Genomic DNA, 55635 nt, shown 5'->3' with positions numbered 1-55635 from the left:
CCGCGCGACGCCCGGCGGCGTGCAGGGCCCGGACCCGCAGCGCGTGCAGCCGCTCCCGCAGGGGATGGCGACCGGCCAGCTCCCCGAGCTCCCCGGCCAGCTCGCCCACGACGTCGGCTTCGGGGACCGGCCGACCGACCGTGCGGGCGTGCAGCGCCAAGCGCGCCTCCGCGCGGTCCTCGACGGCCGCCAGCCGCGCCTCCTCCAGACGTACGGCGTGGCCGGTCGCGAACGGCAGCGCGGCCAGCTCGCCCAGAGCCGGCCCCCGCCACAGCGCCAGCGCCTCGGTCAGCAGCCGCTCCCGTAAGGCCGGGTCCGGCTGGCGGCGGGCCTCGGCGGCGAGCCGGTCGAACGCCTCCGCGTCCGTGCCGGCGTCCAGCCGGTAGCCGCCCGGCACCGACACCAGCGCCCCGGTCTCGGGCAGCGCCCGCCGCAGGCGGGAGACCAGCGACTGCAGCGCGTTGCCCGGGTCGGCGGGCGGGTCGTCCGGCCACAGGCACCCGGCCAGCTCCTCCGCCGTGACGGCCCGCCCGGCCGCCACCGCCAGCCGGGCGACCAGCAGGCGCAGCCGGGCGCCCCCGACGGCGGCCGACTCGACCTCGATCGGCCCCAGAATCCCCACGCGCACACGACCATGCTGCCACCGCGGCCGAGCGGGAACGCCGTGGGAACGGTCAGGCGTGCCAGTCGGCGACGCCGCCCGGGACCGGCGCGGCCGGGTCGTACGGCTCCCGCGTGAAGATGAACGTGTTGAGGTCGAGGTGGTCCGGGGAGACGCGCAACGTCTCGCCCGCGTAGTAGCCGTCGAGTCCCAGCCACGTCCCGTCGTCCTGCGGCACGAACCGCGACGCGCGCCCGCCCCCGTTCAGCGGCTCCAGCGCGAGGCCGCGCTCGGGCAGCAGCCGCAGCGCGTACGGCTTCGGCCCCCAGTGCCACAGCCCCGTCAGGGCCAGCAGGCCGGGGTCGGCCGCGACCGGACGCCACTCGTCGGGCAGGCGCGGCTCGTGCTCGTCGAGGATGTCGAGCAGGTCCGTGAGCAGCCGCCCGCTGAGCCCGGAGGTGGTGTTGGCCATGAACAGCACCCCCACGCCCTCGGCCGGGTCGGCCCACACGGTGGCGAGGAAGCCCGGCATCGAGCCGGAGTGGCCGGACAGGCGCCGCCCGCCGGAACGGGCGAGCTGCAGGCCGAGCCCGAACCCGGCGGTCCAGGAGTCGCCGTCGTCCACGCCGATGGGCTCGCGCATCTCGGCCAGCGTGCCGGGGCACAGCACCCCGCCCGTGTCGCCGCACAGGAACGCCGCCCACCGCGCCAGGTCGTGCGGTGTGGACCAGAGCTGCCCCGCCGGGCCCATGGCGTCGGCGTCGTGCTCGGGCTCGGGCAGCACGACGTCCGCCCAGGGGTGCACGGCGTAGCCGGTCGCGTGCGGGGCCCGGGGGCGCGGCGTGGTGCCGTCCATGCCGAGCGGCGTCAGCACCTCCTCGCGTACCGCGTCCCACCAGGTGCCGCCGCGCAGCCGCGCCACCAGCTCGCCGAGCAGCGCGAACCCGACGTTCGAGTAGTGGAAGCGGCGGCCGGGCCGGTGCTTGGCCTCGTCCGGGCCCAGACGCTTGAACAGGTCGCCGACAGGGACGCCAGGGGTGCGCTCCCACCAGGCGGTGGGCGGCTCGGCGGTCAGCCCGGAGGTGTGCGAGAGCAACTGGGCGATGGTGAAATGGCCGTGCGGCGCGTCCGGCAGGTGGGCGTCAAGCCGGTCGTTGAGCGCGAGCGCGCCCTCGTCGCGCAGCCGCATCACCACCACCGCCACCATCGACTTGGTGATCGAGCCGAGCCGGTACTGCGTGGCGGCCGTGGGCGGCCCGTCGCCCACCCGGCCGCGCCCGCCGAACCACGCCGTCCGCCCGTCGCGGACGATCGCCGCCGTCAACGAGGGAACCTTGCATTCGGCCTGCTCGACGGCGAGCCGGCGCAGCAGGGCGCGGGCCGCCGCCTGTCCAACCTGAGTCATGAGCGACAAGAGTAGTCGCTGGAGCGGCGGCTCCGCCGGGTAGCCGATCAGCGGGCCGGGGCCCGGTCGAAGGCGTCGAGCATGAGCGCCGTGGCGTCGAGGCGGGGCGACCTGATGGAGCCCGGCCAGGTGTGCCCGCCGCCGTCGAGGGTGTAGAGGCGTACGGTGGCGCCCGCGGGGCACGACGTCCAGGTCCGCAGCCGTACGCCGGTGGCGGGGCGGGAGGTGGCGCGGCCGGAGCAGCCGAGCGCCCGCGCCCAGTCGTCCGCGGCCCGCTCCACCGGCGGCAGGACCACCAGGTCGGCGAGGGCGCGCAGGGCGCCCGTGGCGTCGGGGAACGGATGCCCGCCCCGGTACGGGACCGCGCGGTCGGCGGTGCCGTGGAAGGCGAGCAGCGTCGTGGGGAGGGGCCGGTCGCACGGCCGGGCGACGCTGAGCCCGCCCACCGCCCCGACACCGGCCAGGCGGCCGTCCAGGGCGCAGATCAGGGCGGCGGACATGGCGGCGCCGTACGACAAGCCGGCAGCGAACGCCCGCCGCCGGTCCACGCACAGGCCGCTCTCCAGCCGGTCGAGCAGGGCGGCGAGGAACGCGGCGTCGTCCGGGCCGGAGGTGCCGGGCAGCGTCCAGCCCATGCGGCCGTCGGCGGCCTGCGGGGTGGCCACGACGTAACCGCGGCGCGGGCCCTCCACGGCCAGGCGGCTGTAGAAGCTCTCCTGGGCGGCGTCGGAGCCGAGCCCGTGCAGGTCCAGCAGGACGGGGTGCGGGCCTTTTCCCTTGGGGACGGCCAGCAGGAAGGTCCTGCGCAGGCCGTCGTGCGTCATCGTGTGGCGGCCCGCCTTGAGCGGCGTCGCGGCCGAGCACCCGCTCGCCCGCCCCCGGGCCTGCGGGGGCTGAGCGGAAGGAGACTGCCCAGCCTGCGGGCTCTGCTCCGACTGCGGGCTCGCCGGGCTCCGGTGGGCCTGCGGCCCGGCGGCTGGCTGGGGCGCGGCGGTGCAGCCGGCGACGGGCAGCACGGCCAGCAGCGTCGCCAGCGTCCACGCGATCGCGCCTCTGCCCATCCCGTCCCTCCCCGTCCGGGTCCAGCCCCGTTCGTCCCCTTTCAGCCCTCACTCACCCACTTCGCAGGGCCGGACCAAGTCTCGTTGATCGGGCCGGGCCACGCCAGCGGGCGTCGTCAGTCCGGGGCCTTGACGGTAGCGATGCCGAGCGTGCTGGTCATCGGCAGCAGGCCCGCCTCGAAGATCGGGCCCAGCAGCGGCCCGCCGAGCCGGGCGAGCCGCTCGGTGCGCTCCTGCCCGAGCAGCCGCCACGGCCCGGCGGCCAGCTCGTCGGTCATCCGCTCGACCTGGTCGCGCAGCGCGCGCCCGCGTTCGGTGGCCTGGCCGCCGGCGTCCACCAGGCCGCGGGAGGCCAGCCGCTCGCGGGCCGCGTCCCACTCCGCGGCGCTCCAGCCGCGCCCGGCGAACGACTCCACCGGCGCGGCCCCGATCGCCGCGAACGACACCAGCGCCTCGCACCCGTCCAGCTCCGCCGCCAGCAACGCCGCCAGGTGGCCGTCGCCGCGGTGCTCGCGCAGCACGGTCGCCGCCTGCCACAGCACCAGGTGCGGCTCGTCGGCCCACGGCAGGTCCAGGTTCGCGGCGGTGAGCGCCCGGCCTTCCACGCCCACGCCCTCGGCCGCCCGCCGGGCCAGCTCGGCGGCCTCCCGCAGCTCCGGCCCGGCGATGAGGTCGCCGAGCAGGCCGCGGTACGTACGGTCGACCGCCGTCAGCCGCGCTTCCAGCACGCGCTCCGGCGCGGCGACCGTCCACACGGCGGGCACGTGCGCGGCCACCGTCGCCGGGCTGAAGCTGTAGCAGGCCGCCGTGGCCAGCCGCGTACCGGCGCGCCCGAGCGGGGCGGTGCGGTAGGCGAAGTAGCTCGGCCAGCGCGACTCGACGTCGTAGCCGAGGGCGGCGGCCTCCTGGAGCGCCTCGGGGGAGAAGTACAGCACGGCGTGCAGGGGTTCGAGCTGGTGCCACATGCGGCGGGCCAGACGGGACATCTCATCCATGCCAAATCCTCACTGTCTAGGTAAGCTACGCCAGTGACGATAGACGCATGGCGCATCACTGGTCAATCCCAAATAGACAGTTATGTCGGTCGATGGGCGGAGCTGGCCGTCCTGCTGGTGAACGAGCTGGCCGTGACCCGCGTACGCGGGCGCGACACCGAGCCCCCGCCCGATCCCCGAGTGGCACTGGAGGCGGCGCTCGCCCACGCGGGCTGGAGCCCGTCGCCCGGCGCGGCCGAGCCGGTACGCCTCGGCGACGAGGACGCCGCCCGCCTGGCCGAGGTCGCCGCCGAGCTGCGCCCGATCCTCGGCGGCGACCCGGACGCCGTGACCGCGCTCAACCGCGTGCTGATCCGCCACCGCGCGGTCCCCAGCCTGTACGGCGACCCGCCGGTCCTGGCCTTCCACGCCCCGGACGCCACCCTCGCCGACGCCTGGGCCGCCAACGCCGCCACCGCCCTCGCCATGGTCATCGGCGTCGGCCAGGGCGTCCGGCTGCGGAGCTGCGAGGCGGACGGCTGCGAGCTGGTCTTCTTCGACGTCACCAGGAACGCCTCGCGCCGCTTCTGCGGCCTGTCCTGCCAGAACCGCGCCAAGGCCACCGCCTACCGCGCCCGCCGACGCGGCATCTAGCGCCGGTTTTGGGGTGATTTGTCCGCTCTTTGCCCCTGTCCTGCCACCGTGAAGTATGGCCGCATCGGGTGAGGACAGGTGGCTGAGCGCGCTGCGCGATCATGCCGCCAGACTCGCGTTCCCGGACTGGACCCCGCAGCCGGGGGACTGGGCGCACCTCTACACCGGCTTCGACGACGACGGCGTCCCCTACACCGAGGTGGCCGTCTACCGCTGCGACCCGGACGGCGGCCATGAACGCATCCGCCACACCCGCTACAGAAGCGGCGCGCTGACGGCTTTCTGGGCAAGGCTCGTCAACGAGATCACCGAGTAGACCGGAGACGAAGGGCGCGTCCTGTTACAGGTGGGTTCTGGGGGTTTTGATGGGTCCTTTGAGTTTGGAGGGATAAAAGAGAACATCCGCATGGGTACGTCTGCTTTCGTCTGAGCGCACGCCGAAGTGCGAGTGCCGGATTTTCGGTAGACATCACCATGAACGGAAACGAGAGCACGTGAAAATGAAGACTCGGCAATCGCGGGCGCCGCGCCGTGGGCGCTTCGCCGCGCTGGCTCTGACCGGCGCGGCCGCCAGCATCATGATCATTCCTGGGGGCCTCGGGGTCGCCTGCGCCAGCGTCATGGTTCCCACCGTCGAGGCCGGGGGCGCCCCGCCGAAGCCGGTGAAGCACGTCACGCAGACGCACTACGTGACCAGGGAGAAGCCGATCCTGCGCGGCCCGCGCTGGCAGCGTCCGCCGCGGGTCGACGTCATCGTCGACAACTTCAACGACAACTTCAACCGCCGCCACAACCGCCTGCACCGGCGTGACTTCTTCAGGAACGACTTCAAGCACGAGGACATCAAGAAGGAACACCCCGTCAAGTCGGTCGAAGAAGTTACGCCGAGCTACGACGAGTACGACGAGAGCGACGCCAACCGGTACGGCGGCAACCAGTACGACGCCAACCGGCCCAGCAGCACCCAGGCCAACAGCGCCCAGAGCACCGCCAACGACAAGTGGTGGTGGCCCGGCAGCAAGGACTGGAAGAACTGGAACTGATCGCCACCGGACGTGGTCCGGCCGCCGGGACGTGAGGACTCACTCCGGGCGGCCGGACCACGACGGCTGCGCGGTCATCGCCGTTCAGCGCACGTAGATGTTCGGGCGGGGCGGCGTGGCCATGCGGTCGCCGAGGAAGAAGCTCGTGTGCGGCGGCTGGTTGTAGGCGGTGTTCTGCCAGGCGACCGAGACCCGGTAGAGGGGGTCGTGCATGAGCGTGTGGAGGCGGCGGTCGGTCGGGATCGTGGTGGAGTAGATCCGCAGGGCCCGGTTGTCGGAGGTGGGCCAGACGACCTCCTCACGCCAGTCGCCGAACAGGTCGGCCGACAGCGACGGCGTGGCCTTGGTGCCGTTGTTGGAGTGGACGCCGGAGGCGGTCAGGAGGCGGGTGTCGCCGTCCGTCCCGTACTTGTCGATGCGCGTCTGGTCGAGCAGCTCGCGCACCGGGTCGCCGTCCCACCAGACGAGGAAGTTGATCGAGGACGGCTTGCGGCCGGCGGTGTTGCCGGTGACGCTGCGCAGGTTCCCGTCCGCGGCGGACCAGAACTCCGAGGCGACCCGGACGGTCGAGATGTCCCCGGCCACGCCGCGCCCGTTGTCGGAGCCGGACGCCGTCTGCCAGAGGATCTGGCCGTTGCGCGGGTCGATGTAGAGCGAGCCGGGCTGGCTGGTGCCCTCGCTGACCTTGAAGTACTCCAGGCCGGCGCGGGCCGGGTCGAAGTCGCCGAGGTGCTGGGCGTCGCCGTGGCCGGTGCGGGTGGACCACATGCCGCTGCCGTTGTCGTCGACGGCCATGGCGCCGTAGACGATCTCGTCGCGGCCGTCGCCGTCCACGTCGCCGACGGACAGGCTGTGGCTGCCCTGGCCGGCGTACTGCGAGCCGGCCGAGTTGCTGTCGAACGTCCACCGCTTGGTGAGCGTGCCGTTGCGGAAGTCCCAGGCGGCGATGACGCTGCGGGTGTAGTAGCCGCGGGCCATGATCAGGCTCGGCCGCTCGCCGTCCAGGTACGCCGTCCCGGCCAGGAACCGGTCCACCCGGTTGCCGTAGCTGTCGCCCCAGGAGGAGACGGTGCCGCGCGGCGGGTCGTAGTTCACCGTGGACATGGCGGCGCCGGTCAGGCCGTTGAACATGGTCAGGAACTCGGGGCCGGACAGCACGTAGCCGCTGGAGTTGCGGTAGTCGGCGCCGGAGTTGCCGATGACGGTTCCGGCGCCGTCCCTGGTGCCGTCGGCGGTCTTCATGGCGACCTCGGCCCGGCCGTCGCCGTCGTAGTCGTAGACCTGGAACTGCGTGTAGTGCGCGCCGGCGCGGATGTTGCGGCCGAGGTCGATCCGCCACAGGCGGGTGCCGTTGAGGCGGTAGGCGTCCACGAAGACGTTGCCGGTGTAGCCGGACTGGGAGTTGTCCTTGGCGTTGGAGGGGTCCCACTTCAGGATGATCTCGTACTGGCCGTCGCCGTCCACGTCGCCCACGCTCGCGTCGTTGGCGCTGTAGGTGTAGGCGACGCCGTCGGGGGAGGTGCCGCCGGACGGGGGTTGGATCGGCACGTCGAGGTACGCGCCGCCGGTGAATCGCAGCGAGGCGGGGGAGGCGGCCTGCTCGGCCCCGCCGACCACGGCCCGGACGGTGTAGGAGGCGTCGGCGGCGGCGCCGTTGTCGAGGAAGTTGGTGGAGGCGTTCAGGCCGGAGGCGATCCTGGTGGAGCCGCGGTAGAGGTTGAAGGAGACGCCGTCGGGGTCGGTGCCGAGCAGCCGCCAGGAGACGAGGTTGCCGGAGCCGGAGCGCACGCTGATCAGCCCGCGGTCCAGGTCCTCCATCTGCTTGGTCGGCGGGGCGGCCTGGGCGGGGCCGCCGGTCGTCACGACGGCGCCGGCCGCCGCCGTCGCCAGTGCCGTCGCCAAGGCGAGGGCGGTCTTTCGTAACCGCATCACGGGGTCCTCTCGTCGGGTAAGCGCTTTCCCAGTGAAAAGAAAGTTTCACGGGGACGCGGGGCGGGATCTCGGCGTATTAAAACCGCCGCCCGGCCGGGCGGCAAGCGAACGTGAAACTTTCCGGCTTGCCATGACGCCGGTGTCAAGGTTCTAGCCTGCGACGGTGAAATTCGGAATCAGCTACAACACCGCCCATTTCGGCACCGACCCGGAGCACCTCGTGGCGTTCGCCCGGCACGCCGAGGAATGCGGGTTCGAGTCCCTGTACGTGCCGGAGCACCTGGTCCTGTACCCGGGCGCGCGGGTCGGGCCCTTCGAGCTGCCGCCGGCGCTGCCGTACCTGGATCCGCTCGACTGCCTGGCCTTCGTCGCCGGGGCGACCCGGCGCATCCTGCTCGGCACCGCCGTGCTGCTGATCCCGTACCACCACCCGGTGCCGCTCGCAAAGCGGCTGGCCACCGTGGACGTGCTGTCCGGCGGGCGGATGCGGCTGCTCACCATCGGGGTCGGCGCGCTGCCCGGTGAGGCGCGGGCGGTCGGGGTGGACTTCGCCACCCGGGGCCGGCGCGCCGACGAGGCCATCGACGTGCTGCGGCTGCTGTGGGCGGGCGACGAGAAGGGCGTCGGTCACCAGGGGGAGTTCTACACCTTCGACGACCTGTGCAGCTTCCCCCATCCGCTGGGCGGGGCGGGCCTGCCGGTGCACGTCGGCGGGTCCAGCCGGGCCGCCGCGCGCCGGGCCGGGCTGCGGGGTGACGGCTACTTCCCCGGCGGGCGGCTCGACGCGCGGGAGCGGGCCGAGCAGTGGGACCTGGTGAGGGCCACGGCCGCCGGGGCGGGACGGGACCCCGGCGCCCTGGAGTACACCCGCTGGGGAGCGCTCGACATGACGGAGGACGACGTCGAGACGCTGGCCGCGCAGGGGGTGACGCGGATCGTGGTCAGCCCGGCCTCGGCCGGTCCCGAGGAGCGGCGGGAGGAGCTGGCGGCGTTCGCCGGGCGGTTCGGCCTGACTTCCTGATCTACATTGTAAAGGCCACACTCTGGTTTTCGTACCTCGTCGTTGTGACCTTGAGCACTGTTCGGAACGACGGAAGTCGCCGACAGTGAGGACATGGGCCTGCTGAAGGTGGACTTCGACGAGAGCTGCCTGGTACGCACCCGCCACGCGGTCCTCGCCTGCGCCCGCGCCCAAGGGGTGACCGGCGAGCGGCTGGGGGACTTCCTGTCGGCGGTCAACGAATGCCTGGTCAACGCGGTCGAGCACGGCGGCGGGCGGGGCCGGCTGCGCCTGTGGCGCGAGGACGGCCCGGAGGGCGGCAGGCTGGTCTGCGAGATCGCCGACGACGGGGACGGCATCCCGGTCGAGGTGCTGAAACGCGAGTCGCTGCCGGCCGCGTCCGCGCCGGGCGGGCGCGGCATCTGGCTGATGCGCCGCCTGTCCGACGAGGTCGTCTTCCTCACCGGGCCCGCGGGCACCACCGTACGCATCGCGCTGAAGCTGCCCGCGCAGGCCGGGGCGGCCCGCACCCGGTGACGGGTTCCTGAGGGACGTGCCGGGGTACACGTACGATCTCCGTCGATCCCCGTTCGAGCGAAAGGCGGCGGTGCGCGGATGTTCGCAAGGCTGGTCGAGCTGGGCGGTTTCGGGGTGGAGGCGGCGCTCACGCTGACCCGCAACGGGCTGCTGGGGCCGGTGCCGCCCGCCGCGCTGGCCCGTGTGGTGGAGGCGTACCGGCACTTCCACGTCACCCCGGCGGCCGGGGTGGCGATCGCGGCGGCCCGCTGGCCGGACCGCACCGCGGTGGTGGACGAGGCGGGCTCGCTGACGTTCGCCGAGCTGGACGCGCGGGCCGCCGGGCTCGCCGCCGAGCTGCGGCGGCGGCACGCGGTGGGGCCGGGGCGCACGGTCGCCGTCATGTGGCCCAACGACCGGGGCTTCCCGCTGGCGATCGCGGCGGTGTCGCGGCTGGGCGCGGATCTGCTGCTGCTCAACACCGGGCTCGCCGGGCCGCGGCTGCGCGAGCTGCTGACGCGGGAGGGCGTGGACGTGCTGATCGCCGCGCCGGACCTGCCGCCGGTGGAGTTCGACGGGCCGCGCGTGGGCGACCTCGACCTGCTCGCCGCCGCCGGCCTGGCCACCGGCTCCGCCGTCGAGCCGCCGCGCCGGCCGGGGCGGCTGGTGCTGCTGACATCGGGCACGACCGGCACGCCCAAAGGCGCTCCGCGCCGGCTGTCGCTGGCCGAGCTGGCCGAGCCGTTCGTGTCGATGCTGGCCACGGTGCCGCTGCGCGGCGGCGAGCCGATGCTCATCGCGCCGCCGCTGTTCCACGGCCTGGGCCTGCTCTGGTACGGCGCCGCTCTGGTGCTCGGCTGCCCGGTCGTGCTGCTGCGCGGCGGGTTCGACGCCCGCGCCGTGCTGGACGCGCTGGCCGTCGAGCGGGCCGCGGCGCTGGTCGCCGTGCCGGTCATGCTGCGGCGGCTGCTGGCCCGCCCGCCGCGCCGCCTGCCGGACCTGCGGGTGGTGGTCTCCGGCGGTTCGGCGCTCCCTCCCGGCCTGGCCGCCGCGTTCATGGACGCCTACGGCGAGGTCCTCTACAACCTGTACGGCTCCACGGAGGCCGGCTGGGCGGCGCTGGCCACGCCGGCCGAGCTGCGCGCCGCGCCCGGCACCGTGGGCCGCCCGCCGCGCGGCGCGACCGTCCGCGTGGCGGGCCCGGACGGCGCGGAGCAGCCGCCCGGCGAGGTGGGCCGGGTGCTGGTGTCCGGCGGGCTGACCTTCACCGGCGCGGCCGACGGCCTGCTGCCCACCGGCGACCTCGGCCACCGGGGCCCGGACGGGCTGCTGTTCATCGACGGCCGCGACGACGACATGATCGTCTCCGGGGGCGAGAACGTGTTCCCGCAGGAGGTCGAGGACCTGCTGGCCGGGTGGCCGGGCGTGGCCGACGTGGCGGTGCTGGGCGTGCCGGACGAGGAGTTCGGGCAGCGGCTGGCCGCGTACGTGGTGCCCGACCAGGACGCGCCGCCCTCGGCCGACGACCTGCGCAAGGCGGTCAAGGCCGAGCTGGCCGCGTACAAGGTGCCGCGCGAGGTGGTGTTCGTCGAGTCGCTGCCGCGCAACCAGACGGGCAAGATCGACCGGTTGAGCCTCCTGGATCAGCTCGCGGGCTGAGCGGGCCCGGGCTCGCGCAGGTGCTCGACGATCAGGCGGGCGACCGCCGTCATGCCGGCCAGGGTCGGATGGTACGGCACCGCCGCGCCGCGCCGCAGCAGTGAGCCCTCGTACCCGGTGACCCAGGGGTCGGGGGACAGCGGCCCGTGGTCGAGCCCGGCCGCCGAGGCGCGTACGAGCTCGGACCCGCTGCGCTCGGCCGCCGTGGCGAAGGCGCGGGACAGCAGCTCGGCCGTACGGGTGACCTGGCCCAGCTCGCCGGGCGTGAGCGGCAGCCGGGGCGCGGGGACGCCGGCCCGCTCGTGGCTGCCGGCGACGGGCAGGTAGTCGACGAACAGCACCCGCGCGGCCGGGGCCCGCCGCCGGACGGCCTGTCCGACCGCCGTCATGGCCCGCTCGGCCGCCTCCACGCTCTGCCCGTCCACCTCCAGCGACACCCGGCCGCGCACCCACCGGGCGGCCCGCCGGGAGATCCGGCCGAGACGCCGGGCGGTGGCGTCGGCGGCCCCGGCGGCGATCAGGCCGCCGATGTAGCCGAGGTCGTTGCCGCCCACAGTGATCGTGACGAGCGCGGTGCCGCTCGTCACGGCCTCGATCTGGGCGGGCGTCCCGCGCCGCCCTTCCAGGACGTCGACCGTGGTCGCGCCCGAGAAGCTGACGTCGGTCAGGCGGAGGGAGAGCGCGCCGGCCACCTGATGGGCGTAGTTGCGTCCGGAGCGGCCTGCCCGCCGCTCGACGATCGGCGCGATCCCGGGGCCCGCGGCGAAGGAGCTGCCGAGCGCGACGTAGCGCGCGCCGGCCGTGATGGGCCGGGTGGCGTTCGCCTCGTCCGCCTGCGTCATACGCTCCCCTTCACCGTTCTGCCCGCTGTTGTCACCCTGCCCCAGAAGGTCGTCGGACGGCAAGATCACCGGCAGCCGGGAACTGTCGGAGACTCCCGCTAACGTCCCCGCTCATGATCAGCCGTCACGGATCGGAGGTTCCCGCATGAGCACCTGGGACGACCTGCTCAAGCTCGTACAGGTCGGCGACGTGGACGGCACGATGCGCCGCGTCGGCGAGCTGACCCCGGCCGAACGCCGTTCGGTGGCCGCGGAGCCGGCCAGGCACCTCGCCCGCCGGCGCGCCGCCGGGATCTCCTCGTGGGACCGGCGTCAGGAGCTGTCGCCGCTGCTGCTGACGGGCGCCGGCGTCGTCGGCGGGGCGTCGGCGGTGGCGTCGTGGCTGCTACGGCGCGACTTCCGCGACCTCAACGAGCGGAGATGCGTTCCGCGCGTGCTGGAGGTGCTGCGCGCCCGGCCCGACGACTGGCGTGCCGACCTGGCCGTGCGCCTGGCCCGGCGGTTGCGGCTCGCGGACGGCTGGACGTGGCGGTTGGCGGCCGAGCTCGTCCGCGAGACGGGCGTCGAGCCGCCGCAGGACGCCGACGTCTTCAAGACCGGCTGGTTGCGCACGCTGGAGCCGGACCGGGCGGCGGGCGATCCGCTGCTGGCCGCGTACGGGTCGACGCTGTTCGAGATCGACGGGCTCGCCACGCTGCCGCCGTGGGACGTCAACGACAACGTCGTCCGCCTGGTCGAGGCCGGGCTGCTGGAGCGGACGGCCGTGCTCGACGGGCTGGTCAGGAGGCTGCTGCGCGACGGCCCGGCCGCGCTGCCGGCGCCGGCGGGCCTGCACGACCGGCTCGGCCCCGATCTCGACGAGATCGCCCGGCACGCCGAGGACTACGTGGCGCTGCTGCCCGCCGGGCCGGTCGCGGTGGCCGATCTGGCGCTGGCGCAGCTCCGGCGGCTGGAGGAGGCCGGGCGGCTGAGCGAGGAGTCGTTCACCGAGGCGCTGGAGGCGCTGGTGTTCCGGCCGGAGAAGAAGCTGCTGCGGGGCATGGTCGCGTGGGCGGGCGACGCGGTGCGGCGCGACGGTGGCCGGACGGGGGCGGTGCTGCGGGCGATGACGGTGCTGTTCGCCCAGAACTCCCTGGCGCTGCAGGAGCGGGCCGTGCGGCTCGCGGTGCGGCTGGCGCCGCACGCGGACCCCGGGGCACGCGCGGAGGTCCGCGCCGCCGCGGGCTTGCCCGCCGACCTGCGGGAGAAGATCGCCGCCGGGTACGGAGGCGCCATCGACGCCGACGAGCCGGAGGTGGTGCCGCTGGCGGCGGCGGTGGACGGGCGGCGGCTGCCGGCGCCGTACGGGTCGGCGGAGGAGCTGGCGCGCGGCCTTGACGTCTTTCTCTCCGACGAGGACCCGCACACGTTCGAGGCGCTGCTGGCGGGGCTCGCGACCTGGTCCGAACGCGATCCGGAGGGGCTGCGCGCGGCGCTGCGCCCCTGGACCGAGCCGCTCGACGCGAGCTTCTTCGGTCACTGGGAGTACGGGTTCGGCGGGCACGCCGGCTACGCGCTGCGGCGGGCGTTCCTGGCCTTCGCCGCGCCGGCGGCCAGCAGGTCGCTGACCTCGCGGCGCAGCCAGTGGCCGAGCTCCCGGGCCGTGCTCGACGAGCCGCCGGTGCGCCGGTGCGTGGAGCTGGCCGGCCGCTACACGGACGGCGGTCGTTACCCGGTCGTCCTGGCGACCCCGACGGCGGTCACCGGCCATGTGGCGCCCGGCGTGCTGCTGGACCGGCTGGAGCGCCTGGAGGCCGATGGGGTGGAGGCGCTGCCCGCCGACCTGACCCAGGCCCTGCTCCGCCTGCCCCGTGAGGTCGCCGCCGCCGACGTCGCCCGCGCGGGGCGGCTCGTGTCGGAGGCGGGCCGGGCGTGCGCCGCCTGGATGCGGGGGGACCACCTCGGCGATCCCGAGGTGACGGTCGGCCGGGGTCGCGGGTCCTGGCTGATGGCCACCATCGGCGCTGGCGGCACGCCGGGGCGCGTCCGGGAGTTGCTGGAGACAGGGGCGGCCCACTCGCGGTCGACGGACTGGTGGCCGCTGGTCATGCCCTCGCACCGCGACGTGGTGGCCGCCCACCTGGTGACCCCGCTCTGGCACGGCACCGAGGGCACGGACAGCGACGCGCGCGTGCTGGTGGATCTCGTCCACGGCGAGGGGCCGCTCGGCACGGGCCTGGCGTACGCGTTGGCCTGCGGCATGGGGCAGGCCCAGGCGGCCGGGCGGGCGGCGGCGGCCGACGCGCTGCTCACGCTGGCCGCGCGCGGCGAGGTCCCGGCCGCCGAGCTGGCCAAGGTGGTCACGAAGCTGGTCAAGGGCGACTACGTCAAGCTGAACCGGGTGGTCGCGGTGCTCGACGACGCGACGCAGGCGGGCGCGCACGAGGCCGTGTGGGAGGTGGTGGTGCGGCTGCTTCCCGGGCTGCTGCCAGGAGAGGGCGAACGGCCGCGTGCCGGGCTGGCGGACCTGCTCGCGGCGGGTGCGCGGGCGGCGAGGATCGGGCGGGTGCGCGCGGACCTGCCGGAGGTGGCGGCGATCGCGGCCCGCAAGGGCTCGTCGCGCCTGGTCCAGGAGGCGAGGCGGCTCCAGAGGCTGGTCCAGGAATCTACAATGTAAAGGCGCTGGGCCGCTGGCGACGAATCAGCCCAGGGCAGCCTTGGCATAGCGGCGAGCAAGACGCTCGAAGGCGTCCCTGAGCTCCGGCGGGCCGACGACCTCGATGTCGGCGTCGAACCTGCCGAGCCCGGCGGCCAGGCCGTGCCACGACCAGGAGCCGAGGACCAGCCGGCAGCGGCCGGGCCCGAGTTCCTCGACGATGCCGTCACGGAGATAGGGGGCCACGTCGGCGGCGGGCAGGTGGAGGATGACCTCGCCCTGGCAGGGCCAGTCGGCGGTGCCGGCGTCGGGGTCGGAGCCGCGGAAGCGGGCGGCGATGAAGGTGGCCACGTCGCCCATGGGCGGTTCGCGTGGGGTGAAACGGGGGCCGGTCGGGATCTTCGGGGTGATCCGGTCGGCGCGGAAGGTGCGCCAGTCGTGGCGGTCGAGGTCCCAGGCGAGGAGATACCAGCGCCCGCGCCAGGTGAGGAGGTGGTGGGGCTCGACCCGGCGCGGCGGGGCGTCGTCCTCGGTGCCGGGGCCGTAGTCGAAGCGGAGGATCTCGCGGGCGTGGACGGCCGCGCTGATGGTCATGAGGAGGGCGCTGCCCGCTCGCGCGGGTGGCCGGGTGGTGGGGGGTTCGACGGTGGTGACGTGGAGGGCGTCGATGCGGTGGCGCAGGCGGGCGGGCATGACCTGCCGGACGGTGGTGAGGGCGCGGGCGGCGCCTTCGGCGATGTCGGCGCCGGTGGCGGTGGCGTGGTGGAGGGCGATGGCGAGGGCCACGGCCTGGTCGTCGTCGAAGAGGAGCGGGGGCAGGTCGGTGCCGGGGGTGAGGCGGTAGCCGCCGTCGGGTCCTTTGGCGGCGGTGATGGGGTAGCCGAGTTCGCGCAGGCGGTCGACGTCGCGGCGGACGGTGCGAGGGCTGACGTCGAGGCGTTCGGCGAGCAGCGCTCCCGGCCAGTCGCGGCGGGTCTGGAGCAGGGTGAGGAGGGAGAGCAGGCGCGCGGACGTCTTCGGCATGGGTTCATTGTGCCGGGAGTGGAGGCCACGTCCTGTCCGCTTCAGCGATGGTTATTTTACTAGTGAAACATCCGCTAAACTTATGGGATGCGTTCTCCTGCCTTCGCCGTCCGTCTGCCGGTCCTGTCCGCGTTGCGGCTGGCGCCGCTCGGCGACGTCTGGCACAAGCCCGCGTTCAGCTCGGTCGTCGCGCTGCTCGTGGTGCTGGGGCCGCTGGTGGCGGCGGGGCGGCTGGACCTGGTCCTGTACGGCGCCGCCGGCGCCATGTGCGCCCTCTACGGTCACGGCCTGCCCTACCGGGCGCGGGCCGGGGCGCTGGCGTGGGTCGTGGCCGGGATGCTGGCCGGCGTGGGGATCGCGCTGGTGACCGCCGCGCTCACCGACGCCGTGGCCGTACGGGTGGCGGTGGCGGCGGTGCTCGCGGGGCTGCACAAGGCGGTGTGCGACGCCACGCGCATCGGCCCGCCGGGCAACGTGGTGCTCACCTTCCTGGCGGCGAGCGCGGCGTTCGTACCGCAGCGACTCGCCGACGTGCCGCTGCACGTGGGGGTGGGAGTGCTGGGTGGGGTCGTGGCCTGGGCGGTGGGGATGGCGCCGTGGCTGGTCCGGCGGGACGGGCCGGAGCGGGTGGCGGTGGCCCGCGCCCTGGAGGCGACCGCGCGCCTGCTCCGCGCCCGGCAGGACGGGACGGACGGCGTTCGTGAGGCGCGGCACGCGGCCGCGGCGGCGGTGAACGCCGCCTGGCAGACGCTGCTGCGCGCGGGCGCGGGCCGTGAGGAGCTGCGCGGCCTGCTGGTACGGGCGGAGTCGGGCGTGAGCGGCGGCGCCGGGCCCGAGGCGCTGCGCGGCTGGGCGCGCGAGCTGCGAGAGGGGCGGCCGGTGCCCGTGCCGCCGGCCGGTGACCGGAGCACCGCGGCGGCCGAGCGGGCGGAGCTGGCCGGGATCGCCGCCGAGGAGAGCGCCGGGCGTGGGCTGCGGGGGCTGGCGCGGGACGTCGCGGGCCGGTGGCGGGTCGTGGTGATGGTGTTCGCCGGCTCGGCGGCGGCCGGGTGGGGGTCGATGGCGTTCGGGGTCGGGCGGCCGTACTGGGCGGTGGTGACGGCGGCGTCGGTGTTCGCGGCCAGCACGGCCATGTCGTGGAGCCGGGCGGTGCAGCGGGTGGTGGGCAACCTGCTCGGGGTGGCGCTGTTCACGGTGCTGGCGCCGGTGACGCGGCTGGGTGCGGTGGCGCTGCTGGTGACGGTGCTGGCGCTGCAGTTCGTGACGGAGCGGGCGATGACGCGGAACTACTGGCTGGGGAGCGTGTTCGTGACGCCGACGGCGATCCTGATGACGCAGTTCGCGGGGACGCAGCCGGTGCCGGTGCTGGTGGCCGATCGGTGGCTGGACACGTGCCTGGGCGCGATGGCCGGGTTGGTGGCGTGCGTGGTGCTGCGCGATCGGCGGGCCGCCGGGCGCGTCCACGACGGGCTGGAACGGCTGGAGCGGCTGGTGGCCGAGCCTCGTCCGGCGGCCGACCGGCTGCGCGCGGCGTTGGTGGGGTTGCGTGAGGCGGCCGACCTGGCGGCGGGGGAGTGGCGCGGGGCGGCGCTGCCGGAGGAGCGGATCGTGGCGGCCGAGCGGGCGGGTCACCGTCGTCTGGCCGAGCTGACCGCCGGTCCCGACGGGAGGCGGTGACGGTGACGCGGGGCGCGTACGATCAGTCCGTCGGCGGGGTCGAGCCGGCGGGGATCGACAGGAAGGGCGGGCAGGTGGAGGACGCCGTGGCGGTCGCGCTGCGCCAGTGGCGGCAGGTCCTTCCCGACGCCGACCTCGACGCGATCGCCGTCATCGGCCGGCTCAACCGGTGCGCGGCGCTGCTGCAGCAGGCGACGGACGCGCCGCTGGGCCGGGCGGGGGTCAACCGGGCCGAGTACGACCTGCTGTGCGCGCTGCTGCGGGTCGGCGGCGAGCTGACGCCGGGGCGGCTGGCGCGGGAGACGTTCGCGTCGGGGGCGGCGGTGACCAAGCGGGTGCGGCGGCTGGAGCAGCTGGGGCTGGTGTCGCGGCGGGTGGACGAGCGGGATCGCCGGGTGGCGCATCTGTCGCTCACCGAGCGCGGGCGGGAGTTCGTCCTGGAGCTGGTGCCGGAGCAGCTGGCGTACGAGAACGCGTTGCTGGCGGGGCTGGCCCCGGGGCGGGAGCGTGAGCTGGCCGGGCTGCTGGGGGAGTTGCTGCTCATGTTGGAGGGGCGGCTCGGCGGCCTGATCGGCTGACGGGCCGCGCCGGCCGGGTCCCGGACGCGGGGCCGGTGGCCCGCGCGTCCGGGTGGTGGGTTCAGTCGGCGCCCGTCATGGCGGCGTGCAGCCGCAGGTACGGCGCCGCCTCCTGCGGGCGGCTGCGGCGCTCGAGCGTCCGGCCGAGCAGCAGGTACGCGTACGCCTCGGCCGGGTCGCGCTCGATGACCTGCCGCAGCTCGGCCTCGGCCCGCCCGAGCTGGGCGGAGTGGTAGTAGGCGCGGGCCAGCAGCAGCCGGGCGCCCACGTCGTCCGGCGCTTCGGCGACGACGCCGGCGAGCTGGCGGGCGGCCTCGATGTAGTCCTTGAGCTGGAAGAACATGCGCCCGCGCGCGTAGGTCTCGGCGAGCATGGTCACTCCTTTCCCTGGCTGGTGTGGGGGAGGCGGGCGGCGGGGACGACGCCGAGGCGGCCGGCCTGGTAGTCCTCCATGGCCTGGACGATCTCGGCGCGGGTGTTCATGACGAACGGCCCGTAGTGGACGACGGGTTCGCGGATGGGCTGCCCGCCGAGCAGCAGCACCTCCAGGTTGGGCTCGGCCTGCGGCTGGGTGGGGTCGGCGGCGAGGGTGAGCGAGTCGCCCGCGCCGAAGACGGTCAGTTGTCCCTTCGTGATCGGGCGTCGCTCGGCGCCGGCGGTGCCGTGGCCGGCGAGCACGTACGCCAGGGCGTTGAAGCCGGGGTTCCACGGCAGGTCCAGCCGCGCGCCGGGGCTGAGGGTGGCGTGCACCATCGTGATCGGGGTGAAGGTGACGCCGGGGCCGGGGTGGCCGTCCAGCTCTCCGGCGATGACGCGCAGCAGCGTGCCACCGTCGGCGGAGGCCAGCAGCGCCGACTGCCGGCCGCGGATGTCCTGGTAGCGGGGGAGGTGGAACTTGTGGGCGCGGGGCAGGTTGACCCACAGCTGGACGCCGTGGAACAGCCCGCCGGAGACGACCAGGTGCTCGGGCGGCTTCTCGATGTGGAGCAGGCCGCTGCCGGCGGTCATCCACTGGGTGTCGCCGTCGGTGATCGTGCCGCCGCCGCCGGCGGAGTCCTGGTGCTCGAAGATGCCGTCGATGATGTAGGTGACGGTCTCGAAGCCGCGGTGCGGGTGCCAGGGTGTGCCCTTCGGCTCGCCGGGGGCGTACTCGACCTCGCCCATCTGGTCCATGTGGATGAAGGGGTCGAGCAGCGACTGGGGCACGCCGGCGAAGGCGCGCCTGACGGGGAAGCCCTCGCCCTCGTAGCCGGTGGGCGCGGTCGTCACCGAGCGCACGGGGCGCGGCCTGGCGGCGGCCGGGTCGGGGGTGGCGACGCGTGGGAGCGTCAGGGTGTCTGCGGTGACGGCGGGCATGACACACCTCTCAGGTTGAAATTTCAACTTCTTGCGCCGTGTAACCCACGCGGGGCCGCCGGCATTCCCGACGGGGGAGGACGTCGGATCTCGCTGTCCGCGGGACCGTCAAAGTCGGATGTCGGCGGCACGGGAGGAGTCGGCTGGCGGCGGGCGCGGTGACCGGGGCAAGGTGACGGAGCCGGGCGCCGGGTTCGGCACGCCCGCGTACCGCCGCGATCGCGCTGGCCTGCGCGGGGGTCTTCGCCGCCTACCTGCCGGTGACCACCGTCGCGGTGAGCCTGCCGGCGATCCAGCGGGCGCTGGACGCCACCACCCCCGAGCTGTCGTGGGTCCAGAACGCCTTCGTCCCCGCGAGCCGCTCGGCCAGGGCGTCGAGGCGATGTGCTGGCTGACCTGCGCCCCGTACGCGCTCGCCGAGGCCGGGCAGGCGGTGGCGGGGCACGGTGAGGTGCGGTTCGCCGCCGCCGTCACGGGCCGGGGCCAACCTCGCGGTGCTGGTGCTCTGCCGCTTCACCGGCGACCTGTACTCCTAGCTCAGCGAGCGGCTCGGTGGGCTGACCGGCGTGCAGAGCGCGGAGACGACCCTCGCACTGGGCCGCGTTACCTACGCCCCTTGAGCGGGGTCGGCGGCGAGCATCGCCTCGCTGCGCTCCCACAGCAGCCGCGCCGCCTCCGGGTCGCCGGCCAGGCGGTGGGTGGGCGCGGGCCGGCGTTTCGCGTAGTGGCCGCCGGGCTCCCAGCCTTCGCCCGGGGGTGTGGTGGCCAGCCAGACGAGGGTGTCGGCGCCCTGCTCGGGCGTGAGCATCAGCCGCTTGAGCGGCGAACGGTAGGTCAGCCGGGCCACGCTGTCGGTGCCGTCGGCGAAGTTCGTGGCGACCACTCCGGGATGGAAGGAGGCCGCGCTGATCCCGGCGGCCCCGTGGCGGCGTTGCAGCTCACGGGTGAACAGGATGTTGGCCAGCTTGGAGCCGGAGTAGGCGCGGGTGCCGGAGTAGCGGCGTTCGGCGTCGAGGTCGTCGAGGTCGAGGCGGGCGCTCAGGTTGAGCGCGCTGGAGGTGTTGATCACCGTGGCGCCGCTGTCCGCCAGGCGCGGCAGGAGCAGCGTGGTGAGCAGGAACGGCGCCAGATGGTTGACCTGGAAGGTGCTCTCGTGGCCGTCGGCCGTCACGCGGCGCGAGCCCATGATGCCGCCGGCGTTGTTGGCCAGCACGTCGATGACCGGGTGGCGTTCCAGCAGCGTCTCCGCCAGCGCCCGCACCTCGGCCAGCCGGGCGAAGTCGGCGACGTGGAAGTCGGCGCCGAGTTCTCCGGCCAGCGCCTCGGTCTTGCCCGGTGAACGCCCGACGAGCACGACCCGCGCGCCGCGCTCGTGCAGGATGCGGGCGGCGGCGCGGCCGATGCCGTCGCTGGCCCCGGTGACGATCACGGTCCTGGCCGCCATCGCAGCGTCCCTTCGCCGGAGATCTTCCACCCTAACCGGCCCGCCCCTGCCTGGATACGCGCGTGAGCGCGGCCAGGTGATCGGAGACCGGCCCCAAGGTGAGCAGGCCGCTGCCCGCGCCCGCCAGCTCGCCGGCCGCCGGGGCCAGGGCGTCGTGGGCCCGCCGCGCCGCCTCCCGGTGGCCGGTGCCGACCGCCGCCCGCGCCACCAGGCACCACATGGCTTCCAGCAGCAGGTCGCGCGGCGGGTCCGGCACCTCCTCCAGCGCCGCCGCGGCCGGGCCCGCGCGTCCCGCGGCGGCCAGGATCAGGGGACGGACCCAGGGCTCGTACGGGCCGTAATCGGCGTCCCCGGCCGGGGGCGGCAGGCCGCGCCGCACCCGCGCGCAGAGCAGCGCCAACGCCGCGAGCCCTCGCTCCAGACCCGGCATCCCGGCCCCCACCAGCAGCCCGGCCGCCTCCCGATAGGCCACTTCCACCTCGTCCGCAGCCGCCTGCCCCCCTGCGCCGGGTGGGCGGTGAGGTGTGGAGCCGGGGCCGGGCGGCGCGCCCGTCACGTCCAGGCGCAGCGCCCGGTACCAGCCGGTGAACACGCCCACCAGCGGCCGTTCGTGCCGCTCGGCCAGCCGCCCGGCCGCGGCGGCGTGCTCGTCGGCCGCCAGGAAGTCGCCCAGGGCGCAGCGGGCCTGCAGCCGGACGAGATGGCCGAGCACCTCGAAGGTGTCCAGCCCGTGCCGTCCCGACAAGGCGACCAGCTCCGCGCCGATCGCGTCCCGCCGCCCGGCCAGGCCCGCCCGTTCGAAGCTCTGCATGAAGACGGCGTTGAGCGCGAAGGCCAGCAGCGCGGGATCGTCCAGGTCGCGGGCCAGCCGCTCGGCCTGCCGCGCCGCCTCAGGGCCGCGCGGCCCGTGCCCGCCCCGCGACTCCAGCCCGACGGTGGCCAGCAGCCGCGCCCGCGTCGCCTGCCGCGCCCTGGTGCCGTCCGGGGGCAGCGCGGCGAGGGTGCGTTCGGCCGCCGCCACCACCCGCGCCGCACGCGCGGGGTCGTCGGACCGGGTCCAGATCGCCGGTACGTCGAACGCCCCGATCACCCGCGCGGTCAGCTCGGCGTCGCCCAGCTCCTCGGCCGCCGCGACGGCCGCCGCCCGGTGCCGGCCGGCCGCCTCCAGCCCCGCGCCGCCGGTGACGGCCAGGTCGCGCATGAGGTTCACGGTCGACTCCAGCCGCGCCCGCGCTCCCGGCGGTGCGCTGCGGTCGTAGGCGGCGGCCGCCTGGGCCCACACCGCGTCGGCCGTACCGGAAGCGGCGGGGTCGAGATGCGGGGCCTGACGCAGGATGTCGGACTCCAGCCTGCGCAGCGCCGGGCCCGGGTCCACGCCCAGCTCCTCGACCAGCAGTGCCCGCGCCCGCCGCAGCACCGCCAGCGCGTCCCCCTGCCGCCCCGCCCGGTACAGCGCCAGCGCCAGCAGCCGCCAGCCGTCCTCCCGCCAGGGGTGCTCGGCCACGTGCGCGTCCAGGTCGGGCACCGCCTCGGCGGCCGGGCGCACGGCCAGGCGCGCCTCGGCCCGCCGTTCGACGGCGTGCAGCCGCAGCTCCGTCAGCCGTGAACGTTCGGCCCGCGCCCACTCCTGCCCGGCGAACTCGGCGTACGCCGGTCCTCGCCACCAGCCCAGCGCCTCCTCCAGCCGCTCCAGCGCCTCCCGTGGCGGCAGCGTGCCGGAGTCCGTCACCGCCTGCTCGAACCGCCAGGCGTCCACGGCGCCTGCCGCGGCGCGCAGCGCGTACCCGGGGCCCTCGGTGACCAGCAGCCGGGGCGCGGCGCGGGGCGGCCGGTCCGGCTCCAGGGCGCGGCGCAGCGCCGCCACGAACGTCCGCACCGCGCTCACCGCGCCCCGCGGCGGGTCGCCGTCCTCCCACAGGTCGGCCACCAGCAGGTCCACGGGTACGACGCGGCGGCGGGCGACGATCAGCCGGGCCAGCACCGCCCGGTGCCGTGGCCCCTTGACGTCGATCGTGTTCCCGGCGTCGTCCCAGGCCGTCACCGGCCCCAGCACCCCGAACCGCACCCCCACCTCTCCGACCGTAGCGTGCTCATCGGATGCTCATCGCCGCCCGGCAGGCTGGGAGCCGACCCCGAAGGAAAGGAAACCTCATGCGGATCCCAGGCTTCGACTACCGCCGCGTCCCGGTGACCGGCGACGTGGCGCTGAACGTGGCCGTCGCCGGCTCCGGCAGCCCCGTCGTGCTGCTGCACGGCTTCCCGCAGACCCACCTCATGTGGCGGCACGTGGCGGCCGACCTCGCCACCGCCCACACGGTGATCTGCCCCGATCTGCGCGGCTACGGCGCCAGCGACAAACCCGCCGAGACCGGGCCGGACACCTACAGCAAGCGCACCATGGCCGCCGACGTCGTCGCGCTGGCCCGCGCGCTCGGGCACGAGCGCTTCGCGCTGGCCGGTCACGATCGCGGCGCCCTGGTCGCCTTCCGCGCCGGGCTCGACCACCCGGCCGCGGTCACCCACCTGGCCTGCCTCGACGTCCTGCCCACGCTCGACATGTGGGAGGTGATGCGTGGCGCGGACGCGGCCGTCGGCTTCCACCTGTACCTGATGGCGCAGCCGCCCGGCCTCCCCGAGACGATGATCGCGGCGAGCGCGGACGCCTTCTTCGGCCACTTCCTCGATCTGTGGACCGGCGACGCGGAGGCGATCCCGCCCGGCGTCCGGGCCGCCTACCTGGACGCCTGCCGTGCCGCCGTGCCCTCGATCGTGGCCGACTACCGCGCCTCGGCCGGCGTGGACGCCGAGCACGACCGGGCCGACCGGGCGGCGGGCAGGCGACTGACCATGCCGGTCACCGTGCTGCAGCAGGACTGGGGCGCCGCGCTCGGCTACGACGCGGCGGCCCTGTGGCGGGCCTGGGCAGGCGATCTGGACCACCGGACCGTCACCTGCGGCCACTTCATGGCCGAGGAGTCCCCTGCCGAGGTCGCCAAGGCCCTGCGCGACCTGCTCACCCGCTGAGCCTTACCGTCCGGCCGATTCCGTGAGGATCCGCACCAGGTCGTCGGGGGCGTCGCGCATCAGGTTGTGGCCGCCGTCCACGGCGAACACCCGCCAGGCGGGGTCCTCGCGCAGCCGTTCGTACGTGGTGGTGAAGGGGGACGGGCCGTCCCAGCCGGTCGCGTACGCGTACGTCCGCCGCCGCACCCGCTCCAGCCCGCCGGTCAGGCGCAGCGGCTGGAGCACCGAGGCCAGCGGGTGCGGCGTGGCGCGCGGGTCGAAGAACGGCAGGGGGCGGGTGGCGCAGCCGTCGCCGGTGACGTCCAGGTACCAGCGTCGCTCGTTCTCCGAGGCCAGGTCCCAGCAGGAGTCGCCGTCGCCGGGGACCATCGCGTCCAGGTAGACCAGCGCGGACACCCGCTCCGGCATCCGGTCGGCGGCGCCGGTGATGACCATGCCGCCGTAGCTGTGCCCGGCCAGCACCGCGTCGCGTACGTCCTCGGCGGCCAGCAGGGCGGTCAGGTCCTCGATGTGGGTGTCCAGGTTGACGGTGCCGCTGAGCAGGTGGGCCCGCTCGGCGACGCCGGTGAGGGTGATCGGCAGGACCCGGTGGCCCCGCCGGCGCAGCTCCGCGCCGAGGTCGGCGTAGCACCAGCCGCCGTGGCACATGCCGGGGACGAGGACGATGTCGGTCACGGTCGCTCCTGGAATAGATCGAACTGATCGGTACGATCCGGCGATCGTAGCAGTCATCGCACCGAACGGTACGATCCAAGTCATGCCGGTCCCCAAGGGCTCGACCATCGACCCCGCGCGCACCCGCGCCGCCATCCTCCAGGCGGCCACCGCCCTGCTGTACGAACGCGGCCTCGACGGCATCGGCGTCGCCGAGCTGTGCACCCGCCTCGGCGTGTCCAAGGAGACCCTCTACCGCCACTTCGGCACCAAGGACGGCCTGGTGGAGGCGGTGCTGGAGGCGCGCAGCGACCGGGTGATCGCCTGGGTGGAGGCGGCCGTCGCGGCGGCGGGCGACGAACCGGCCGCCCAGCTCGCCGCCGTGTTCGATGCCTTGCAGCACTGGTACGAGGAGCCCGCCTTCCGCGGCTGCGCCCTGGTCAACGCCGCCGCCCAGCACCACGTCCCGCAGGTACGCGCCATCACCGCCCGCCACCTGGGCCGCCACCTCACCCTGCTGACCGGCATCGCGGAGCGCGCCGGAGCCGCCGAACCCGGCCTGCTGGGCCGTCAGCTCCTCATGCTGGTCGAAGGCGCCACCGTCGTCGCCGCCCACCGCGACACACGCGGCCCCGGCGCCGAGGCACGCGCCGCCGCCCTCACCCTCCTCGCCGCCGCCCGCGAACGGCCGGGACCGGACACCTGAACCCGAGGACTTCCCGAGCATCGGCCCCCAGATCACGCCGCTGTCCTCGAACAGGTCAGGCGGCCACGACACCGAACCACCTCCCGTCCGGCCCCACCCGCATCCAGAAAAGCGCCCTCCGCGCCGGGCGGGCCTCCTCATCACGCGCCCGGCAGCCGGGCCCCATGACCAGCCTTCCCTGAGACGCGCGACGCGATGAGCCCCGGTCCTGTCGGAGGCTTCGGGCATGATGGCGGGCATGGCGTCATGGCAGGAGTTCGAGCGGCAGGCCCCCGAGCTGGGCGAGGTCGCGCGCCGGCTGGTGGAGGCCTACCGGCACAAGGTGCTGGCCACGTTGCGCAAGGACGGCTCGCCACGGGTCAGCGGCACCGAGACGACGTTGAAGAACGGCGAGCTGTGGATCGGGTCGATGGGCGGCGCGGTCAAGGTCCTCGACCTGCGGCGCGATCCGCGCATGGCCATCCACGTGACCTCGCGCGCCCCCGAGGGCGACGACCCGTCGTCCTGGGAGGGCGACGTCAAGCTGGCGGGACGCGCGGTGGAGGTCACCGGAGCGGACCTGCTCGCGGCACTGGAGGAGCCGGAGGAGGGGTCGCATCTGTTCCGGATCGAGCTGACCGAGGTGGCCTGGACCCACGTCGAGGGCGACGAACTGGTCATCGACTTCTGGCATGAGGGTTCGAGCCCACACCAGCTCCGCCGCCACTGACAACCCGTACCGACGCACGAACCGTACCGGCCGACACGTGCGTCCCGATCAGCGGACCGACCCGATCAGTGGGCCGTGCCACGTTCCCGCAGGATGCGCGCTGAGCTCTCGTCAGCGGGCAGGAACGCCTCCAGCCGCAGCTCCGCCAGCGTCACATCCACCGCCGTCGCGAATGACGTCAGCGTGGTGATGAGCCGCAACTCACCCTCCGGGACGCGCAGCCGCAGCGGCACGGCGAAGCCGAGATGCCCGGAAGGCGCCCCCAGCCCGGGCAGATAGCCGTCCAGCTCGGCGACGAACTCCTCCAGCTCCGGATCGGGGCTGCGGTCGAGCTGATCACGCAGGCTGCCGGTGATGTGGCGGCCCCACTCGGCCAGGTTCGCCACCCGGCCGGCCATGCCGTCAGGGTGCAGCGCCAGGCGGAGTACGTTGACCGGGGGTTTCAGCAGCTCCGGGGCCGCGCCCTCGCACAACACCCCGAAGGCCGCATTGGCGGCGACCAGCAGGCCGTGCGGCCGCACGACGACCGCAGGACAGGGCAGATGGCCGTCGAGGATGCGGTCCAGCGCCTCGCGTACCGGGCCGAGCTCGGGCGCGTCCAGCGACGACTCCGCGTAGACCGGCGCATAGCCGGCGGCCAGCAGGAACGTGTTCCGCTCCCGCAGTGACAGGCCCAGCGACTCCGCCAGCCGCACCACCATGGCCCGCCCCGGCCGCGAACGCCCCTGCTCCAGGAAGCTCAGATGCCGCTGCGTCGTGTCGGTCCTGATGGCCAGGTCGAGCTGACTGAGGCGGCGACGCGCACGCCAGCGCCGCAGCTCATGAGCGAAGTGGTTGGGCTCGGCCGACACCGTCATGAACCCATTCATACCGAACGGCGTCCGTCGCGCGATTCCCTACAGGGAATCGCGACACCGCACTCGTCCGGCGCACACTGCCGGTCATGAGCAACCTCATCGAGATCAAGGAATGGGCCGGCCGCTACGTCGCCCAGTGGAACGAACCCGACCCGGACCGACGCGCCGCCCTCATCCGGGAGCTGTGGGCGCCCGACGGCGTCCAGGTGCTGGTCGATCCGCCGCAGGCGGTCCGGGAGGAGGCGGCGAGGCTGGCGTTCCCGGTGCCGCCGCTGGAGGCGCGTGGCCACGACGGCCTGGACGCCAGGGTGCGGCGGGCCTACGAGATGTTCGTCGCGCCGGGGGAGCACGTCTTCCAGGCGGAGGGGGAGCCGTTCGCGCTGCTGCCCGGCCTGATCGCCGTACGCTGGTCGATGGTGTCGACCAGCACCGGCGAGACCGCCGGCGGCGGCCTGGACCTCCTGGCCCTGGACGACGACGGCCGCATCCGCACCGACCACCAGTTCATCGGCACGAACTGACAGCGCCACCGCCCTACCGCGCCGGGGGCCGGGGTGAGGCGGAATGGCGGCGTCACCCGCCTGTCTCGGCGCCGAAGCAACCCCGATAGACGGGTGGCACCACACCCGCCCCAGCCCCCGGCACCGCCTCATACCGCCCCAGGCATCGCCACACACCGCCCCGGACGGCACCACACACCCACGCCAGGGGCCGTGCCGAGTACCTGCACCGAAGCGGCGCCGAACACCTGCGCCCGAGCCCGTGCCGCGCACCCGCGCAAAGCGGTACTGAGCACCTCCGCCAGAGCCCTTGCTGCGCACCCGCGCAAAGCGGCGCCGAACACCCGCGCCAGGCCCGTGCCGCGCACCCATGCCAGGGCCCGTGCTGTGCACCGCCCGCGCGCCAAAGCGGTGCTGAGCACACACGCACGCACCAGGGCCCGTGCCGCGTACCTGCACCCAGATGGCGCTGAGCCCACGCACCAGGGCGGCACCCGGCACCTACCTCGGAACGGCACTGGACTCCGCGCGCCGAGCCTGTGCCGCCCACCTCCCATCAGGGCGGCGCCACCACGGGAACAGAAAAACAACAGCAACTTAATTAAGATTCTTATACACTCCTCCAGTGCCGTCCACACCGCAGCCCGGCGAGCTCGATGTCGCCCATCTGACCTCCGTGCTGGAGGAGTTCACCCGGATGTTCATCCGCCTGCCTGCCGTGCAACGGCTGAGCTTCACCACGCTGTCGGTGCTCCACACGCTGGCCGGGCAGGGCCCCAAACGTCTCACCGAGCTGGCCTCGAGCGAGCAGGTCACCCAGTCCGCCATCACCCAGATGGTCACCAAGCTGGAACGCGACGGCCTGGTGGAGCGCCGGCCGGACCCGTCGGACCGTCGCGCCGTGCTCGTCGACGTCACCGCGGCCGGCACCGCGATCGTGCACGGGCGGCGCGCCGACCGCAGAGCGCATCTCGCAGAGCTCACCGGCGAGCTCACCCCCGCCGAGCGCGCGACCATCGCAGCCGCCCTGCCCGCCCTGGCCCGCATGAGCGAGGTGAACAGGCGGCTCGCCGGCGAACCCGACGTACCGGACAGGAGAAGATGAGCATGCCCACACCGGAGCCCGCCGCACGCGGGAACCGCCCGTTCCCCTTGGAACCCACGCCGATCCACGTGCCCGACGACGTCCTGGACGACCTGCGCCGCCGCCTGGAGCTCACCCGCTGGCCCACCGACGCCGGCAACGAGGATTGGTACTACGGAGTCAACGCGGCCTACCTGCGTGAGCTCGTCGACTACTGGCGCACCGGCTACGACTGGCGCAAGGCCGAGGCCGCGATCAACGCCTATGAGCACTACTGGGTGACCGTTGACGGCGTACCGGTGCACTTCATGCGCCGCCCCGGAGTGGGCCCCAACCCGACGCCGCTGATCCTCACCCACGGCTGGCCGTGGACGTTCTGGCACATGTCCAAGGTCGTGGACCCGCTCGCCGACCCGGGCGCTCACGGCGGCGACCCGGCCGAGGCGTTCGACGTGATCGTGCCTTCCTTTCCCGGATTCGGATTCTCCGGCCCGCTGCCCGCCCGTCCGGACATGAACTTCTGGAAGGTCGCCGACCTCTGGCACACGCTCATGACCGGCGTCCTCGGCCACGACCGGTACGCCGCCGCCGGCTGCGACGTCGGCGCGCTGGTCTGCGGGCAGCTCGGCCACAAGTACGCCACCGAGCTGTACGGCATCCACATCGGCTCGGGCCAGATGCTGACGATGTTCAACGGCGACCGGGCCTGGGACCTCAGCGGCGGCCGGCCCATCCCCGAAGGGCTGCCGGCCGACGTTCACGCCCAGGTCGTGGCGTTGGACAGGCGCTTCGCCGTGCACCTGGCCGCGCACGTGCTGGCCCCGAGCACGTTGGCGTACGGGCTGTCGGACTCGCCCGCCGGACTGCTCGCCTGGATCCTCGAACGCTGGATCAAGTGGAGCGACAACGGCGGCGACGTCGAGACCGTCTTCACCAAGGACGACCTCCTCACCCACGCCATGATCTACTGGGTCACGAACTCGATCGGCACGTCCATCCGCACGTACGCCAACAACAACCGCTACCCGTGGACCCCCTCCCACGAACGGTGGCCACCCGTGGAGGCGCCGACCGGCATCACGTTCGTCGGCTACGAGAACCCGCCCGGCGTCACCACCGACCAGCGCGTCCAGCACTTCCTCGAAAGCGGCCGGGCCGCCTGGTACAACCACGTCAACCTCACCGTCCACGATCACGGCGGCCACTTCATCCCCTGGGAGATTCCGGAAGAGTGGGTGGACGACCTGCGCCGAACGTTCCGGGACCGCCGCTGACCACGAGCTTCTTCTTGTGCCGCAAGTCGCGTCACCCGTCCCCTTGTCCCCTTGTCCCCTTGTCCCCTCGGCACGGGCACTGCTCTCACCCGCCTGAGCTTCTGCGGTACGGCAGTCTGAGCCTCCGCGGTATGGCAGTAGCCGGTCATGACACCTGAACTTCCCGTCTCCGGAACCGGCTCCCTACGCCCAGGGGGCCGGCCGGCTGCCTGAGCCCGAGCTCGGCGGCCCTGCCCCAGGCTCGGCTGTCCCTGCCTCGGGCCGCACTGCCTCGGGCTGCACTGTCTCGGGCCCGGCTTTCCGCTCCCGAAGCCCTCAGGGCCGGGCTTGCGCTTCCTCCGCTCGGATCCGAGGCTCAGCTGGCCGCGCCCGTTCGTACGCGTGGAACGCGCCCCAGCAGACGCACAACGCCAGCGCGAACGCCGGTAACCAAGCCAGCCTGGCCAGCACCCAGGACGGTTCGCCGGGGACGGTGTGCAGGCCGAGCAATGGGCGGCCGGCGAGCAGCCCGAGCGTGGTGACCGCGATCATCGCCGTCTGGTGCCAGAGAAAGATCGTCATCGCGGACAGGTTCGCCAGCACCACGAACGCCCATAAAGCGGGTCGCGCCAGCATCCGCCGTAGCGGATCGCGTAGGAGGAGCGCGGCTCCGCACTGGGCCAGCCCGAACGCGACCGCCGCGAGCGTGGGCGGGGACTGGTTCGAGATCGGGGCGCCCGGCACTCCCACCATGGAAGCCGGATAACCGGCCCACACGATCAGCACGGCCGCGACGGCCGCGCCACCGGCCAGCAGCGCCCACCCGGTCGTCCGCTCGTTCAGCCGGTCACGGGCCCAGGCCGCCCCCAAGCAGTACGGCACCAGCCACCCCGCCGCCAGGTTCACCCATCCCACCCACTCAGGCCCGCCCCATCCGAAGCGCACCAGGTCGACGAGCGCGACCACGGCGAGTGGCCACGCCGGATGCAACCGGGCGACCAGCGGTGTCAGCGCCGTCAGCCCGGCGTACACCAGCAGGAACCACAACGGAGACCACACCAGCTTGGCCAGCGCCTGCACACTCTTGAAGTCGGCGCCCGAGGCGAGCATCACCAAGGCCACCACGCTCCACACCACCGCCACGGCCGCGACCGGCCGCAGCAGCCGCGCCGCACGCGCCCGCAGCCACCGCCCGTAGCCGACACCGCGAGCGCGCGCGGAGGCGTGACTCCTGGCGGTCATCTGGCCGCCTACCAGGAAGAAGAGCGCCATGGTCTGCAGGATCCACGACACTGGGGCGAGGTACGGCATGTCACGCAGTGGACTGGCGACCCGCACGCTGCCGCTCTCGACGACCAGCGCGCTCACCAGCCAGTGGCCGAGCACCACACCGCCGATGGCCAGGGCGCGCAGGGCATCCACGCTGCGGTCACGCCCGGCCGGCGTCGTATCCTCGATCTTCTGCACGAGATCACGCACGTCCGACCACCTCCAGCGGCATCTGTACGTGTCCGCCCCCGCTCGGCGACATGCGTGCGTGCCCGCCCAGGTCCTGTCCCGCGCCCTGCCCCGCGTCCGAACGCGCCTGCGGCGTGACGCGGGCGCTCGATGCCGTGCCCGGCCCCTGATTCCTTGTGCTGCTGGTGAGCAGTTTCGCGGCCGCGTCCGCTGATCGTGCCGCGGTTTCGTCCGATGCTCTCGGGTGTGGCTCTGGTGTGGTCAGGGGCGATCTCTGGTCTGTCTGAAGGGCTGCGGTGTCTGGTCGGGAGCGGCCGGGGTCGGCCTGGAGGGGATCCAGGCCTGTGATGATCCGTGCGATGTTGTGCAGGGACAGGGAGCCGTCCGCCAGGTAGTCGCTGTGGCCACCGTCGCCTGCCACGAAGACCCGCGCGCCGAAACCGGGAGAGACCGGGTCGGCGCCCAGACCGAGGGTGACGAAGGGCAGGTGCAGACGGGTGTGCGGCACCAGGCTGATCCAGTCGTGGCTGGCGCGGCCCGCCCAGACAGCCGCCGAGGTCCGCAACTCGCGGACGTTCTCCACGCCGACGCCCGGGCTGCCGGTCAGCATGATGCGGGCGACTTCCAGGTCAGGTGTGGCGCGTGCGCACACCACTCCGCCGTACGAGTGGCACAGCAGCGACACTCCGCCAGCGCCCTTGGTCTCCGTCAGTTGCCGGACGAAGCCGCGCAGTTCGGTGGCGCCCTTGTCCGCCAGGTCGGACGTGAGCGTGTCCAGACTCATCGTCGCCGGCGTCCGATAACCGAGCCAGGCGACGACCGCGTACCTCTCGCCGAGCGCTTGGTGCAGGCGGAGCGCGCCGCCGCGCAGCAGCCCGTACTTGTCGAGATTGGTGTCGGCGCCGGGAACCAGGACGGCGACGTGCTCCGCCGTCGCCAGATCGCCGAAGATCTCCACGACCCGCCCGCCGTCCCGGCCGTCGAAGGACAGGAACCTGCGGCCGGGATCGGCCATGACCCGCAGCGCCGTGGCCCGCCGCAGGTGGCCATGACGGGTGGCCGCGTCCGCGGCGGCCAAGACGTCGCTCCGACTGGTGGCGTATCTGGCCGCCAGGGCCTGTGCGGTCAGCTCTGACAGTGGGGTCGCGCTCGCGGGGACGGGCGCGGGCACCGCCGCTGGATGCGCCGCGCCGATCACCGGCACCGCCACCGCGGAGGCGACGGACAGGGACAGCAAGGCACGGCGTAGCCGGAGAAGGTTCGACTGGATCACGCGTTCGAGAGTGCCGTGGCGGGACGCTGCGGCGCATCGGACCGTCGTCTGCTCTTTTCGCGGCTCAGGCAGACCACGGTTGTACGACCTGGGTCCGATGCGCGAGCAGGCCGTTCACGCATACGATCCGGTCATGCACGCTCCGTATCGGAGGCTGGAGACGCCCCGCCCATCTATGGTTCAGCCCTGGCCCTCGACGTCGTCCAGCAGGTCGAGTACGCGCCACAGCGCCGGATTGGCCGATCCGGGGTTCCAGACGGCATGCAGCTCCACCGGGTCGATGCTGCCGTCGTTCTCGGTCGCGGGCTCGTCGCCTTCGTTCCCGGTCATCGGATTGCCGCTACGGCTTCCGGAAGGAGGGCTGCCGCCGCCGTGGACGAGGTCCCTGAACACCACGCCCTCAATGCCGAGGGAGCGCGCGCTGGCGGGCACGAGTGCCACGCCCCGCCCTGCGGCCACGAGCAGCACCGCGGTGAGGATCTGGTGCACCTGCTGCTCGGCCCTGGGCCGCACGGCGGACAGGAAACGGACGGTGAGCTCGTGGAAGTAGCGCGACCGTACGGGGTGATAGCTGACCATGGGCAGGCCGGCGAAGTCTTCGGGTGCGAGCGGCCGGTCGAGCGCGGCCAGCACGTGGCCTGTCGGCACCGCCGCGCACAGCGGCTCGCGGAAGATCACTCGCGAGTCGATCCCGGCCAGGTGGTACGTCGGCCGGGCAGCATTTATGTCGGTCGATGGGCGGGTCGCCGCCGGGTGGACCGCATCGATGGGCACGCGGGCCAGGTCCAGTTCGGAAGAGACGCCGGCCACCGTCGGGTCGGACGGTGGGCGGGCCAGGTCCCGGTCGGCAGAGATGTCGGCCACTGTCGGGCCGGACAGTGGGCGGGGCAAGCCAAGGCGGGACGGTGCGTGGGGCGTGCCAAAGCCGGATGGTGCGTGGGGCGTGCCAAAGCCGGATGGTGCGTGGGGCGTGCCAAAGCCGGACGTTGGGTGGGGCAGGTCGAAGGGTGGGCGGGCCAGGCCCAGGTCGAGCTCGCCGCGCAGGATGCCGTCCATCTGCCTGGCGGTCACCTCTTCGTGGAGGATGACGTCGACCTCCGGCAGCCGCTCGGCCAGCAGGCGCAGGAGCCCGCCCAGCACGCTGATCGCCGAGACGGCGGTGAAGCCGAGCCGCAACGTGCCGCTGGCACCGGCGGCGATTCGGCGGGCGCGGTCGCCGGCGGTCTCGACCAGCGTGAGCATGTGACGGGCGTCCTCCAGGAAGCCGCGCCCGGCCTCGGTGAGGATCACCCGCCGGTTGTCGCGTTCGAGGAGGGTCACGCCGATCGCGCGTTCGAGCTTCTGGATGTGGCGGCTGAGCGGCGGCTGCGTCATGCGGAGGCGTTCGGCGGCGCGGCCGAAGTGCAACTCCTCCGCGACCGCCACGAACGCCCGGATCTGGTCAAGCGTCACCATCGTCCGGCCTCACCGTTCGGCACGCAGCTCGGCGGCGACCGCCCGCTCGCGCAGTTGCGCCGCCTCCGCCCGAGCCGCCTCCAGCTCCGCCCGCAGCTCCTCGATTCGCACCCGTTCCATGCGCAACTCGATCCGCGCATGGTCGAGCTCCTTGGCGACCGCTTCCGCGCGCGTCTTCTCCTCGGCCGCCGCTGTTCTGGCCGCCTGGACGGAGGCGAGGTCCCGGCCGGCCTCGGTGGCCGCCAGCTCGGCCATCAGGGCTCGTTCCAGGGCTCTTTCTCGTTCCTGTGCTGCGGCTTCCTCTCGTGCGCGGGCCGCGATCAGCTCGCGCTCGGCCCGCTCCTGCTTCTGGAGCGCGGCTTTCGCCTCCTTGCGCGCCTGCTCCTTCTCCGCCCGGTCGCGTCCGGCCTCCTTGCGGACGCGCTCGATCTCGGCCCTCGCCTCCTCCTGGGCGCGGGTCACCTCCGCCCGCGCCTCCTCGGCCCGCCGCTCGGCCAGCTCAGTCTGCCGTGCCGCCTCCTCGGCCCGCTGCTCGGCGAGCTTGGCCCGCCGCCCCGCCTCCTCTGCGGTCTGCAGAGCCTGCCGCTCGGTGCTGGCCGCCTCTCGCAACGCGGCGAGCGCCTGCTCCCGGGCCCGTTCGGCGTCGTTGAGCGCGGTCTCCTTCTCGCTCTCCGCCTCCTCCAGGCGAACGCGCATCTCGGCTGTCTGCCGGCGGGCGTGCTCGGTCGCCTCCCTCGCCAGTCGCACCTGCTCGAACGCCTGCTCCCGTTCCGTACGTGCGATCGCCACCCGCGCGTGCGCCTCGGCCTGCACCGCGCTCAGTTTCGCCTCCACGCCGGCGGGGCTGAGCTCCTCGGCCAACGCCCGCGCCAGTGGCTCGATGGCCGCCGTCAGGCCGCTCTCCATCCGGTCGTACAGCTGCTCGGCCCTCGCCAGGGCGCCCTCCAGGCCGGGGGTCGCCCTGCGCAGCTCCCGGTCCCGCTTGGCCGCCGCCTGGCAGTTCTTCTCCGGACAGTACGACTTGGGCCTTCCGCGGCCTCGACGCTGCTCGATCGGTGCTCCGCAGTGCTTGCAGGGTGTCACGACAGCCGTCTCCGAAGCCACACGCAGACCCTAGCATTTTTATTTTCCAGAAATTTAAAACCAAAAAATGTGAAGTTGACGGGTGACCTTCGGGTGGGGGGACGAGGTCGTGCTGGTGCGGCCTCCGTACAACGCTTGGGTGTCGGGTACGAGGGAGGTCACCCTTGCCTGTGTCCATCTGTCCGGCTCCGGTGTCGAAGAGATCCACGCCCACGACCAGCAGATCCGTGTTGTGGGTGGTGGGCGTCGCATGTCGCTCGTCGTCTCATAGGCCGCGCCCGACTCTGCATGCCCTGTCCCCAATAGCAGGCGGCTGCACAGCCATGCGGTACGGCAGAGAGGCGGTATACCTCTGCCGAGCAGGAGCGGCGGGAGCGGTCACGGCTGGAGTCGGCGGGCGGTTCGAGGACGGGCAGTCCACTCGGGAGGTCGCTCGTGAACTGCGAGTTCACAAGCGATCAGTGTCCCGGTGGCGTAGCGCCTGGTTTCAAGGTGACTCATTCGGCGAGCCGGTGGTAGCAAATCAGGGCGGCGGCGGCGATAGCGACGGAGGACGCGAAGTGGTCGGCTCGACGCTCGTAGCGCCGGTGTGAACGGCGACAACCGGCCCGGTCAGCCAGGAGAAGGTGCGCTCCACCACCCAGTGATGGCGTCCTAGCCGCTGGCTGGAGTCGATGCCTCGACGGGCGATGCGGGGAATGATGCTCCGGCGGCCGTGCACGAAGGACCGCAACACCGGATAGTCGTAGACCTTGTCCCTGGGGAGCTTGCCGGGGCAGCGGCGGCGTCGCCCGCGGCGGGAACGAACGGGCGGGAGCTGCCCACCAGCGGTTCCAGCGCAACGCTGTTGTGGAGGTCGGCAGCACTGATCGGGAGAGTGAGGGCAGGCCGGTCCGTTCGGTGATGAGGTGGATCTTCGACCCCCTCTTGCCGTATCGGCAGGATTCGGACGTGTCAGCTCCCCCCTTTCATCGCTCGCGCGCTGACGGAGCCGAGCGCGCACCGCGACCAGTCCAGTTCACCGCGCGCACCGAGCTTGGTCAGCAGGACCCGGTACAGCTTGGCCCACACCCTGGAGGTGCTCCACTCGGTGAAGAGGCGGTGCATCGGGTGCCAGGAGGCGCCGAAGGCAGGCGGCAACTGCTGCCAGGCACACCCGGTGGTGGCCACGTACATGATGGCCGTCGGGATCGTCCGATCGTCGACCGCCACCTTGGGGTCGTGTCGGCGTTGGCGGAACCACCTGCTGGAACACAAGCCGTCGAAGGCCCAGCCTCCTGTGGTGCGCCTCCTGTCAGGCAGACTCTTGCCGGTCATGACTCAGTAGCCCGGCGCAACCAGCCTTGGGGCATGGATGTCCCATTCAAGCCAGGAGGATGCGACTGATGTCAGAGGCTGAGTTGAATGCTACGGTCACAAGATGACAGAGCCAATCCCGTCACCCTCGGATGTCGCTCGTAATCGCCGGATAATACTATATACAGATATTGTTTCCGGCATCTTACTGGTTGGAACGGGAGCCTTGTTATTCATCGCTCGCCACGTAGTAACCCTCGGCCGTCTGTCGACCACCATGAACATAGTCGCGCAGGCATGTGCTCTAGGCGCAGCGTTCCTGCTGGTTGCGGCACTCTGGAAGCGGCCCCATCCGAGGGCGTTTCTTCTAAAGCCGATCCCCGGCGAGCGCGAGTCACCCGAGCAGTTGCGCGCGGAGGGCGTAGAGCGAACCCTGTACTGGAAATTGGCTCTGCTTCGGCCGGCTATAGCCATTCTCATCTTGGAGACTGCTCTGACATTTATATCCGCGGTCCTGCCCTTGTAAAATCGATCTAGCGACCGACACCCAAATGAGGTGGTCGAAGGGCCTCGTGTCGCCGGAGAAGCTGTCGAGTCAGCCGTGGGCGCGCTTTAGGTCGAGTTCGGCGGGTGTGCGCAGCCGAGACACGTCAGTGTTCGTCGTCGGTGGGGTCGCTGTCGATGGGAGGAGGGGGACGGTCTGGGCTGGCGGTGGGTGTCAGCTCTGGGTCATGTCAGGGCGTGTCGGTCGCGGAGGGTTTTGACGCCGTCGCCGGTGAGTTCGTCGCAGTACGCCGCGCGCCCGGTCATCGCCATGATGAGGGCCAGAGTGCTGCCGGACACCAGCGGCCCGGAGCCGGTGGTGAAGGGGCCGTCGTCGGCGGTGAGTCGCAGGCCCGCGATGCGTTTCTTGGCGGGGAGGACGAGGTCGGAGCCCTGGTAGTACTCGGCTGTGCGGGTGAGGGTTTCGATGGGGTAGTCGTGGCGGATGCCCAGCGGTCGCCGGATGTCCTCGGCGTGCACGATCGTCTCGCCCAGCATCGCCACGACCGGGAGAGGCGGTTTGGTGGTGCTCGTGATGACGCGCCGGAACCTGTCGTGCGTCTCGGCGGCGTTCGCGCCCAACTGTTCGGCCAGTCGCATGGCGACCTGCTTGTCGAAGTCGAACCGGTAGCGGATCACGCCCGCCATCCATCGCACGCTGTTGAGGCTCGCCCCCGCGATGAGGTGCGCGAGCACTTCGCGCACGGTCAGCCCGGCGCACAGCGATGGTGTGGCCCACTGCTCGTCGGTCAGCTCCGCGAGGTCGGCGGCCAGGGCGGCTCGCTCGGCGTGCACCAGCGGCCAGATGCCGGCCCCGCGGCCGTTCCTTGCGTCCGGCTGCGGATTCGGTGTGCCGGACGGCTTCTCGTGGTTGGTCACAGTTGTCCTTGCGTCGGGTCGATAAGGGTATTCGAAGGTGAGGACTCTCGCCGCGGGGTGAAATCGTCGCTCATCGGCGAAGTTCGTTGTCGGTCTCGCGTCGGCAGGCGTTCCAGGGGTTTCGGGGATGTATGCGTTTCGCATAGAGTTTGGGGATGGAATCGGTGCTTGAGGCGACGATCAACGAGTGGCATGCGAGCGTGAACGACGCCGACCTGCGGCGTTCGGCGCGAGTGGTCGGCGACCCCATCGTGGTCCTGGGTCCGAAGGGCGCCGGGCCGATCACGCCGGGACAGTTCGCGGAGTGGGTGGAGCGCTCGGGGATCACCTTGCGCCCCCGGTCGTGGCATCCGGTCAGCGAGCGGCTCATGGTCGTGGAGGAGGACGCCACCTGGCCGGGCAGCGGGACCGCGACCCGCGTGGCGACGGTGTTCCGGGTGGCGGACGGGAAGGTGACGGCCGCGCTGCGGCTGCCGGATCTCCGGCAGGCACTGGAGCTGGCCTACATCTGCCGCGAGATGGCGGCCACCGAATGAGCGACCCGGGGCCGGGGCAGGTGCTGTTCGCGTTCGTACGGTACTGGTCGCGCAGGCCCCAAGTCGGCGACCCCGAGTTGGCCGAGCGGGGGCGGCTCGTGCTCGTCGCCGAGGCCGTCCACGCGCTGACCGGGCATGGGGTCCCGGCCACGGTCAACGCGGTCGCCCACGAGATCGGCATCGACCAGAGCGGCGCGTCGCGGCTGGTCAGGAGCGCGAGAGAGGCCGGCTACCTGACCATGGGGGTCCCGGACGCGGACGGCCGCCGGCGCCGGGCCGCGCTCACCCCGGCCGGTCTGGCCCTGCTGGATCACGCCCATGACTGGCAGGAGCAGGTCTTCGACCGGCTGACCGAGGGCTGGAGCGAGCGGCGCCGCCGCGACTTCCGGCAGGCGATGACGGAGCTGATGGAGCGGTCCTGCGCCCTGGACCCATGATCCGGCGACCAGGGCCGCCGTTCAGGGCCGCTGTTCAGGGCGGGCATTCCGGTCGCGTTCTGCGTACGGAGAACTCCAGGCGTAGCGACCCGTCGGCGGGCAGGGCTATCGCGCGCGCCCATGGATCGCTCGCCCAGCAGGCGGGCAGGAGGAAGTACCGCTGGTTGGAGTGGATCAGCAGGCGCAGGCCGGTGTAGCGGTAGCGGTACATGGCGGCGGGGTCCGGCAGCTCAGTCTCCTTGATCCCCGGGCCCTCCAGGTGCAGCCGCCTGGCCGCGTACACCACCGTGCTGGGCAGCCCCGCGGAGTCCACCCGGTACTGGAGGGCGGCCTCGGCGCCGCGCCGCTGCGCGTACAGGGTGACCGCCCACAGCAGCAGGACCAGCAGGAGCGCCGCGCAGACCGTACGCCGGACGAGCTGGTCGGCGGAGGAGCTCGCCGGCCGTGGATGGATCCGCCGGCGCAGGGAGTCGCCGTAGACGAGGACGAAGACGCCGATTCCCAGGCAGAAGGGCACGACGTAGAACGGCGCCCGCCACCAGCTGGCCATGGCCACGATCCCCACCGCGACGCTCACGGTCCCGAGCACGGCCATGACCGTGATCACCCGCGTCATGGCCGTACGGTGCCTGTCCGCCGACCGCAGCAGCCACCGGTGCGCCGTGGGCGCGATCAGGGCCAGCACCAGGAGCAGGATCAGCGGCTCTATCGCCGGCGCGACGCTGCGCAGCACGTATTCCTGGAACGACAGGCCCAGCATGCTCTGCTCGATGCCGAGACCGGCGTACATGGTGTTGGCGCGGACGGCCCCGACGTACATCATGACGGCCGCGACGAAAGTGGTGGGCGTCACGACGTGGGCGAGGACGGACCAGACACGGGTGAGGTCCTGGGCCGGCCCGGTGTCGTCACCTCCGGGGTCGTCCGTGGGAGGCGGTCCGGTCACGACTCGTCCGGTGCCGGGCCGTCGCCGGTGTCCTGCTGCGTGGGGTGGCCGTCGCCGGGAGTCTCGACGGGTGCCTCGGAGGGCGGCGCGGAGGGGGCTTCCGTGCCGGGCGTGGGCCCGTTCGGGGAGGGCGGCGACGGGGCGGAGGACGCGGACTGCGTACCGGTGGGCGGGAGCGTCGCGCATTCCGGGAGGGCGGCGGGATCGGGGGCCACCGAGCACGCGTCCCTGAGGAATTCCGGCGGCAGGCCGCCGAGCCGTTCGAGAGCGGCGCGGGCCCGCAGGGCGGTGGCGCGGTCGCCCTCGGCGGTGGCGGCGACCAGCAGCGTGTGGTTGAGCATCCGCAGGCCCGGCCGGCGCATCCGGCGATTCAGGTTGGAGCTCTGCCGCTCCGCCTGACGGGCGTCGTTGAGCGCGTCGTTCATCAGCCCCTGGTTGGCCTTCGCCGCCGCCTCGCAGACCTTCGCGATCGCCCGCGTCTCGGGTGAGCTGTCGCCGGAGGACGCCGCGCGGCCCATCCTGTCCGCCGTGCCCGCGAAGTCGTGGCTCTGCCCCATCTGCTGACAGTCGAGCCCTACCTGGACGGTGGCTTCGGGGAGGTCGCCGCTGTCCTGGTCGGTGACGAGCTCCTCGTCGGGGGTGATGACCGGCCGGGCCTGCCGGGGGGCGCCAGGTCCGGCCTCTCCCGAGCCGCCCCCGGACCCGCTGTCGCCGCAGCCGCCCGTCAGCGCCAGCGCGGCCGCGAACGCCGCCACCGCGGCAGGCAAGGTCCTCCGCACCGTTTCCTCCGATGGCTCGCCGGTGTCAGAACCAGGTCGTACCTCGGGGGAGCGGACGCCACTCCGGGCAGGGCGTACCGATCACCGGATGCTGCCGATTCCTTGCCGCCGGTCCTCGTGCGGCTCGACCAGGCGGGTGAGCAGGTCGATCAGGTGCTCGCGGTCGGCCGGTGGCAGCGGGGCGAGGAACTCCTCCTGGGCGGCGGCGATCAGCCGGTCGAGCTCGACGAGCCGCGCGCGCCCGGCCGGGGTGATGGTGATGATGTTGCGCCGGCGGTCTTCGGGGTCGGGCGCGCGTTTGAGGCAGTCCCGTTCGGCGAGGTCGTTGACGATCGCCACCATGTCGCTGCGGTCGATGCCGGTGCGGCGGACGAGGCCGGCCTGGCTGGCCGGGCCGTACTCCTCCAGCGTGGCGAGCAGGGCGTAGTGGTAGCGCCGGACGCCGGCCTGGGCGAGCGCCCGGTCCACGATCCGGTTGGCCGTCAGTGCCGCCTGGTTCGCCAGCCTGCTCGGCAGGCCGCGCAGCCGTCGCGGCGGCGCTTCCTCGGGGATGTTCACGAGCGCAAATCTAGCAATCGTTGGACAGACCCACGATTATCTGTATTGTTGGTCCGGCCAACATTGGACCTACCAACAGATTGACGAGGGATCATCGACATGCCGGAAACCCCCACAGGGACCTGGGCCGGTCGCGTCCGCGACGACGACCGGGCCGGCGCCTTCACCAACGACCTCGTGACCCTGGGCGCGCGCGTCCGGGGCCGCACGCTCTACCCCGGCGACGAGGGCTTCGCGGAGAGCTGCTCGGGCTGGCTGCTGACGGTCGAGCACCGGCCCGCGGTGGTCGTGGAAGCCGCCGACGCGGGCGACGTGGCCACCGCCGTACGGTTCGCCGCGGACACCGGACGCCCGGTCGCCGTCCAGTCGACCGGGCACGGCGCGTCCGTGCCGGCGGACGGCGCCGTCTTCATCGCCACCGGGCGGCTGCGCGAGCTGTCGGTGGATCCGCGCGCAGGCACCGCCCGGATCGGCGCCGGCCTGCGGTGGGGCGAGGTGCTCGCGGCGACGGCCGAGCACGGCCTGGTGCCGCTCTGCGGCTCCTCCGACCAGGTCGGGGTGATGGGCTACCTGACCGGCGGCGGGCTCCCGCTGGCCTGCCGCACGTACGGCTTCGCCGCCGGCCACGTCCGCTCGCTCGACCTCGTCACCGCCGACGGCCGGCTGCGCACCGTCTCGCCGACGCGCGAACCCGACCTGTTCTGGGCGGTACGGGGCGGCAAGAGCAACTTCGGCGTCGTGGTCGCGGCCGAGATCGAGCTGCTGCCGCTGCGCACCGTCTACGGCGGCGAGCTCCACTTCCCGGTCGAGGACGCCGGGCGGGCCGCCCACGTGCTCGGCTCCTACCTGGCGTGGGCCAAGGAGCAGCCGGAGGAGATGTCGTCCTCGGTGACGCTGATGCGCTTCCCCGACGCGCCGCAGGTGCCCGAGGAGTTCCGCGGCCGTTCGCTCGTGCTGGTCCGGGTGGTCTGCATGGGGGACGAGGAGCGGGGGAGGCGGCTGGTGGAGCCGCTGCGCGCGCTCGGGCCCGGCAAGGACACCTGCCGGGCGATGCCGTACCCGGAGATCGCCGGCATCTACCAGGACCCCAAGAACCCGGTCATGGTGCACCTGCGCAGCGCGCTGACGTACGAGCTGGACGAGGAGGCCGTGGCGGAGCTGGTGTCGTTCATCGACCCGGCGGCGCCCGGAGGGCCGTTCCCCGGGATCGAGCTGCGTCACCTGGGCGGAGCGCTCGACCGGCCGCCCGCCCGGCCGCACGCGGTCAGCACCCAGGGCGCGGCCTTCCACCTGTGGCTGCGGATGCCCGCCCCGCCCGAGCGGGCCGACGCCGTACGCGGAACGGCCGACGAGGTGCTGCGCCGGCTGCGGCGATGGGACACCGGCGCCCAGCTCCCTGGGTTCCAGTTCGACCACGACTCGGCCCCCGACCGGGTCGGCCGCGCCTACGCCGAGGAGACCTACCGGCGGCTGGCCGCGCTCAAGGCGGTCCACGACCCGGACCACCTCTTCCGGATCAACCACACCATCCCGCCGGCGCCCGCCGAGGGGATTGCGTGACGCCCACGGGGTAGCTGCCGTCCCGTGGAGGCAGTTGCCCGACACCGGACCGACGCCAAGGAGCAGCCCATGCGACAGCCGTGGACCTCACTCACGAGGTCGGGACTGGCCGCGGCCTTCGGCGCGGCGGCCCGCCTTCGGCACGGGCGGCCGCTCCACACGTCCGGGGTCGTCCTCGACGCGCACCTGCGGCTGCACGGGACGCCGGAGCCGTGGGGGGTGCCCTTCCTCGACCAGCGGATGGACCTGCGGGGCATCGCCCGTCTGTCCCGCTCCGTCGGCGTGCCGCCGCCGTTTCCCGACATCCTCGGCCTCGCGCTGCGCTGGGAGCAGGACGACTCCACCACCGCCGACCTGCTGCTGGCCACCACCGGGCGCACCTCGCTCGGCAGACGGCTGCTGCGGCCGGCGACCCGGTGGACGGGGCTCTACAGCTCCCTGTTCCCGTACCAGGCGGGCGAGCGGCGGGTGCTGCTGGGCGCGCTGCTGCACACGCCGGTGCGGCTGCCCGCCATGGTCGACGTGCTCGCCCAGGTCGCCGAGCACGGCCCGATCGGCGTGGCGCTCCTCGCCGCCGCCCCGTCGGGGCCGTGGCGGCCGTTCGGGCAGGTGCGCCTGTCCGCGCCGGCGCTGACGGACGCGGACCTTCCGACGCGCTTCAACCCGCTCCGCCACCCGATCGCGGGGCTGCCCCCGGCGAGCTGGCTCAACGACGTGCGCGACGCCGCCTACACCTCCGCGCAGCAGGTGCCCGACCTCCCGGAGAAGGCCCGCCACCTCAGCGGCGTCAGCTGACGCCTGACCGCCGGCCGCGCGTGCTCCGTCTGGCCTGTACAGCGTTCCTTATGATCCCTTAACATCTGGGATCCTAAAGTGCTAGCAGGCTAGATAAATGGAGAAGCCGGTGATCGAGTTCCATCTGGACGCCAGGTCGGGTGTCTCGCCGTACCTGCAGCTGGTCCAGCAAGTACGGCACGCGCTGCGGCTCGGCGTGCTGCGCGAGGGCGACCAGATGCCGACCGTCAAGGAGGTCGTGGCGCATCTGGCGATCAACGCGAACACCGTCCTCAAGGCCTACCGGGAACTCGAGCACGAGGGCCTGGTGGCGGCCCGGCCGGGGGTGGGGACGTTCGTGACGGCGACGCTCACCGACGCCTCGCTGGCCGCGCACGGCCCGCTGCGACAGGAACTGCGGCGCTGGCTGGACAAGGCCCGCCGCGCCGGCCTCGACGACGAGAGCATCGAGGCCCTCTTCATGACCACCTTTCGGACCACCGCTCAGGAGGACATAGCGTGAACGCTGTCCTGCAGGCCCAGGGACTGGGCAGGAAATACGGCAGGCGCTGGGCGCTGCGCGAGTGCACCATCGACCTCCCGGCGGGCCACGTCGTGGGGTTGGTGGGTCCCAACGGGGCCGGCAAGACGACCCTGCTGAAGCTGGCCAGCGGCCAGCTGGAGCCGACGGCGGGCACGATCACCGTGCTGGGCGGCCGTCCCGCCGGCGGCCCGCCGCAGCTGGCCAGGGTCGGGTTCGTCGCCCAGGACACCCCCGTCTACGCCGGGCTGAGCGTCGCCGACCACCTGCGATTAGGCGAACGGCTCAACCTCCGCTGGGACGCCGCCATGGCGCGGGACCGGATCGCGACGCTCGGCCTCGACCCCGCCCAGCGGGCGGGCAGGCTGTCGGGCGGCCAGCGCGCCCAGCTCGCCCTCACCCTCGGTCTCGCCAAACGGCCCGAGCTGCTGCTCCTGGACGAGCCGGTCGCCTCGCTCGACCCGCTGGCCCGCCGTGAGTTCCTGCAGGGGCTGATGGAGGCCACGGCCGAGCACGAGTTCAGCGTGGTGCTCTCCTCCCACCTGGTCTCCGACCTGGAACGGGTGTGCGACTTCCTGATCGTGCTCGTCGACTCCCGTGTCCGGATCGCGGGGGAGGTCGACCGGCTGCTGGCGACCCACTACCGGCTCACCGGCGCGCGCCGCGACCCTGACCGGCTCCCCGCCGATCAGCACGTGGTCTGCGCGCGTCACACCGCCCGGCAGAGCACGTACGTGGTCCGCACCGACGGCCCCATCCACGACCCCGCCTGGACGGTCACCCGGCTCGGCCTGGAGGACCTCGTCCTCGCCTACATGGACCAGGACACCGTGGACCGGCGAGCCGCCCTGGAGGTGCGGCGATGATCTGGCTGACCTGGCGCCAGTTCCGCGGCTCCGCCGCGACGACGGCCGCCCTGCTCGTCGTCCTCGCCGTCGTCCTGGCCCTGACCGGCCCCCGCCTGGCCGCCGACTACTCGGCCGGGATCGCGGCCTGCACCCAGGACGGCACCTGCGACCGCTTCTACGACCGCTTCTTCGGCGGCCACGAGACCCCGTTCGTGGGCCTGACTCTCGTCGTGCTGCTCCTGCCCGCCCTCGCCGGGCTCTTCTGGGGAGCACCGCTGATCAGCCGCGAGCTGGAGGCGGGCACGCACCTGATGGTGTGGAACCAGAGCATCACCCGCAGCCGCTGGCTGGCGGTCAAGCTCGGCCTCATGGGCCTGACCGCCGCGACCTTCGCCGGCCTGTGCGGCCTCATGGTGACCTGGTGGTCCGACCCGCTGGACAAGTCGGCCGCCGAGAACCTGGCGCTGATGGCCCCCCTGGTGTTCGGCGCGCGCGGCATCGCCCCCATGGGGTACGCGGCCTTCACCTTCGTCCTCGGCGTGACCGCCGGCATGCTGGTACGCCGCACGCTGCCCGCCATGGCCCTCACCCTGGCCGTCTTCGCCGCGTTCCAGCTCGCCATGCCGCTGCTGGTCCGGCCCCACCTGATGCCCCCGATCACCTCGACCTTCGAGCTCGGCAAGACGAACGTGGACTCTATCGGCATCAACCGGGACCAAGGCGGATTCGTACAGATCCTCCTGAAGTCGGCCGTTCCCGGTCACGGGGGCGCCTGGGTCCTGTCCGCCGACCTGGTCGACGCGTCCGGGCGTACGGTCGGCACCGGCGGCGAAGGCGCCGTCAGGATCTCCACCACGTCGGGCCCCTGCGCGCCGTCGGCGGCCGGCGGGGACCGCTGCATCGCCGAGATCAACCGGCTCGGCTACCGGCAGCAGGCGACCTACCAGCCCCTTGAGCGGTTCTGGCCCTTCCAGTGGATCGAGACCGGGATCTACGCCCTGCTCACCCTCGGCCTGTCATGGCTCTGCTTCTGGTGGATCCGCAGGCGCCTGTCATGACCGCCATCCGGATCATGGCGGCCGGGCTCGCCCTCGCGTCGGCGGCGGCCTGCTCGGCGCCGGCGCCGCCGCGCGCCCAGGCGGGCACGGCCGGTACGGTCTGCGCCGCCCCCCGGGGCGCTCCCGGCGCGGAGACGGCCACCACCATCGACGTCATCCAGCAGGCCTACTTCTGCATCCTCGGCAACTACTACGGCGGCGCCACACTGGACGCCCGCCCCCTGCTGAACGCCGGCTTCGCCGCCCTGACCCAGGAGCTCAACCGCAACGGCCGCGACGTGCCCGAGGCGGGCATGCCGGCGCTGACCGGTGACCGCGAAACCGACTGGACCGCCTTCGAGACCGCCTACCGCAAGGTCACCGACCAGGTGCCCGGCCTGCGCGACAAGCTGGCCGTCGTCACCCTCGAAGCCATGGTGGCCGCCCTCGGCGACAACCACGCCCGCTGGACGCACGACGTCGAGCGGCCACCCGACTCCTACGACGGCGACGGCTACGGCCTGGGGCTCCTCGCCAACGTCAACGGCCCGCAGGTGGACGGCAACCCCGGCGTCGCCCTGCCCCCGCTGTTCGTCACCGCCGTGCAGGGCGGCGCGGCCCGGGCGGCCGGGCTGCGCCCGGGCGACATCGTCGAATCGGTCGACGGATCGGCGCCCTTCATCGACGGGAAGGCCACTCCCGCGATCGCCGCGCTCTACCCGGCGTACCCGGAGGCGCGCCCGGTCCGGCTGCGGCTCCTGCGGCAGAGCACCGGCCGCCGCTGGAGCGTGACGCTCGAACCCGGCCTCTACCCCCAGGATCCGGCCGACCTGCGGGTGGTGACCGCGAAGCTGCTGGACGACGACATCGCCTACGTACGGCTGCGCGGGTTCGCTCCCGACTCAGCGGACCGGGTCTTCAAGGCCATCGCCCGGCTGCGCGCCGGCCGTACCCTGTCCGGCGTCGTACTGGACCTGCGCGGCAACGGCGGCGGCAGCCCCGTCGAGGCGACCCGTCTGGTGAGCGCGTTCGGCCACGGCAAGGTCACCGCCTACCAGTGCAGCGCGGACGCCGCCTGCGAGACCACGCGGACCGACGACACCGTCGAGCTGCTCGGCCTGCCGCTGGTGGCGCTCACCGACCGCGGCTGCGCGTCGGCGTGCGAGCACTTCAGCTCCGCGGTCAAGGACCTGCGCCTCGGCCGGCTGGTCGGCACCAGGACGGCCGGGGTGATCTCGGGGCCGGCGCAGCCGTACCTGCTGGCGAACAACACCCTCCTGAGCTTCCCCGCCAGGCACCACCTGGGCCCTGACCGCGAGGTGATCGACCGGATCGGCGTGCCGCCCGACCACCACGTGCCCCTGACCCCGCGGGACGCGGCAGCCGGGCGCGACCCCGCGCTGGCCAAGGCCCTGACCTTGCTGAACGAGTGAACGGACCTCCCGTTGAGACAGATCCTCGCCGCCGCCGCGGGACTGGTCGTCCTGGCCGCGTCCGCCTGCTCCGCGCCCACGCCGCCCCGGTCCGCCGTCCCGTCCGCCACGCCGACCGGCCCCGCCACCTTGCCCGCTCCCACCGGCGCCCACCGGGTCGGCACCACCGTCCTGTACCTGAAGGACGCCTCCCGCCCCGACCCCTGGAACCTCGACGCCGACGCCAGGGAGCTCAAGGTCACGCTGTGGTATCCGACCGAGCAGCGGGACGGGCGGCGGGCGGCGTACATGACGCCGAAGGAGTCGCAGCTCACCCTGAGGGGCCTCGGAGCCGCGGGCGTGCCGGACGACACGCTCAGCAGGACGCGCACCAACGCCGTCGCGGACGCCGCGCCCACGGGCCGGAAGCTGCCGCTCGTGGTGCTCTCCCCGGGCTTCACCAAGCCGATGAGCACGCTCACGTCCCTGGCCGAGGACCTGGCCAGCCGAGGGTACGTGGTCGCCGGCATCGACCACACCTACGAGAGCTACGCCACCACCCTCCCCGGCGGGCGGGTCGCGGAATGCCTCGCCTGCGACAGCGACACCGACCCCGGCTTCGGCACGGGGCTGGTCGCGGGACGGGCGGCCGACGTCTCCTTCGTGCTCGACCAGTTGCCGGCGCGATGGGACGGCTCCGACCGCATCGACCGCTCCCGCATCGCCATGGTCGGGCAGTCGATCGGCGGGGCCGGCGCCCTGGCGATCATGGTGAAGGACTCCCGCGTGCGTGCCGGGATCGACATGGACGGCACCACCTACGCCCGCATCCCTAAGGACGGGCTCTCCCGGCCGTTCATGTTCCTGGGCTCGCCGCAGCACGTCCCCGGCGGTCGCGACACCTCCTGGGAACGCGACTGGAAGCTGCTGACCGGATGGAAACGCTGGCTCGTGCTGTCGGGCGCGGAACATCAGTCCTTCACCGACGGCCCGCTGCTGTCCGGCGCCCTGGGCCTCACGCCCCCGTCCGGCGTCCTGCCCGCGGCGCGCGCCGCCGAGCTCACCCGCTCCTACGTGGCGGCCTTCCTCGACCGGCACCTGAAGGGCGAGCGACAGCCCCTCCTGGACAAGCCGTCCGCACGCCACCCCGAGGTCACGTTCTGCCCCGAGACCTGCTGACGGCGCGGACGCGGATTGTCGGAGATCATCTCTAGGGTGCTGCCATGACGTGCCCCCCTACTTGCGCGCGGGTCCGCGAGCGCGTCGTCGCCAGCGACGCCCGCGGCCTGGCCGACCTCGTGATCGCCCTGTCCGACGCCGAGCGGGCCGAGGCCGCCCGGCACCTGCCCGACCTCCGCGACGAGCTGCGCGCCGTCGGCGTCGCTCGCTACGGAGAGGTGCTGCGGATCGCGGGGGCGGGCGTGCTGTCCGGCCCCGCCGCCACGGCCGCCTGGCTGACCCGCCGCGAGTTCGCCGACCAGTGGCCGCGACTGGGTGAGGTGACCCGGGTGCTCGCCGCGCGCCCGGCCCCCTGGCAGGCCGACGTGGTCGCCCGTCTCGCGAGGAAGATCCGCACGCCGGAGGACCGCGACGTCCCGCTGGCGCTGGCCGCGCTACGGGCCACCGGGGCCCCGCCGCCCGAGCACGACCCGCTCGTGACCGCCTGGCTCCGCACCGGCCCCGCCGACGACGACCCGCTGCTCGGCCCGCTGCTGCCGCGCATCTTCGAGGCGGAGGGCGTGGGCCGCGAGCTGCGCGAGGAACGCCTCACCCCCGCCCCCACCCCGCTGCTGTCCCTGATCGGGCGGCTGCTGGCGGCCGGCCGGGTGTCGCGGGCGGAGCTGCTGGACGGCTGCCTGCGCCGCTTCCTGCGCGGCGGCGACGGCGTGAGCCTGCGCTTCTTCGTCCGGCTGCACGAGCTGCTCGACCCGACGCCGGAGGAGGCCGCCGCCCGCGCCCGTGACTACCTGCGGCTGCTGCCCGTCGCGCCCGGCGCGGTCGCGGAGCTGGCCCTCGCCCAGCTCCGCGGCGTCGGCCCGCTGGAGCCGGCCGAGACGGCCGAGGCGGCCGGCGCGCTCACCTTCCGCGCGGAGGCCAAGCTCGCCCTGGGCGGTCTGCGCCTTGTCGAGCGGGAGACCGACGGGGTGGCCGGGCACCCGCACGCCGCCGAGCTGGCCGCCGCCCTGGCCACGGCGTTCGGGCACACCTCCTACGAGGTGCAGGGACGGGCCGCCAGGATCGCGCTCAAGCGCGCCGCCGCCCTCGCCCCGGCCGGCCACGTCCTCGCCGAGGCCGTGCCGCTGCTTCCCGAGGCGCTGGGGGTGCGGGTGGCCGACCGGTTCGGCGGCGAGGTGGCGCAGCAGGAGCAGCAGGAGCGGCCCGAGGCGTTCACGCCGCCGCCGCTGCCCGCGCCCGCCGCGCCCGAGCCCTTCCCCGAGCCCACGCTGGACGTGTGGGAGACCGTGTACACGTGGGTGGACGGGGAGCGGTGGCTGGCGGCGTTCGTCCGGCGGGCCGCCGCCGACCGGGAGGGGCTGCGGCGCACGCTGGCCGAGCAGTTCGGTGGTGTCCACCCGCAGGCGCACTCCCAGGAGGCATGGGTCGACGTCAGCGACTGGATCGCCGCCCTGGCCGCGGAGGTGACCGGCCCGGCAGAGCCGGCAGCCGCCTCCGCCGGGCCGGAGCAGACCGGTGGCGGGGCGGAGTGGGTCGGCGGTGGGCTGGAGCAGGCCATCGGCGGGCTGCTGGAGGCGGCGTGGAACGAGGCCGCGCGGCTGTTCGGCTTCCAGCCGCAGAGCGGTCCGGCCGCCGGACGGGCGGCAGGCCAGGCGTTCGGATGGGCGGACGGCCCCGCGTCCGGATGGGCGGCTGGACGGGCGGCAGAGCCGGCGGGCGTCGCGCGGCCGAGCCTGCCCCCGCCGGACAGGGTCGCGCCGCCCCACCTGTTCCTGCTGCGCCGGCTCGACGAGATCTACCGCGCGCTGCGGGCCGGCACGCTGCCGCCCGTGCTGCTGGCGACCCCCACCCTGACCACCGGACACCTCGCCCCCGACGTCCTGGTGGAGCGGTTGGCGGAGTGCGCCGCCGCGGGCGTCGAGCCGCTGCCCGCCGACCTGGCGCAGGCGCTGCTGCGGCTGCCCCGCGGACACCACCCCGAGGCGGCCGGGGGCGCCGCGCGGATCGGCACGCCGGCCGCCGCGACCGCCGCGCGCTGGCTGGCCGACGGCGGGCTGCGCGACCCCGAGACGCACGTGCGGTGGTCCTACCTCGACGGCGCCACCGAACGCCTCTTCGACGAGCACGAGCCGGCGGAGCCGCCCTACCAGCTCCGGCTGCAGCCGGAGCTCCGGGCCGAGCCGACCGGCCTCGAAGCGCTTGACGAGCTGCTGGGCCCGCGGGCCCGCTGGAGCTGGTTCCAGTCCCGCGGCGTGCTCCACTGGTGGCCGTCGCTCCTGCCCTCGCACCGCGAGGTCGTCGCCGCCGACTACCTGCCCGACCTCACCCATCCCGGGGTGCCCGTGCGATGGGTGCGGGACCTGGCCGACGCGGACGGGCCCGCCGGGGAGGCGATGGCGCTGGTCCTGGCCTTCCAGGTCGCCAGGGCCGATCCCGAGGCGGCGGCGCTGCTGGTGCGCATGGCCGCCAGGGGCGACCTGCCGGCCGAGGACGTGGGCGCGCAGGTGGCGCTGCTGCTCCGGCGCAGGCCGGACTACCAGGAGCGGCAGATCGTGGGCGTGCTCGCCGACGCCGCGCGGCAGGGCGCGTACGAAGCCGTCTGGCGCCTGCTCACCCGCCTGCTGCCCGCGCTGCTGCCCGCCCCCGGCGAACGGTCGCGGGTCGCGCACGTCGAGGCCGTGACCCTGGCGGCGGACGTGGCGGCCTGGGCGGGGGCGCGCGGTCCGATCCCGGAGGTGTCGGCGTACGCGGCGGCAGGCGGCAGGAGCCGGTTCTCCCGCGCCTGCATCCGCTTACGCGACCAACTCGGCCACGGGTAAACGAGGCACTGCCGCGACAGCTCGTGCCCGCGCTGACCGGCGTCCTCAGCGCGGGCACCGGTTCCTCCAAGGATCGTGAGGGCTCCCCGGGCGGTGTCAGGTCGGGCGATAAATACGTGGCGGAGAAGGGGGCGGTTGCGGAATACTCCGAGCGAAGCTGATCGCCTGTCGAAGGGAGGGTGAGACCGTGACGACGACTGTTCGCGTGCCGTTTTCCGCGTCCCCACACCTTCCCGCCGGGCGTCCGCCGCTGATCTGAACCGATCGGCACCCCGGTGGGCCTCACATCTGGAGCATTCCCACCGTGCCGAAGCACTCGCAACACCGCCGCCGTGGCAAGCACGCCCTCGACGCCGACGACATCGCCTGGCTGGAGAGCACGCCCGAGACGGCGTCCGACGACGGTCCTCCCGAGGGTGACCGCTGGTCCACCTGGGACCAGAGCACGCCCACGGAGAAGGGGCCGCGCCCTTACCCTGATTGGCTGGTCACCGAGCTGGCCGCCGTCGACACCGAGCACGGCATCCTGAAGACCGGCAAGGAGGCCGACGTCCACCTGATCTCGCGGGGCGTGCCGGGCACCGACCGGGTCTGCCTGCTGGCGGCCAAGCGCTACCGGTCGGCCGAGCACCGCCTCTTCCACCGCGACTCGGGTTACCTGGAGGGCCGCACGACCCGCGAGAGCCGGACGAACCGCGCCATGGCCAACCGCACCGCCTTCGGCAAGCAGATGATCGCGACGCAGTGGGCGGTGGCGGAGTTCGGGGCGTTGTGCCGGCTGTGGGAGCTGGGGGTGCCGGTGCCTTACCCGGTGCAGATCCTCGGCACGGAGATCCTGCAGGAGTTCGTCGGGACGCCCGACGGCTACGCGGCGCCGCGCCTGGCCCAGGTCTCCGACGGCCTCGACGACCTGTGGAAGCAGCTCGTCGAGGCGATGGTGACGCTGGCGGGGGAGGGGCTGGCGCACGGCGACCTGTCCCCGTACAACGTGCTGGTACGCGACAACAGGCTGGTCATCATCGACCTGCCCCAGATCGTGGACGTGGTCGCGCATCCGGCCGGGCCGTCGTTCCTGGACCGCGACGCGCGCAACATGGCCACCTGGTTCGCCGCCAAGGGCGTCGCCGGGGCCGACCCGGAGGCGCTGGCGGCGCTGCTGCGCCGCGAGGCCCGCATGTGACCCCTATTTGCCCAGGTCCTTCCCCTTATGGGGGTTTCGCGATGGAAGACTGGAGCTGACGGAAGGAGGCGTCGTGATCGAGATCAAGAGCATCGAGAAGCCGGACGAGCGCCGCGACTTCCCGAAGGGACACATGGAAGTGTGCAACCTGTCCGGGCTGAGCTTCGGCGTGGCCACGTTCGAGCCGGGCTGGCACTGGTCGGAGTCGGTCAAGCAGATCGCGGGGACCAGCTCCTGCCAGATCCGTCACCACGGCTTCGTGGTTCAGGGCCGGATGCGTATGCGCATGGACGACGGGGCGGAGGCAGAGGCGGGACCGGGCGAGGTCTTCGTCTGCTCACCCGGGCATGACGCCTGGGTGGTGGGCGACGAGCCGGTCATCCTCTACGACTTCGCCGGAGGAGCGGCCGACTACGCCCGCGCGGCCGGCGACTGCTGAAGAACGACGAAGACCGGGCGTGCGGCCGGCGACCGCCGGACGGTGGTCAGCCGCACGCCCGGCTACGGCTGCGCGGTGGTCAGCTGCTTGACCTGCGGCCCAGCGCGCGGCGCATCCTCCTGGACAGGACGGCGCGCATGCCGCGCTGCTGGGCCCGCTGCCGGTCGCGCTGCGCCGCGTGCACCTCGCGGCGCAGCGTACCGACCTCACGGCGCAGCTCCACGGTGCTCTTCCGCCAGCGCGCCGCCTCGTCACGCCACTTGGCGACCTGGCCGCGCAGCCGTTCCGCCTCCCCGGCCAGCCGCGCCGCCTCCGCCTCGGCCCGCACCCTGGCCTGGTACGCCGCCCGCCGCCCCAGCGGCTCGACCGGCCCCTCGGTGAACCCGTACGCCTCGCCGTTCACCCGGCGCACGCCCGAGACGTCCGCCACGGCGTCGTCCAAATCCTCGCCGTTCCGGGCCACGAGCCGGGCGCGGGCGAAGGCGGACACCCGTTCCAGCCGGGCCGCGACGACGCCCTCGGGCGATTCGCGCAGCAGCACCTCGACCAGGCCGAGCCCTTCGGCGCGGGTCAGGTCGAGCAGCCTGGCCACGCCGTCCTCGCCGGGCGCCCATCCCGCGGGCAGGCGCAGCACGAACGGGACGGACGGGTCCACCTCCGCGGCGGTCGCCAGGCGTACCCGGGGTTCGTGCTCGTAGTGGCCGTGCAACAGGACCAGGTCCAGGTCGGGGTCCTTGAGCGGGGCGCGGCGGTCGCGGTCGAGCCGGTCCCAGGGGCCGACCAGCACCACCGACAGGTCCGCGACCGTGGAGGCGAGCAGGGCGTCCACCGTGCCGCGTACGGTCTCGTAGCCGGCCGTGCCGTCCAGGACGGCGGTCACGTACGGCACCTTCCACCGCCGCGCCGGATGCGTGCGCAGCCACTGGTAGGCGGGGATGCGGTCGGCGACGAAGGCGTGGCTGACCCGGTCGACGCGCCGCTGCTCGCGCATCCGCATGGTCGGGCCGAGGTGGTAGGCGCGGGCCCGCGGCTCGGGCACGAACACCGCCCCCGCCTGCGCCAGGCGGTAGCCCATCTCGGTGTCCTGGCCGACGACGAGGTCCTCGTCCATGGGGCCGGCCGCCTCGATCAGGCGGGCGTTCACCGACGTGGCCCCGCCGACGTGCAGGCTGAACGGCCGTGCCGGGTTGGCGGTGAGGCCGTCGGTGCGCTCGACCAGCCCGACCAGCCAGGCGTGCGGCAGGGCGGGCTCGAACGCCGCCTCCAGGTCCTCCGGCAGCGTGTCGGGCAGCGGGGCGGAGGTGAAGCGGATGTACCCGGTGACCGAGAGGTAGGGGGCGGCGTGGTGCCAGCGCATGTGCGCCTCGATCGCGCCAGGCGTGAGCACCACGTCGGAGTCGAGCCAGTGGATGACGTCGCCCGTGGCCTCGGCGAGGCCGACGTTGCGGGCGGCGGCCCGGCCCGGCCGGTCGCAGCGGATCAGCCGGGCGGCCGAGTCCCCGGGCAGGCGCAGCGGCGGCGAGCTGTCGTTGTCCACGACGATGATCTCCGTCAGCTCCGCCGGGTACGTCTGCCGCGCCAGCCCCCGCAGCACCAGATCCAGCTTGTGCTGCGCGCCGTAGGCCGGGACGATCACGCTCACCCGCAGCTCGGGCACGAAGTCCTCGGGCGGCTGGAGGACCCGGTAGTCGTTGCCGCGCACCCGTCGCACGTCGTCGCCGACGGTGGTTTCGAGAGAAGAGACGGACATGCGCGCGAATGCTCCTTGATCGTCAGGCCGGATGGACGGGCCTCACCCTAGGACGCCTACCTGGGAGAGGATCCGGCCCGGCGATCCCGGCGCGCCGCGTCTTCGCAGGTCAGCGCTGCCAGAATGCGCACAGGAAACGCGCAGGTCACCGGGTCATGGCCGGAGTGTCGCGGCGACCGCCAGCGTGGTGAAGGCCGTGGTGAAGCCGCCTCCGGCCGCGTCCACGGCGGCTCCGACGGCCTCCAGCACCTCGGCCAGCTCGTACGGCCGGAGCCGGGTGAGAGCGCCGGTGGTGGGCAGCAGGTCGAGCCATTCGGCGCGGGTGTAGTGGCGTTCCCCGTCGAAGCGCCACAGCTCCGGCTCGCCGAACGCGCCCGCCCGCCGGATGCCGTCGGCGAACGTCTCGAACATCTGCCGGTAGACGTCCTGGCCGGGCTTCGGCGGGCCGGCGGTGATCGGCGAGCCGGGCAGCACCCGGCGCAGCGCGCCGGCGAGCGCCTCCGCGATCGGTGGCGGCGCGTCGTACGCGTGGGCGAACGCGGCGAGCAGGCCGCCGGGCCGCAGCACCCGCGCGGCCTTGGCCGGACCGGCGACCGGGTGCACCCAGTGCCAGGACTGGCCGGCCACGACCGCGTCGAACGTTCGCCCTGCGGCGTCCCAGTCCTCGAACGTCGCCACCTCGACCTCGACGCCGGTGCGGCGGGCGAAGGCGGCCATGCGCGGGTCCGGTTCGACGCCGAGCACCGTGCGGCCGGCCGCGAGGAACTGCCGGGCCTCGATGCCGGTGCCGCAGCCGACGTCGAGGAGGTCGGGGCCGGGGCTCGCGGCTATGATCCGCTGGATCAGGGCCTCCGGATAGGCGGGGCGGGCGCGGTCGTAGCGTTCGGCGTCCACCCCGAACGATTCGGCCGTCTGCCGGGCCTCATGGGGTTCCTGACCAGGGGGCTGAGGGGTTCCCTGAGTTAAAGTGGGCATGCGCCCACCATAGTGGGCACATGCCCACTTGTCGAGCGTGCGAGAGGGAGAACGGGCGATGCCGACGGGAGTGGCGCTCCGCGATGTGCGGCAGCAGTTGTTCGACGCCGCGGAGCGGGTCCTGCTCAGGGCCGGCGCGACCGGGCTGACCAGCCGGGCCGTCACGGACGAGGCCGGCGTCGCCAAGGGCGTCCTGCACCGGCACTTCGCCGACTTCGACGCCTTCCTCGCCGACCTGGTGCGCGAGCGTGTGCGCCGGCTCGACGCCGAGGCCGCCGACCTGCGTGGGGCCGCCGGGCGCGGCGCCGTCGCCGGCAACCTCACGGGCGCGCTGATCCGACTGTTCGACCCGGTCGCGGTGTCGATCGTCGGCCTCGTCATCTTCCGCGACGAACTGCGCGCCCGCCTGCGCCAGGACCGCCCGGGGGCCGGCGTCCCGGTCCTCGCGGAGGCCGCCGCCATGATCGGCGGCTACCTCGGCGAGGAGCGCGCCATGGGGCGGATCGCGGCCGACGCCGACGTGGACGCGCTCGCGCTCTCCCTCGTCGGCGCGGGGCACCTGCTCTTCGCCGACCGCGACGGCGACCCGCGGGGTCCGGAGGCTGTCGAGAAGGTCGTCCGGGCCGTCATCGCCGACGTCGTCCAGCGCCGCCTGCTGTAGCCGCCCCGGGCGTCAGCTCGCCTGCCGGGCCTC

General features: G+C 73.6%; 54 protein-coding genes and 1 pseudogene (2 of these 55 running past the window's edge). 29 read left to right on the top strand and 26 right to left on the bottom strand.

Going from position 1 to position 55635, the window contains the following annotated elements; genetic code table 11:
* The 4 genes from BMW85_RS24970 to BMW85_RS24955 all read right to left on the bottom strand — a co-directional run.
* Positions 1-628 carry the start of an AfsR/SARP family transcriptional regulator gene (locus BMW85_RS24970; RefSeq protein WP_091085773.1) on the bottom strand. The gene continues 2468 nt to the left of window position 1, outside the view, so only the first 628 of its 3096 coding nucleotides appear in the window; it begins with the start codon at positions 626-628; its stop codon lies off the left edge, out of view.
* 46 nt (positions 629-674) lie between these two features.
* Positions 675-2006, bottom strand: a complete 1332-nt coding sequence (locus tag BMW85_RS24965) for a serine hydrolase domain-containing protein (RefSeq protein WP_091085771.1) — start codon at positions 2004-2006, stop codon at positions 675-677.
* 47 nt (positions 2007-2053) lie between these two features.
* The gene (locus tag BMW85_RS24960) at positions 2054-3067 is read right to left on the bottom strand and encodes a CE1 family esterase (RefSeq protein ID WP_091085767.1); all 1014 of its coding nucleotides are present in this window, start codon (positions 3065-3067) and stop codon (positions 2054-2056) included.
* Positions 3068-3183: 116 nt separating this feature from the next.
* Positions 3184-4062 (bottom strand): SCO6745 family protein, encoded by an 879-nt coding sequence (locus BMW85_RS24955; RefSeq protein ID WP_091085765.1) that lies wholly within the window; start codon positions 4060-4062, stop codon positions 3184-3186.
* A gap of 33 nt (positions 4063-4095) precedes the next feature.
* Between BMW85_RS24955 and BMW85_RS24950 the strand changes: the two genes are divergently transcribed.
* The 3 genes from BMW85_RS24950 to BMW85_RS24940 all read left to right on the top strand — a co-directional run bounded on the left by BMW85_RS24950 (position 4096) and on the right by BMW85_RS24940 (position 5738).
* The gene (locus BMW85_RS24950) at positions 4096-4695 is read left to right on the top strand and encodes a CGNR zinc finger domain-containing protein (protein ID WP_245775044.1); all 600 of its coding nucleotides are present in this window, start codon (positions 4096-4098) and stop codon (positions 4693-4695) included.
* 55 nt (positions 4696-4750) lie between these two features.
* Positions 4751-5011 carry a hypothetical protein gene (locus tag BMW85_RS24945; protein ID WP_091085761.1) on the top strand — a complete coding sequence of 87 codons (261 nt, stop codon included), beginning with the start codon at positions 4751-4753 and terminating at the stop codon, positions 5009-5011.
* 184 nt (positions 5012-5195) lie between these two features.
* Positions 5196-5738 carry a hypothetical protein gene (locus BMW85_RS24940; protein WP_091085760.1) on the top strand — a complete coding sequence of 181 codons (543 nt, stop codon included), beginning with the start codon at positions 5196-5198 and terminating at the stop codon, positions 5736-5738.
* A gap of 84 nt (positions 5739-5822) precedes the next feature.
* Here BMW85_RS24940 and BMW85_RS24935 read toward each other — a convergent pair whose 3' ends face one another.
* Positions 5823-7667, bottom strand: a complete 1845-nt coding sequence (locus BMW85_RS24935) for a rhamnogalacturonan lyase (protein WP_091085758.1) — start codon at positions 7665-7667, stop codon at positions 5823-5825.
* A 166-nt stretch (positions 7668-7833) separates the two neighbouring features.
* On the opposite strand from BMW85_RS24935, the gene BMW85_RS24930 reads away from it, so the two are divergent.
* The 3 genes from BMW85_RS24930 (at position 7834) to BMW85_RS24920 (ending at position 10845) form a co-directional block, all read left to right on the top strand.
* On the top strand, positions 7834-8691 hold the full coding sequence (locus tag BMW85_RS24930; protein WP_091085754.1) for a TIGR03619 family F420-dependent LLM class oxidoreductase: 858 nt from the start codon (positions 7834-7836) through the stop codon (positions 8689-8691).
* A gap of 93 nt (positions 8692-8784) precedes the next feature.
* Complete coding sequence (locus BMW85_RS24925) at positions 8785-9207, top strand: ATP-binding protein (RefSeq protein WP_091085751.1); 423 nt, start codon at positions 8785-8787, stop codon at positions 9205-9207.
* 78 nt (positions 9208-9285) lie between these two features.
* Complete coding sequence (locus BMW85_RS24920; protein WP_091085748.1) at positions 9286-10845, top strand: AMP-binding protein; 1560 nt, start codon at positions 9286-9288, stop codon at positions 10843-10845.
* Here the strand turns inward: BMW85_RS24920 and BMW85_RS24915 are convergent.
* Entirely contained in the window at positions 10830-11687 is an 858-nt protein-coding gene (locus BMW85_RS24915; protein ID WP_091085745.1) for an SGNH/GDSL hydrolase family protein, read from the bottom strand. The genes BMW85_RS24920 and BMW85_RS24915 overlap by 16 nt on opposite strands.
* 145 nt (positions 11688-11832) lie before the next feature.
* On the opposite strand from BMW85_RS24915, the gene BMW85_RS24910 reads away from it, so the two are divergent.
* Positions 11833-14343 (top strand): DUF7825 domain-containing protein, encoded by a 2511-nt coding sequence (locus BMW85_RS24910; protein ID WP_091085742.1) that lies wholly within the window; start codon positions 11833-11835, stop codon positions 14341-14343.
* 24 nt (positions 14344-14367) lie between these two features.
* On the opposite strand, the gene BMW85_RS24905 is transcribed toward BMW85_RS24910, so the two are convergent.
* Positions 14368-15345: a helix-turn-helix transcriptional regulator gene (locus BMW85_RS24905; RefSeq protein ID WP_091085739.1), complete on the bottom strand. Its 978-nt coding sequence runs from the start codon at positions 15343-15345 to the stop codon at positions 14368-14370.
* 87 nt (positions 15346-15432) lie between these two features.
* On the opposite strand from BMW85_RS24905, the gene BMW85_RS24900 reads away from it, so the two are divergent.
* Complete coding sequence (locus BMW85_RS24900) at positions 15433-17022, top strand: FUSC family protein (protein WP_091085736.1); 1590 nt, start codon at positions 15433-15435, stop codon at positions 17020-17022.
* Entirely contained in the window at positions 17019-17600 is a 582-nt protein-coding gene (locus BMW85_RS24895) for a MarR family winged helix-turn-helix transcriptional regulator (protein ID WP_177240869.1), read from the top strand. Before BMW85_RS24900 ends, BMW85_RS24895 begins: the two co-directional genes overlap by 4 nt.
* Before the next feature lie 61 nt (positions 17601-17661).
* Here BMW85_RS24895 and BMW85_RS24890 read toward each other — a convergent pair whose 3' ends face one another.
* From BMW85_RS24890 to BMW85_RS24875, 5 genes are all read right to left on the bottom strand, one after another.
* On the bottom strand, positions 17662-17973 hold the full coding sequence (locus BMW85_RS24890) for a tetratricopeptide repeat protein (RefSeq protein ID WP_091085734.1): 312 nt from the start codon (positions 17971-17973) through the stop codon (positions 17662-17664).
* A gap of 2 nt (positions 17974-17975) precedes the next feature.
* Positions 17976-18956, bottom strand: coding sequence for a pirin family protein (locus BMW85_RS24885; protein ID WP_091085732.1), 981 nt, complete (start codon positions 18954-18956; stop codon positions 17976-17978).
* A 250-nt stretch (positions 18957-19206) separates the two neighbouring features.
* On the bottom strand, positions 19207-19473 hold the full coding sequence (locus BMW85_RS49695; RefSeq protein ID WP_177240868.1) for a hypothetical protein: 267 nt from the start codon (positions 19471-19473) through the stop codon (positions 19207-19209).
* A 90-nt stretch (positions 19474-19563) separates the two neighbouring features.
* Positions 19564-20400 (bottom strand): SDR family NAD(P)-dependent oxidoreductase, encoded by an 837-nt coding sequence (locus BMW85_RS24880; RefSeq protein ID WP_091085729.1) that lies wholly within the window; start codon positions 20398-20400, stop codon positions 19564-19566.
* 31 nt (positions 20401-20431) lie between these two features.
* The gene (locus BMW85_RS24875) at positions 20432-22471 is read right to left on the bottom strand and encodes an AfsR/SARP family transcriptional regulator (protein WP_091085726.1); all 2040 of its coding nucleotides are present in this window, start codon (positions 22469-22471) and stop codon (positions 20432-20434) included.
* An 80-nt stretch (positions 22472-22551) separates the two neighbouring features.
* Between BMW85_RS24875 and BMW85_RS24870 the strand changes: the two genes are divergently transcribed.
* A complete protein-coding gene (locus BMW85_RS24870) occupies positions 22552-23424 on the top strand; it encodes an alpha/beta fold hydrolase (RefSeq protein WP_091085723.1) in 873 nt (290 codons plus the stop codon).
* 3 nt (positions 23425-23427) lie between these two features.
* Here BMW85_RS24870 and BMW85_RS24865 read toward each other — a convergent pair whose 3' ends face one another.
* Positions 23428-24099 (bottom strand): alpha/beta fold hydrolase, encoded by a 672-nt coding sequence (locus tag BMW85_RS24865; RefSeq protein ID WP_091085720.1) that lies wholly within the window; start codon positions 24097-24099, stop codon positions 23428-23430.
* Positions 24100-24181: 82 nt separating this feature from the next.
* On the opposite strand from BMW85_RS24865, the gene BMW85_RS24860 reads away from it, so the two are divergent.
* Entirely contained in the window at positions 24182-24784 is a 603-nt protein-coding gene (locus tag BMW85_RS24860; protein ID WP_091085716.1) for a TetR/AcrR family transcriptional regulator, read from the top strand.
* A gap of 238 nt (positions 24785-25022) precedes the next feature.
* On the top strand, positions 25023-25493 hold the full coding sequence (locus BMW85_RS24855; RefSeq protein ID WP_091086335.1) for a pyridoxamine 5'-phosphate oxidase family protein: 471 nt from the start codon (positions 25023-25025) through the stop codon (positions 25491-25493).
* A 65-nt stretch (positions 25494-25558) separates the two neighbouring features.
* Here BMW85_RS24855 and BMW85_RS24850 read toward each other — a convergent pair whose 3' ends face one another.
* Entirely contained in the window at positions 25559-26350 is a 792-nt protein-coding gene (locus BMW85_RS24850) for an MmyB family transcriptional regulator (RefSeq protein WP_091085713.1), read from the bottom strand.
* 86 nt (positions 26351-26436) lie between these two features.
* On the opposite strand from BMW85_RS24850, the gene BMW85_RS24845 reads away from it, so the two are divergent.
* The 3 genes from BMW85_RS24845 (at position 26437) to BMW85_RS24835 (ending at position 29208) form a co-directional block, all read left to right on the top strand.
* Positions 26437-26871: a hypothetical protein gene (locus BMW85_RS24845; protein ID WP_091085712.1), complete on the top strand. Its 435-nt coding sequence runs from the start codon at positions 26437-26439 to the stop codon at positions 26869-26871.
* A 604-nt stretch (positions 26872-27475) separates the two neighbouring features.
* A complete protein-coding gene (locus BMW85_RS24840) occupies positions 27476-27955 on the top strand; it encodes a MarR family winged helix-turn-helix transcriptional regulator (RefSeq protein WP_091085710.1) in 480 nt (159 codons plus the stop codon).
* Positions 27956-27957: 2 nt separating this feature from the next.
* Entirely contained in the window at positions 27958-29208 is a 1251-nt protein-coding gene (locus BMW85_RS24835; protein ID WP_091085706.1) for an epoxide hydrolase family protein, read from the top strand.
* Positions 29209-29523: 315 nt separating this feature from the next.
* Here BMW85_RS24835 and BMW85_RS24830 read toward each other — a convergent pair whose 3' ends face one another.
* The 4 genes from BMW85_RS24830 to BMW85_RS24815 form a co-directional block, all read right to left on the bottom strand.
* Positions 29524-30666, bottom strand: coding sequence for an acyltransferase family protein (locus BMW85_RS24830; protein WP_091085704.1), 1143 nt, complete (start codon positions 30664-30666; stop codon positions 29524-29526).
* On the bottom strand, positions 30659-31918 hold the full coding sequence (locus BMW85_RS24825) for an alpha/beta hydrolase (RefSeq protein WP_091085701.1): 1260 nt from the start codon (positions 31916-31918) through the stop codon (positions 30659-30661). Before BMW85_RS24825 ends, BMW85_RS24830 begins: the two co-directional genes overlap by 8 nt.
* Positions 31919-32098: 180 nt before the next feature.
* Positions 32099-33373 carry a LysR family transcriptional regulator gene (locus BMW85_RS50460; protein WP_218155916.1) on the bottom strand — a complete coding sequence of 425 codons (1275 nt, stop codon included), beginning with the start codon at positions 33371-33373 and terminating at the stop codon, positions 32099-32101.
* Between the two features lie 9 nt (positions 33374-33382).
* Complete coding sequence (locus BMW85_RS24815) at positions 33383-34456, bottom strand: coiled-coil domain-containing protein (protein WP_245775043.1); 1074 nt, start codon at positions 34454-34456, stop codon at positions 33383-33385.
* A 323-nt stretch (positions 34457-34779) separates the two neighbouring features.
* Here BMW85_RS24815 and BMW85_RS52580 point away from each other — a divergent pair, with 323 nt between their 5' ends.
* Entirely contained in the window at positions 34780-35049 is a 270-nt protein-coding gene (locus BMW85_RS52580) for a helix-turn-helix domain-containing protein (RefSeq protein ID WP_091085692.1), read from the top strand.
* On the opposite strand, the pseudogene BMW85_RS24800 reads toward BMW85_RS52580, so the two are convergent.
* Both BMW85_RS24800 and BMW85_RS24795 read right to left on the bottom strand, forming a co-directional pair.
* Positions 34954-35729: pseudogene (locus BMW85_RS24800) on the bottom strand (IS5 family transposase). The gene BMW85_RS52580 and the pseudogene BMW85_RS24800 sit on opposite strands and share 96 nt — an antisense overlap.
* Positions 35730-36481: 752 nt before the next feature.
* Complete coding sequence (locus BMW85_RS24795) at positions 36482-37102, bottom strand: maleylpyruvate isomerase family mycothiol-dependent enzyme (protein WP_091086330.1); 621 nt, start codon at positions 37100-37102, stop codon at positions 36482-36484.
* A gap of 227 nt (positions 37103-37329) precedes the next feature.
* On the opposite strand from BMW85_RS24795, the gene BMW85_RS24790 reads away from it, so the two are divergent.
* Positions 37330-37710, top strand: a complete 381-nt coding sequence (locus BMW85_RS24790; RefSeq protein ID WP_091085689.1) for a hypothetical protein — start codon at positions 37330-37332, stop codon at positions 37708-37710.
* Positions 37707-38147, top strand: coding sequence for a MarR family winged helix-turn-helix transcriptional regulator (locus BMW85_RS24785; RefSeq protein ID WP_091085687.1), 441 nt, complete (start codon positions 37707-37709; stop codon positions 38145-38147). Before BMW85_RS24790 ends, BMW85_RS24785 begins: the two co-directional genes overlap by 4 nt.
* Before the next feature lie 34 nt (positions 38148-38181).
* Here BMW85_RS24785 and BMW85_RS24780 read toward each other — a convergent pair whose 3' ends face one another.
* From BMW85_RS24780 to BMW85_RS24770, 3 genes are all read right to left on the bottom strand, one after another.
* Positions 38182-39093 carry a hypothetical protein gene (locus BMW85_RS24780; RefSeq protein ID WP_091085684.1) on the bottom strand — a complete coding sequence of 304 codons (912 nt, stop codon included), beginning with the start codon at positions 39091-39093 and terminating at the stop codon, positions 38182-38184.
* Entirely contained in the window at positions 39090-39872 is a 783-nt protein-coding gene (locus BMW85_RS49690; protein ID WP_177240867.1) for a hypothetical protein, read from the bottom strand. Before BMW85_RS49690 ends, BMW85_RS24780 begins: the two co-directional genes overlap by 4 nt.
* Positions 39873-39953: 81 nt before the next feature.
* A complete protein-coding gene (locus tag BMW85_RS24770; protein ID WP_091085679.1) occupies positions 39954-40430 on the bottom strand; it encodes a MarR family winged helix-turn-helix transcriptional regulator in 477 nt (158 codons plus the stop codon).
* Between the two features lie 99 nt (positions 40431-40529).
* Between BMW85_RS24770 and BMW85_RS24765 the strand changes: the two genes are divergently transcribed.
* The 10 genes from BMW85_RS24765 to BMW85_RS24720 all read left to right on the top strand — a co-directional run bounded on the left by BMW85_RS24765 (position 40530) and on the right by BMW85_RS24720 (position 52216).
* Positions 40530-41990 carry an FAD-binding oxidoreductase gene (locus BMW85_RS24765; protein WP_091085675.1) on the top strand — a complete coding sequence of 487 codons (1461 nt, stop codon included), beginning with the start codon at positions 40530-40532 and terminating at the stop codon, positions 41988-41990.
* 69 nt (positions 41991-42059) lie between these two features.
* Positions 42060-42785 carry a hypothetical protein gene (locus BMW85_RS24760; RefSeq protein WP_091085674.1) on the top strand — a complete coding sequence of 242 codons (726 nt, stop codon included), beginning with the start codon at positions 42060-42062 and terminating at the stop codon, positions 42783-42785.
* 97 nt (positions 42786-42882) lie between these two features.
* The gene (locus BMW85_RS24755) at positions 42883-43287 is read left to right on the top strand and encodes a GntR family transcriptional regulator (RefSeq protein ID WP_091085672.1); all 405 of its coding nucleotides are present in this window, start codon (positions 42883-42885) and stop codon (positions 43285-43287) included.
* On the top strand, positions 43284-44171 hold the full coding sequence (locus tag BMW85_RS24750; RefSeq protein WP_091085670.1) for an ABC transporter ATP-binding protein: 888 nt from the start codon (positions 43284-43286) through the stop codon (positions 44169-44171). The genes BMW85_RS24755 and BMW85_RS24750 overlap by 4 nt, the downstream gene beginning before the upstream one ends.
* On the top strand, positions 44168-45211 hold the full coding sequence (locus BMW85_RS24745; protein WP_091085667.1) for an ABC-2 membrane transporter-related protein: 1044 nt from the start codon (positions 44168-44170) through the stop codon (positions 45209-45211). Before BMW85_RS24750 ends, BMW85_RS24745 begins: the two co-directional genes overlap by 4 nt.
* Positions 45208-46623 (top strand): S41 family peptidase, encoded by a 1416-nt coding sequence (locus BMW85_RS24740; RefSeq protein WP_091085665.1) that lies wholly within the window; start codon positions 45208-45210, stop codon positions 46621-46623. Before BMW85_RS24745 ends, BMW85_RS24740 begins: the two co-directional genes overlap by 4 nt.
* 12 nt (positions 46624-46635) lie before the next feature.
* On the top strand, positions 46636-47781 hold the full coding sequence (locus BMW85_RS24735; protein ID WP_091085663.1) for an alpha/beta hydrolase family protein: 1146 nt from the start codon (positions 46636-46638) through the stop codon (positions 47779-47781).
* A 44-nt stretch (positions 47782-47825) separates the two neighbouring features.
* The gene (locus BMW85_RS24730; RefSeq protein ID WP_091085661.1) at positions 47826-50597 is read left to right on the top strand and encodes a DUF7824 domain-containing protein; all 2772 of its coding nucleotides are present in this window, start codon (positions 47826-47828) and stop codon (positions 50595-50597) included.
* A 304-nt stretch (positions 50598-50901) separates the two neighbouring features.
* Positions 50902-51777, top strand: a complete 876-nt coding sequence (locus BMW85_RS24725; RefSeq protein WP_091085659.1) for a serine protein kinase RIO — start codon at positions 50902-50904, stop codon at positions 51775-51777.
* A 73-nt stretch (positions 51778-51850) separates the two neighbouring features.
* Positions 51851-52216, top strand: a complete 366-nt coding sequence (locus BMW85_RS24720) for a cupin domain-containing protein (protein WP_091085657.1) — start codon at positions 51851-51853, stop codon at positions 52214-52216.
* Between the two features lie 79 nt (positions 52217-52295).
* Here BMW85_RS24720 and BMW85_RS24715 read toward each other — a convergent pair whose 3' ends face one another.
* Positions 52296-53966 carry a glycosyltransferase family 2 protein gene (locus tag BMW85_RS24715; RefSeq protein WP_177240866.1) on the bottom strand — a complete coding sequence of 557 codons (1671 nt, stop codon included), beginning with the start codon at positions 53964-53966 and terminating at the stop codon, positions 52296-52298.
* 153 nt (positions 53967-54119) lie between these two features.
* A complete protein-coding gene (locus tag BMW85_RS24710) occupies positions 54120-54941 on the bottom strand; it encodes a class I SAM-dependent methyltransferase (protein ID WP_091085654.1) in 822 nt (273 codons plus the stop codon).
* 58 nt (positions 54942-54999) lie between these two features.
* Between BMW85_RS24710 and BMW85_RS24705 the strand changes: the two genes are divergently transcribed.
* Positions 55000-55602 carry a TetR/AcrR family transcriptional regulator gene (locus BMW85_RS24705; protein ID WP_091085651.1) on the top strand — a complete coding sequence of 201 codons (603 nt, stop codon included), beginning with the start codon at positions 55000-55002 and terminating at the stop codon, positions 55600-55602.
* A gap of 12 nt (positions 55603-55614) precedes the next feature.
* Here the strand turns inward: BMW85_RS24705 and BMW85_RS24700 are convergent, their stop codons facing one another.
* Positions 55615-55635 carry the end of a MarR family winged helix-turn-helix transcriptional regulator gene (locus tag BMW85_RS24700; protein ID WP_091085649.1) on the bottom strand. The gene runs 399 nt beyond the window's last position, so 21 of the gene's 420 nt are visible here — the last part of the coding sequence; its start codon lies beyond the right edge, outside the window; its stop codon occupies positions 55615-55617.

The sequence above is a fragment of the Nonomuraea wenchangensis genome, from assembly GCF_900111685.1.
Classification (GTDB): domain Bacteria; phylum Actinomycetota; class Actinomycetes; order Streptosporangiales; family Streptosporangiaceae; genus Nonomuraea; species Nonomuraea wenchangensis.
This window is presented reverse-complemented; position numbering and strand designations above follow the sequence as displayed.

Excerpts from the sequence above, each read along its gene's own strand:
- BMW85_RS24965 (WP_091085771.1), bottom strand. The coding sequence starts at position 2,006 with ATGACTCAGGTTGGACAGGCGGCGGCCCGCGCCCTGCTGCGCCGGCTC.
- BMW85_RS24960 (WP_091085767.1), bottom strand. The coding sequence starts at position 3,067 with ATGGGCAGAGGCGCGATCGCGTGGACGCTGGCGACGCTGCTGGCCGTG.
- BMW85_RS24955 (WP_091085765.1), bottom strand. The coding sequence starts at position 4,062 with ATGGATGAGATGTCCCGTCTGGCCCGCCGCATGTGGCACCAGCTCGAA.
- BMW85_RS24945 (WP_091085761.1), top strand. The coding sequence starts at position 4,751 with ATGGCCGCATCGGGTGAGGACAGGTGGCTGAGCGCGCTGCGCGATCAT.
- BMW85_RS24940 (WP_091085760.1), top strand. The coding sequence starts at position 5,196 with ATGAAGACTCGGCAATCGCGGGCGCCGCGCCGTGGGCGCTTCGCCGCG.
- BMW85_RS24935 (WP_091085758.1), bottom strand. The coding sequence starts at position 7,667 with ATGCGGTTACGAAAGACCGCCCTCGCCTTGGCGACGGCACTGGCGACG.
- BMW85_RS24925 (WP_091085751.1), top strand. The coding sequence starts at position 8,785 with ATGGGCCTGCTGAAGGTGGACTTCGACGAGAGCTGCCTGGTACGCACC.
- BMW85_RS24920 (WP_091085748.1), top strand. The coding sequence starts at position 9,286 with ATGTTCGCAAGGCTGGTCGAGCTGGGCGGTTTCGGGGTGGAGGCGGCG.
- BMW85_RS24915 (WP_091085745.1), bottom strand. The coding sequence starts at position 11,687 with ATGACGCAGGCGGACGAGGCGAACGCCACCCGGCCCATCACGGCCGGC.
- BMW85_RS24910 (WP_091085742.1), top strand. The coding sequence starts at position 11,833 with ATGAGCACCTGGGACGACCTGCTCAAGCTCGTACAGGTCGGCGACGTG.
- BMW85_RS24905 (WP_091085739.1), bottom strand. The coding sequence starts at position 15,345 with ATGCCGAAGACGTCCGCGCGCCTGCTCTCCCTCCTCACCCTGCTCCAG.
- BMW85_RS24900 (WP_091085736.1), top strand. The coding sequence starts at position 15,433 with ATGCGTTCTCCTGCCTTCGCCGTCCGTCTGCCGGTCCTGTCCGCGTTG.
- BMW85_RS24890 (WP_091085734.1), bottom strand. The coding sequence starts at position 17,973 with ATGCTCGCCGAGACCTACGCGCGCGGGCGCATGTTCTTCCAGCTCAAG.
- BMW85_RS24885 (WP_091085732.1), bottom strand. The coding sequence starts at position 18,956 with ATGCCCGCCGTCACCGCAGACACCCTGACGCTCCCACGCGTCGCCACC.
- BMW85_RS24880 (WP_091085729.1), bottom strand. The coding sequence starts at position 20,400 with ATGGCGGCCAGGACCGTGATCGTCACCGGGGCCAGCGACGGCATCGGC.
- BMW85_RS24870 (WP_091085723.1), top strand. The coding sequence starts at position 22,552 with ATGCGGATCCCAGGCTTCGACTACCGCCGCGTCCCGGTGACCGGCGAC.
- BMW85_RS24860 (WP_091085716.1), top strand. The coding sequence starts at position 24,182 with ATGCCGGTCCCCAAGGGCTCGACCATCGACCCCGCGCGCACCCGCGCC.
- BMW85_RS24855 (WP_091086335.1), top strand. The coding sequence starts at position 25,023 with ATGGCGTCATGGCAGGAGTTCGAGCGGCAGGCCCCCGAGCTGGGCGAG.
- BMW85_RS24850 (WP_091085713.1), bottom strand. The coding sequence starts at position 26,350 with ATGACGGTGTCGGCCGAGCCCAACCACTTCGCTCATGAGCTGCGGCGC.
- BMW85_RS24845 (WP_091085712.1), top strand. The coding sequence starts at position 26,437 with ATGAGCAACCTCATCGAGATCAAGGAATGGGCCGGCCGCTACGTCGCC.
- BMW85_RS24835 (WP_091085706.1), top strand. The coding sequence starts at position 27,958 with ATGCCCACACCGGAGCCCGCCGCACGCGGGAACCGCCCGTTCCCCTTG.
- BMW85_RS50460 (WP_218155916.1), bottom strand. The coding sequence starts at position 33,373 with ATGGTGACGCTTGACCAGATCCGGGCGTTCGTGGCGGTCGCGGAGGAG.
- BMW85_RS52580 (WP_091085692.1), top strand. The coding sequence starts at position 34,780 with ATGCGGTACGGCAGAGAGGCGGTATACCTCTGCCGAGCAGGAGCGGCG.
- BMW85_RS24790 (WP_091085689.1), top strand. The coding sequence starts at position 37,330 with ATGGAATCGGTGCTTGAGGCGACGATCAACGAGTGGCATGCGAGCGTG.
- BMW85_RS24785 (WP_091085687.1), top strand. The coding sequence starts at position 37,707 with ATGAGCGACCCGGGGCCGGGGCAGGTGCTGTTCGCGTTCGTACGGTAC.
- BMW85_RS24765 (WP_091085675.1), top strand. The coding sequence starts at position 40,530 with ATGCCGGAAACCCCCACAGGGACCTGGGCCGGTCGCGTCCGCGACGAC.
- BMW85_RS24760 (WP_091085674.1), top strand. The coding sequence starts at position 42,060 with ATGCGACAGCCGTGGACCTCACTCACGAGGTCGGGACTGGCCGCGGCC.
- BMW85_RS24755 (WP_091085672.1), top strand. The coding sequence starts at position 42,883 with ATGGAGAAGCCGGTGATCGAGTTCCATCTGGACGCCAGGTCGGGTGTC.
- BMW85_RS24745 (WP_091085667.1), top strand. The coding sequence starts at position 44,168 with ATGATCTGGCTGACCTGGCGCCAGTTCCGCGGCTCCGCCGCGACGACG.
- BMW85_RS24740 (WP_091085665.1), top strand. The coding sequence starts at position 45,208 with ATGACCGCCATCCGGATCATGGCGGCCGGGCTCGCCCTCGCGTCGGCG.
- BMW85_RS24730 (WP_091085661.1), top strand. The coding sequence starts at position 47,826 with ATGACGTGCCCCCCTACTTGCGCGCGGGTCCGCGAGCGCGTCGTCGCC.
- BMW85_RS24715 (WP_177240866.1), bottom strand. The coding sequence starts at position 53,966 with ATGTCCGTCTCTTCTCTCGAAACCACCGTCGGCGACGACGTGCGACGG.
- BMW85_RS24710 (WP_091085654.1), bottom strand. The coding sequence starts at position 54,941 with ATGCCCACTTTAACTCAGGGAACCCCTCAGCCCCCTGGTCAGGAACCC.
- BMW85_RS24705 (WP_091085651.1), top strand. The coding sequence starts at position 55,000 with ATGCCGACGGGAGTGGCGCTCCGCGATGTGCGGCAGCAGTTGTTCGAC.